At 33.5% G+C, this 46,492-nt stretch carries 43 protein-coding genes and 2 pseudogenes; 10 read left to right on the top strand and 35 right to left on the bottom strand.

Annotated elements, in window-relative coordinates:
* Nucleotides 1–85: 85 nt before the first annotated feature.
* Nucleotides 86–535 carry a transposase gene (locus DW196_RS09060; protein ID WP_255415119.1) on the top strand — a complete coding sequence of 150 codons (450 nt, stop codon included), beginning with the start codon at nucleotides 86–88 and terminating at the stop codon, nucleotides 533–535.
* Nucleotides 536–658: 123 nt separating this feature from the next.
* On the top strand, nucleotides 659–769 hold the full coding sequence (locus DW196_RS11770; protein WP_118251023.1) for a transposase: 111 nt from the start codon (nucleotides 659–661) through the stop codon (nucleotides 767–769).
* Between the two features lie 115 nt (nucleotides 770–884).
* Here DW196_RS11770 and gshAB read toward each other — a convergent pair whose 3' ends face one another.
* From gshAB to DW196_RS08995, 12 genes and pseudogenes are all read right to left on the bottom strand, one after another.
* A complete protein-coding gene (gene gshAB, locus DW196_RS09050) occupies nucleotides 885–3,167 on the bottom strand; it encodes a bifunctional glutamate--cysteine ligase GshA/glutathione synthetase GshB (RefSeq protein WP_118251022.1) in 2,283 nt (760 codons plus the stop codon).
* A gap of 125 nt (nucleotides 3,168–3,292) precedes the next feature.
* Complete coding sequence (locus tag DW196_RS09045) at nucleotides 3,293–5,239, bottom strand: fructose-specific PTS transporter subunit EIIC (protein WP_118251021.1); 1,947 nt, start codon at nucleotides 5,237–5,239, stop codon at nucleotides 3,293–3,295.
* Between the two features lie 11 nt (nucleotides 5,240–5,250).
* Nucleotides 5,251–6,171: a 1-phosphofructokinase gene (gene pfkB, locus DW196_RS09040; protein ID WP_118251020.1), complete on the bottom strand. Its 921-nt coding sequence runs from the start codon at nucleotides 6,169–6,171 to the stop codon at nucleotides 5,251–5,253.
* Nucleotides 6,168–6,920 carry a DeoR/GlpR family DNA-binding transcription regulator gene (locus DW196_RS09035; protein WP_071456096.1) on the bottom strand — a complete coding sequence of 251 codons (753 nt, stop codon included), beginning with the start codon at nucleotides 6,918–6,920 and terminating at the stop codon, nucleotides 6,168–6,170. The genes pfkB and DW196_RS09035 overlap by 4 nt, the downstream gene beginning before the upstream one ends.
* Before the next feature lie 103 nt (nucleotides 6,921–7,023).
* A complete protein-coding gene (gene argS / locus DW196_RS09030) occupies nucleotides 7,024–8,718 on the bottom strand; it encodes an arginine--tRNA ligase (protein WP_118251019.1) in 1,695 nt (564 codons plus the stop codon).
* A gap of 226 nt (nucleotides 8,719–8,944) precedes the next feature.
* A pseudogene (locus DW196_RS09025) lies at nucleotides 8,945–9,818 on the bottom strand (ornithine carbamoyltransferase).
* 105 nt (nucleotides 9,819–9,923) lie between these two features.
* Nucleotides 9,924–10,406, bottom strand: a complete 483-nt coding sequence (locus tag DW196_RS09020; RefSeq protein ID WP_118251018.1) for an arginine repressor — start codon at nucleotides 10,404–10,406, stop codon at nucleotides 9,924–9,926.
* 86 nt (nucleotides 10,407–10,492) lie between these two features.
* On the bottom strand, nucleotides 10,493–12,004 hold the full coding sequence (locus DW196_RS09015) for a phosphomannomutase/phosphoglucomutase (RefSeq protein WP_118251017.1): 1,512 nt from the start codon (nucleotides 12,002–12,004) through the stop codon (nucleotides 10,493–10,495).
* Nucleotides 12,005–12,251: 247 nt separating this feature from the next.
* On the bottom strand, nucleotides 12,252–13,187 hold the full coding sequence (locus DW196_RS09010) for a hexose kinase (protein WP_118251016.1): 936 nt from the start codon (nucleotides 13,185–13,187) through the stop codon (nucleotides 12,252–12,254).
* 11 nt (nucleotides 13,188–13,198) lie between these two features.
* Nucleotides 13,199–14,191, bottom strand: a complete 993-nt coding sequence (gene lacD, locus DW196_RS09005; RefSeq protein ID WP_118251015.1) for a tagatose-bisphosphate aldolase — start codon at nucleotides 14,189–14,191, stop codon at nucleotides 13,199–13,201.
* Between the two features lie 21 nt (nucleotides 14,192–14,212).
* Nucleotides 14,213–15,373: an SIS domain-containing protein gene (locus DW196_RS09000; protein WP_118251014.1), complete on the bottom strand. Its 1,161-nt coding sequence runs from the start codon at nucleotides 15,371–15,373 to the stop codon at nucleotides 14,213–14,215.
* A gap of 19 nt (nucleotides 15,374–15,392) precedes the next feature.
* Complete coding sequence (locus DW196_RS08995) at nucleotides 15,393–16,115, bottom strand: GntR family transcriptional regulator (RefSeq protein ID WP_118251013.1); 723 nt, start codon at nucleotides 16,113–16,115, stop codon at nucleotides 15,393–15,395.
* A gap of 172 nt (nucleotides 16,116–16,287) precedes the next feature.
* Here DW196_RS08995 and DW196_RS08990 point away from each other — a divergent pair, with 172 nt between their 5' ends.
* Together DW196_RS08990 and DW196_RS08985 are read left to right on the top strand one after the other, a co-directional pair.
* Nucleotides 16,288–17,442 (top strand): glycoside hydrolase family 88 protein, encoded by a 1,155-nt coding sequence (locus tag DW196_RS08990; RefSeq protein ID WP_118251012.1) that lies wholly within the window; start codon nucleotides 16,288–16,290, stop codon nucleotides 17,440–17,442.
* A 13-nt stretch (nucleotides 17,443–17,455) separates the two neighbouring features.
* A complete protein-coding gene (locus DW196_RS08985; RefSeq protein WP_118251011.1) occupies nucleotides 17,456–19,234 on the top strand; it encodes a beta-galactosidase family protein in 1,779 nt (592 codons plus the stop codon).
* A 19-nt stretch (nucleotides 19,235–19,253) separates the two neighbouring features.
* Here the strand turns inward: DW196_RS08985 and DW196_RS08980 are convergent, their stop codons facing one another.
* A complete protein-coding gene (locus DW196_RS08980) occupies nucleotides 19,254–19,961 on the bottom strand; it encodes a GntR family transcriptional regulator (RefSeq protein WP_118251010.1) in 708 nt (235 codons plus the stop codon).
* A 182-nt stretch (nucleotides 19,962–20,143) separates the two neighbouring features.
* Here DW196_RS08980 and DW196_RS08975 point away from each other — a divergent pair, with 182 nt between their 5' ends.
* From DW196_RS08975 to DW196_RS08960, 5 genes are all read left to right on the top strand, one after another.
* The gene (locus tag DW196_RS08975) at nucleotides 20,144–21,064 is read left to right on the top strand and encodes a PTS mannose/fructose/sorbose transporter subunit IIAB (protein ID WP_118251009.1); all 921 of its coding nucleotides are present in this window, start codon (nucleotides 20,144–20,146) and stop codon (nucleotides 21,062–21,064) included.
* Nucleotides 21,065–21,093: 29 nt separating this feature from the next.
* A complete protein-coding gene (locus tag DW196_RS08970; protein WP_079346272.1) occupies nucleotides 21,094–21,897 on the top strand; it encodes a PTS sugar transporter subunit IIC in 804 nt (267 codons plus the stop codon).
* On the top strand, nucleotides 21,884–22,693 hold the full coding sequence (locus DW196_RS08965) for a PTS system mannose/fructose/sorbose family transporter subunit IID (protein WP_118251008.1): 810 nt from the start codon (nucleotides 21,884–21,886) through the stop codon (nucleotides 22,691–22,693). Before DW196_RS08970 ends, DW196_RS08965 begins: the two co-directional genes overlap by 14 nt.
* A gap of 129 nt (nucleotides 22,694–22,822) precedes the next feature.
* A complete protein-coding gene (locus DW196_RS11270; protein ID WP_147408682.1) occupies nucleotides 22,823–23,209 on the top strand; it encodes a hypothetical protein in 387 nt (128 codons plus the stop codon).
* On the top strand, nucleotides 23,154–23,891 hold the full coding sequence (locus DW196_RS08960) for an FUSC family protein (RefSeq protein WP_118251007.1): 738 nt from the start codon (nucleotides 23,154–23,156) through the stop codon (nucleotides 23,889–23,891). Before DW196_RS11270 ends, DW196_RS08960 begins: the two co-directional genes overlap by 56 nt.
* A gap of 19 nt (nucleotides 23,892–23,910) precedes the next feature.
* On the opposite strand, the gene DW196_RS08955 is transcribed toward DW196_RS08960, so the two are convergent.
* The 18 genes from DW196_RS08955 to amaP all read right to left on the bottom strand — a co-directional run bounded on the left by DW196_RS08955 (nucleotide 23,911) and on the right by amaP (nucleotide 40,643).
* Complete coding sequence (locus DW196_RS08955; protein ID WP_118251006.1) at nucleotides 23,911–25,836, bottom strand: heparinase II/III family protein; 1,926 nt, start codon at nucleotides 25,834–25,836, stop codon at nucleotides 23,911–23,913.
* Nucleotides 25,837–25,908: 72 nt separating this feature from the next.
* Complete coding sequence (yajC, locus tag DW196_RS08950; protein WP_118251005.1) at nucleotides 25,909–26,184, bottom strand: preprotein translocase subunit YajC; 276 nt, start codon at nucleotides 26,182–26,184, stop codon at nucleotides 25,909–25,911.
* Nucleotides 26,185–26,187: 3 nt separating this feature from the next.
* Nucleotides 26,188–26,640, bottom strand: coding sequence for a PTS sugar transporter subunit IIA (locus DW196_RS08945; RefSeq protein ID WP_158563560.1), 453 nt, complete (start codon nucleotides 26,638–26,640; stop codon nucleotides 26,188–26,190).
* Between the two features lie 15 nt (nucleotides 26,641–26,655).
* A complete protein-coding gene (locus DW196_RS08940) occupies nucleotides 26,656–27,471 on the bottom strand; it encodes a PTS system mannose/fructose/sorbose family transporter subunit IID (protein ID WP_079346280.1) in 816 nt (271 codons plus the stop codon).
* The gene (locus DW196_RS08935; protein WP_079346282.1) at nucleotides 27,461–28,240 is read right to left on the bottom strand and encodes a PTS sugar transporter subunit IIC; all 780 of its coding nucleotides are present in this window, start codon (nucleotides 28,238–28,240) and stop codon (nucleotides 27,461–27,463) included. Before DW196_RS08935 ends, DW196_RS08940 begins: the two co-directional genes overlap by 11 nt.
* Before the next feature lie 18 nt (nucleotides 28,241–28,258).
* Nucleotides 28,259–28,759: a PTS sugar transporter subunit IIB gene (locus tag DW196_RS08930; RefSeq protein ID WP_071456083.1), complete on the bottom strand. Its 501-nt coding sequence runs from the start codon at nucleotides 28,757–28,759 to the stop codon at nucleotides 28,259–28,261.
* Between the two features lie 12 nt (nucleotides 28,760–28,771).
* Nucleotides 28,772–29,950, bottom strand: a complete 1,179-nt coding sequence (locus DW196_RS08925; RefSeq protein WP_118251003.1) for a glycoside hydrolase family 88 protein — start codon at nucleotides 29,948–29,950, stop codon at nucleotides 28,772–28,774.
* Nucleotides 29,951–30,081: 131 nt separating this feature from the next.
* Nucleotides 30,082–32,838, bottom strand: coding sequence for a sigma 54-interacting transcriptional regulator (locus tag DW196_RS08920; RefSeq protein ID WP_158563559.1), 2,757 nt, complete (start codon nucleotides 32,836–32,838; stop codon nucleotides 30,082–30,084).
* Nucleotides 32,839–32,947: 109 nt separating this feature from the next.
* Nucleotides 32,948–33,754: a hypothetical protein gene (locus DW196_RS08915; RefSeq protein WP_118251001.1), complete on the bottom strand. Its 807-nt coding sequence runs from the start codon at nucleotides 33,752–33,754 to the stop codon at nucleotides 32,948–32,950.
* A gap of 16 nt (nucleotides 33,755–33,770) precedes the next feature.
* Nucleotides 33,771–34,784 carry a sugar kinase gene (locus tag DW196_RS08910; protein ID WP_118251000.1) on the bottom strand — a complete coding sequence of 338 codons (1,014 nt, stop codon included), beginning with the start codon at nucleotides 34,782–34,784 and terminating at the stop codon, nucleotides 33,771–33,773.
* 1 nt (nucleotide 34,785) lies between these two features.
* Nucleotides 34,786–35,433: a bifunctional 4-hydroxy-2-oxoglutarate aldolase/2-dehydro-3-deoxy-phosphogluconate aldolase gene (locus DW196_RS08905; protein WP_118250999.1), complete on the bottom strand. Its 648-nt coding sequence runs from the start codon at nucleotides 35,431–35,433 to the stop codon at nucleotides 34,786–34,788.
* Entirely contained in the window at nucleotides 35,433–36,620 is a 1,188-nt protein-coding gene (locus DW196_RS08900; RefSeq protein WP_118250998.1) for a sugar MFS transporter, read from the bottom strand. Before DW196_RS08900 ends, DW196_RS08905 begins: the two co-directional genes overlap by 1 nt.
* Before the next feature lie 69 nt (nucleotides 36,621–36,689).
* Complete coding sequence (locus tag DW196_RS08895) at nucleotides 36,690–37,481, bottom strand: gluconate 5-dehydrogenase (protein ID WP_071456076.1); 792 nt, start codon at nucleotides 37,479–37,481, stop codon at nucleotides 36,690–36,692.
* 14 nt (nucleotides 37,482–37,495) lie between these two features.
* Nucleotides 37,496–38,326, bottom strand: coding sequence for a 5-dehydro-4-deoxy-D-glucuronate isomerase (gene kduI / locus DW196_RS08890; RefSeq protein ID WP_118251024.1), 831 nt, complete (start codon nucleotides 38,324–38,326; stop codon nucleotides 37,496–37,498).
* Nucleotides 38,327–39,000: 674 nt separating this feature from the next.
* Nucleotides 39,001–39,198, bottom strand: a complete 198-nt coding sequence (locus DW196_RS08885) for a CsbD family protein (RefSeq protein ID WP_118250997.1) — start codon at nucleotides 39,196–39,198, stop codon at nucleotides 39,001–39,003.
* A gap of 76 nt (nucleotides 39,199–39,274) precedes the next feature.
* Complete coding sequence (locus DW196_RS08880) at nucleotides 39,275–39,856, bottom strand: Asp23/Gls24 family envelope stress response protein (RefSeq protein ID WP_118250996.1); 582 nt, start codon at nucleotides 39,854–39,856, stop codon at nucleotides 39,275–39,277.
* A gap of 40 nt (nucleotides 39,857–39,896) precedes the next feature.
* Nucleotides 39,897–40,052, bottom strand: a complete 156-nt coding sequence (locus tag DW196_RS08875) for a DUF2273 domain-containing protein (RefSeq protein ID WP_233541947.1) — start codon at nucleotides 40,050–40,052, stop codon at nucleotides 39,897–39,899.
* A 30-nt stretch (nucleotides 40,053–40,082) separates the two neighbouring features.
* The gene (gene amaP / locus DW196_RS08870; protein ID WP_158563558.1) at nucleotides 40,083–40,643 is read right to left on the bottom strand and encodes an alkaline shock response membrane anchor protein AmaP; all 561 of its coding nucleotides are present in this window, start codon (nucleotides 40,641–40,643) and stop codon (nucleotides 40,083–40,085) included.
* Between the two features lie 212 nt (nucleotides 40,644–40,855).
* Here amaP and DW196_RS11605 point away from each other — a divergent pair.
* Nucleotides 40,856–41,340, top strand: a pseudogene (locus DW196_RS11605) (DDE-type integrase/transposase/recombinase); the annotation flags it as partial.
* 261 nt (nucleotides 41,341–41,601) lie between these two features.
* Here the strand turns inward: DW196_RS11605 and DW196_RS08860 are convergent.
* From DW196_RS08860 to DW196_RS08840, 4 genes are all read right to left on the bottom strand, one after another.
* On the bottom strand, nucleotides 41,602–42,327 hold the full coding sequence (locus DW196_RS08860) for a TraX family protein (protein ID WP_233541946.1): 726 nt from the start codon (nucleotides 42,325–42,327) through the stop codon (nucleotides 41,602–41,604).
* 198 nt (nucleotides 42,328–42,525) lie between these two features.
* The gene (locus DW196_RS08855) at nucleotides 42,526–42,915 is read right to left on the bottom strand and encodes a DUF1093 domain-containing protein (protein ID WP_071456068.1); all 390 of its coding nucleotides are present in this window, start codon (nucleotides 42,913–42,915) and stop codon (nucleotides 42,526–42,528) included.
* Nucleotides 42,916–43,251: 336 nt separating this feature from the next.
* Nucleotides 43,252–45,060 carry an FtsX-like permease family protein gene (locus DW196_RS08845; protein WP_118250992.1) on the bottom strand — a complete coding sequence of 603 codons (1,809 nt, stop codon included), beginning with the start codon at nucleotides 45,058–45,060 and terminating at the stop codon, nucleotides 43,252–43,254.
* 17 nt (nucleotides 45,061–45,077) lie between these two features.
* Entirely contained in the window at nucleotides 45,078–45,830 is a 753-nt protein-coding gene (locus tag DW196_RS08840; protein WP_118250991.1) for an ABC transporter ATP-binding protein, read from the bottom strand.
* Nucleotides 45,831–46,492: the final 662 nt, after the last annotated feature.

The following is a 46,492-nucleotide window of genomic DNA, read 5'->3' as shown; positions in this document are numbered from 1 at the left end:
TTGTCATGCTGGAATGAGCTTTATTTGTGCTGATGCGGCATCTAAAAAAATAATCGATATCTTACCTGATAAAAGATGACATAAGTTGGTTTCTTACTTTATGAAGTATTCCAGAAAATCACGTCTAAAAGTAAGATTTTTGGTCATGGACATGAATGCAAGTTACGGTCAACTATTAAAAACAGTCTTTCCAAACGCCGAAATCGTTACAGATCGATTTCATACCATTCAACATATTAACCGCTCTTTCAATACCTTAAGAATAAAAGAAATGAATCAGCTAAAACGCCACAATCAAGAGGAAGGAAAGCAATATCGAAGATTAAAGCGTTATTGGAAACTCCTTTTAAAGGACAGTTCTGAATTAAACTATAAACACTTTTATTATCGTCCTTTATTCAAGAGAAATATGTCGTCTACCGAATTGGTAGATGAGTTACTTTCTTATAGTTCTCTATTAAAAAAAGTGTATCATTTTATCCAAGAATTGAAGTATGCTTATAGAACCAACGATTATGTCTTATTTTTAGGGTGATGTTCAAAGATACCTGTTGAATTACGAAAGTATGTTAAAGACAAATTCAAGATATTTGGTAAGTTCTCCCAAGGAGTCATGAATGCCTTTAAATCCTCCTATTCAAATGGTTTCTTATAAGGCATTAACAATAAAATTAAAGTGATTAAACTTGTGGCCTATGGCTATCGAAACTTTCTACTATTCAAACGACGTATCTTTTTGTTTCAAAATCAAGTTTTTCAGGTTAAATAAAAAAGCGAGAGAATTTATTCCCTCACTTCAATTAATTCTATTTCATTTTTGAGACTTTTTCATCAATATTATTGTCCATCAACACGATTTGACATAGAGCCTTAATAGATAGTAGTTATTTTTTTAATTCTGGATATAATAACAACAACACATCCATCGTGAGTCGTTGTCCTGCACCGGCATAAGGATAAATATGCATATGCATTGCTGGATTGAAGTTGGCTTCAATAATCCCATATGTTTGAGTATCTTCTTTATTACCATTGATTGAACTATCAGGAATAATTAAATCAATACCACATATTTTAGCTCCTAACGCTTCTACAGCGGACTCAGCTATCTGTTTATAATGTTCATTCATCTCTTCTGTCACATCTAGTGAATCGCCACCTGTACTAACGTTGGAGTTTTCACGAAGATAAACACGTTGATCTTTTTCAGGAATGCTTGCTTTAGTTAATTTTTGCTCTTTCAACATCAACTGTTCAATATCACCTAACTGAATTTCTTCTAAAGGCGCTCTATGGTGTGTCCCACGTAAACTGTCTTTATTTTTTTCAGCTACTAATTCTTCAACAGTATGTTCCCCGTCACCAAGGACATTCGCTGGTGTTCGCAACATAACCGCACGCGTTTTTCCATCTAATACAAAGAATCGATATTCAGTACCAGGTAAAAATTCTTCAACTAAAATGCTATTGTCTTCACTAAATGCAATTCGAACCGCTTCATCATAATCTTCCTTTGTCGCACCATCTTTGAAAATAGAAATACCTAAACCATAATTCGTTGTTTTAGGTTTTACAACAATCGCACTATCTTTAAAAATCGGATAAGAAATAAGCGCCTCATCTACTGTTGAGAATTCTTTTCCTAAAGGAACATGGAATCCTGCTTTATCCAATACTTTTTTAGTGACTGTTTTATTCTCCATCATAAGAGGGACAACATAAGAATCACGACTCGTCATATTCGCATTTTTAACATACTCGACTTGCCCGTTTAATGATAATTTTAAAAACTGATCTGTTCTATCTAACACATCAACTTTGACACCTTTTTGTATCGCATCAAACATAAAAATTTGTGTTGATAATTCCATGTCTCGGTAACCAGCTAACTGATATGGTTTAGCATATGCTTCATCATAATATAAATCAGCAAAATAACGACCTAAGTCTTCGTTTGTCCAACTTTTTTCTGCCATTAATTCTAACATTTGTCCTGCTAATGTTTTAGTTGGATGATCCATAACATGTTTCATTTCATTAAGTAACTCCGTACAGTCAAATGGTGTCGTTAATTGCTTGTTTAATTCGGTTATTTTTTCTAGTAACCAAGACCCTTCTTCATGTAAAAAGGTCTTATCTAAAGGATGCTCTAATGACACTTTATTGTTATACTCCGTTCCTAAATCTAACATATGAGTCGCATCTGTTGATTCTTCATCTAAGAACAACAGTGTTAGTAAGAACAAGTGCAAGAACCTCAATGTTTCTTTTGAAATACCAATACGTTCAAATGGATCTAAGTCAATATTTCGAATTTCAATATAACTTACACCACGAGTTAAAAGTTCCTCTACTTTATCACTGCCGCGTAAACGAACAGACGAATAAAATTCTTTCGTTTCGATTAACTCACCCTTATCTACTAATTCTTCTAAATCAGATACATATTGATCAATTGTTTGATAGGACACAGCAATCTCTGGCCGATTTGTATAACCATACTCGCTATTTCTAATACTACGAACAGGTTGTTCTGGTTCTTTATCTGTAAAATATCTTTTATCAGCAAACGGACTTGCACCAAATAAATAAGTAATTAGCCAACGATAGCGTAAATATTGACGAGATACTTTTAAGTAAACATCCGTTCTAAACGCCACAAAGTCAGTGTAATCTGTTTGCAATTGGAACAAACTCATTAATAAATCATGTGAGAACTCAAAATTATAATGAATACCACTCACCATTTGTTTTCTCTTACCATAGACTTTCGCTAAGTAACGACGGTAGTTAATATCTCCTTGATGTTCTAATTTTGCAATTTTAATATCACGATCATCTTCTGGTAAATCAGGTGGCATACTAATTGGCCACAATCTCTCGCCATCTTCCATCGAACGCATCACAACGTCATGTAAGGCTTCTAATTGCTCGATGGCACCTTGATCTGTATCAAACACTTGAGTGATTAATTCAGTTTGTGTTTCACTAAAATCAGTTTGGATGTATGGATGAAAACTACGACTTCCTAAAGAAGACGGATGATCAGTTGTTGCCAATTCACCATTAGCATCGACACGCTGACTTTCTTTTTCTAATCCTATTTTAAAACCAGAAAGAACGGATTGGATTCTTTCATCTGTTAAATATGTTTGTAAACTTTTCATTGTTATTGACCTTTTCCCTTTGTCATTTCTATGAAATATTATATCATTCTATGTTTTGAAACCATAATTTTTTGTTTATCCCACATAAAAAAGCCAGCCATCAAATGTGATGACTGACTATAACATTAAGCATTTGCTTTTGCATGTTTTCTCTTAAGTAATGTTCCTAAAACAAGGGCACTAATGAACGCTCCTAAAATAATGAATAATAGATACATTAATGGATTACTTACTAATGCAATAACGAAGATACCACCATGTGGCGCCATTAATTTAATTCCTAATGACCCAACTAAACCACCTGTAACAGCAGCTCCAATCACAAAACTTGGAATCATACGTAATGGGTCAGATGCAGCAAATGGAATAGCTCCTTCAGTTATAAATGAGAATCCCATGATTAAGTTTGGTAATGCTGATTCTTGTTCTTTTTTAGTAAATTGATTTTTAAATAACATAATCGCAATAAAGATTGCTAACGGTGGAACCATACCACCAGCCATCACTGATGCCATTACCACGCTACCACCACTTTCAACAGTCGCAGCAAGTGTGCCTGTACCAAATAGGTAAGCTGCTTTATTGATTGGACCACCCATATCAATAACCATCATACTTGCAAGTAACGCACCTAATAAGGCAGCATTACCACCTGAAAGGTTTGCTAAAAAATTGTTCAGCGCATTATTAATAGCTGACATTGGAATATTTACAAACAACATCAAGAATCCTGTAATTAGTAAACCAAACACTGGATAGAACAGGATAGATTTAATACCATCTAATGCTTTAGGTAATCCTTTGAAGATAAATTTCAAGAATACAATCACATAACCAGCCAAGAAACCGCCAACCAACGCTCCTAAGAACCCTGATGGAATAGTATCTGTCAATTGTCCAAAAGCAACCCCACTTGCTGACATTGCTCCAGCAGCAAACCCAACAATCAAACCAGGTCTATCAGCAATACTTGATGCAATAAAACCAGCTAACACGGGTAACATAAAACCAAAAGCAGTGTCCCCAATTGTTTTAAAGTAAGCAGCAATCGGGTGATATGATCCTAATTGACTTAATTGGTCTTGTGGCACACCTAGCATTTGGTCAATTAAGAATGCTAAGGCAATCGCAATACCTCCACCGATAACAAACGGTAACATGTGACTAACACCATTCATTAAATCTTTGTAAATTTTTGCACCAATTGAACCAGCATTTGCATCTTCACCTTCTGATTCACTTGCATTAGATGAACTATGGTAAACAGATGCACTGCCGTCAGTTGCTAAACGAAGTAATTCCTCTGTTTTCTTAATGCCATCACTTACTGGACGGTTAACTAATTTTTTACCATCAAAACGTGCCATTTCAACATTTTTATCAGCTGCAACAATAACCCCAACTGCACGAGCGATGTCATCATCAGTTAATTTATGTTTAACCCCTTCAGAACCGTTTGTTTCAACTTTAATATTAATGCCCATTTCTTTGGCTTTATTTTTTAATGCATCCTCAGCCATGTAAGTATGAGCAATACCTGTTGGACAAGCTGTAACTGCCACAACAAATGGTGCGTCTTCTACTTCTTCTACCACTTCTTTTTCTTCTTCATCTAATTTTTTCTCTGCTTTATCAATGATTGATAAGACTTCATCTGCTGTATTAGCTGCCTTTAAGTCAGCAATCATCCCTGGATTTAATAACAAACGAGATAAACTAGCTAAGGCTTGTAAATGTGTGTCATTAGCGCCTTCTGGAGCTGCAATCATAAAGAATAGATAAGTTGGTTGACCATCTAATGCTTCATAATCTAATCCTTCTTTGCTTCTTGCAAATAAAACAGTTGGTTTAACTACTGCTTTGTTTTTCGCATGAGGCATGGCAATCCCATCACCTAAACCTGTTGTTGTTTGTGCTTCTCTGGCTAGGATGCCTTCTTCAAATACTTCTTTGTCGTCAATGCGACCTGTGTCGTATAATTTGTTGACCATTTCTGTAATAGCACCTTTTTTATCAGTGGCTTTTAGGTCTAAAATCATACACTCTTTAACTAATAAGTCATTAATTTTCATTTTACTTCCCCCTAGTATTCTTTTATGACATCAATTTCAACACGTGCTAATTGGTGTTTAATTTCGTCTTCTGTTGCTAAATCTGCACTAAATGCTGTTGCACTACCACAGGCAATTCCTGTTTTAAAAGCTGTCACAGCATCACTACCTTGACTTAATTGACTAACAAACCCTGCTACCACAGAATCTCCTGAACCAACTGAATTAACTAATGTACCTGTTAATCCTTTTGCTCGGTAAATACCTGTTTCATTAAATAAAATTGCTCCATTGGCACCCATTGAAATAATGACATTTCTAGCACCTTGTTGAACAAGTTTTTCCCCATAAGGTAGCATGTCTTCAATTGTTTTAAACTCAACATTATAAAGATCTGCTAACTCATGTTCGTTTGGTTTAATTAATGATGGTTTGTATTTTAAAACATCAAATAAACTTGCATCACTAATATCCACTACAAATGGAACATGTTGTTCGTGAGCCATTTTGGATAATGTCACATAGATGTCTTTTGGCACACCCATTGGTAAACTACCTGATAAAATCAACCAATCCTCTGGTGTTAAACTACTAATTTGAACAGTTAAATCGTCTAAATCATTTTGCGTAATAGATGGACCTAAACCATTGATTTCTGTTTCTTCTTCACCTTTTAACTTAATGTTAATACGTGTGTCCCCTGACACATGGATAAAATCATTTTGAAGACCATGATTAATCAGTTGTTCTTCAATAAAAGTGCCTGTAAATCCACCAATAAAGCCAAGATTTCTTGATTGAACACCTAATTGAGCTAACACTCTAGATACGTTGATTCCTTTCCCCCCAGGAAACTTGTATTCTTTCGTTGTTTTGTTCAATTTACCTTCTTCAAATCCAGGTACATTGATGACATAATCAATTGCTGGATTGAGTGTTAATGCGTAAATCATTTTGTTACCTCCTTTATAGTTGCAACCCCTTGATACTGTGAGCGTTGTTTCTTTGTTAACTGATTCGTTATGATAATCCCTGTATCAATTGACTCGATTTGAGAAAAATTTAGTTTATCAAACTTTGTATCATCAACTAAAAAATAAACTTGTTGTGCTTGATGAACCGCCGTACGCTTCATCATGGCTTCTTCTGGATCAGCTGTCGTTAAGCCATAAACTGGGTGAACGCCATTCGCACCTATGAAAGCCTTATCAAAAAAATACCGCTTCAACTGCTCGCCACCAAACTGACTCACTGATGCTGTTGTGTTCTTTCTAATATTTCCACCGATTATAATCGTATCAAAACCTAAATCAGTCGAAACACACGCATGATGAACGGAGTTTGTCACGATTGACACATTTTTTTCTTTTATAAGTGATAATAATTCCAAAGTTGTTGTTCCAGCATCAATATAAACAACATCACCTTCTTTTATTAATGATGCAGCATATTGCGCAATTTCTTGTTTCTTTTGAACGTTTCTGGAAGATTTTTCTTTCATCGTTAATTCCGGTTCTAAACGAAACGTTAACTTAGCTCCGCCATGAATTCGTACTAGCCAACCTTCTGCTTCTAATTCTTGCAAATCTCTACGAATAGTCGATTCAGAAACACCCAGTTCTTCAATCAACTCACGAACTTTAATTACTTTTTTTGCTTTTAACTCATCTAAAATTTTTGCTTGTCTTTCCTCAGTCAACATAACTCTCACTCCATACCTGTATTATACAATCACAAACAGTCAAAATCAATCAAAAACAGTCAAAAATTATATAAAAAAAGAAGAGGTTTCCCTCTTCTTTCTGTTACATGTTATCTGGTGATTGAATACCAAGTAAGCGCAACCCTTCCTTAAGTACCACGGATACTGAATAGACTAAAGCAAGGCGTGCATCTTTTTGACTGTTATCTTCTAATATTTTTGTTTTTGAATAATACTTATTAAATTTTTGAGCTAAATCAATCACGTATTTAGCCACTACTGAAGGCTCATATTTACGATAAGCTTCTTGTACTTTAGCTGGGAAATTATATAAAGCTTTCACAACTTCCCATGATTCATCATCTGATAGTGAGTAATTTACCTCACTAGTTGGAGCGCTCCAATCAGCTTTTCTTAAAATACTTTCACATCTTGAACGAGTATATTGGACGTATGGGCCTGTTTCTCCTTCAAACTGGATAATATGGTCTAAGTTGAAGTCAAAATTATTTAGACGATCATTTTTAAGGTCATGGAACACAACTGCCCCAACACCCACTTGATGTGCTACTTCTTCTTTGTTTTCTAATGTTGGATTCTTTTCATTGATAATGTTTTGTGTTGCATTAATGGCTTCATTCAACACTTCTTCCAACAGAATAACATTTCCTTTACGTGTCGATAACTTTTTACCATTTGATGTAATCAAGCCAAATGGAATATGTTTGATGTCATCTGACCACTTGTAACCCATCTCTTTTAAAACAGCTTTTAATTGTTTAAAATGAATAGATTGCTCGTTTCCTACAACATAAATTGATTCGTCGAAATCATAATTTTCTTTACGATACATAGCTGCCGCTAAATCACGTGTAATATAAAGTGTTGCGCCATCTGATTTTCTAATCAACGCTGGATTTAAATCATATTTTTCAAGATTTACAATATCTGCACCATCATCAGAAACTAATAATTCTTTCTCAAGTAAACTATCAATAACTGGTTGCATTTTATCATTGTAGAAGGCTTCACCATTATATGAATCAAACTCAATCCCTAACATATCATATACTTTTTGGAATTCTTTTAGTGATTCTTCACGGAACCATGTCCATAATTCGATAGCTTCAGTATCACCATCTTCTAGCTTTTTAAACCATTCACGTGCTTGATCATCAAGTTCAGGGTATTTTTCAGCTTCTTCATGGAAATGAACATATAAAGCAAGTAACTCACTAATTGGGTTTTCTTTGACTTTTGCTTCGTCTCCCCATTTTTTATAAGCCACAATTAATTTACCAAATTGTGTTCCCCAGTCACCAACGTGATTGATTTTAACCGGTGTATAACCCACTTTGTCAGCTAATTCAGCTAATGAATTTCCAATAACTGTTGAGCGTAAATGTCCCATTGACATTGGTTTGGCAATATTTGGTGAAGACATATCAATCACAACATTTTTTCCTTGACCAAGTGTTGAGTCACCATAATGATTTTTCTTAGATACCACATCGTTTAATACCGCATTACTAACTTCAGATTTTTTAAGGAAGAAGTTAATGTAACCACCCATTGGGATGATTTGTTCATAATTTGTTGTATCAATATCTTTTGATAATTCTTCTGCGATCATATTCGGTGCTTTTCTTTGGATTTTAGACAAAGAAAACACTGGGAAAGAATAGTCTCCATGATCACTTGCTTTTGGTTTTTCAATCAGATTTAAAATATCCTCATAGCTTAATTGTTCACCCAATACTGCTGCTAAGTCTTTAGCAATCATCTCTTTAAAATTCATAAAGTGAATCCTCCTCGTATTAATAAAAAAACGTCATCCTATTAAGTTTGTGTCTTAACAGGAGACGACATAAATAGTCATAAATGAAGCCTTATTTTTGAAACTTATCATTTCTTTATAGTAATCACTATTACTCCATGAACATTATCCATATCGGGTTTATTATAGCAAGAATTACCTTAAAAATCTAACTAAAAAATCAATTCTATTCTTTATTCTGTCGTTATCAAACTTTTGGTATAAATAAATTACCTAAAGTAGCAGCCATAATAGCTTTAATCGAGTGCATGCGGTTTTCTGCTTCTTCAAATTGACGGCCATATTCGCTTCTAAAAATATCATCTGTTATCTCCATCTCTGTGATACCAAATGTATCAGAAATCATCTGACCATACTCAGTTTTTATATCATGAAAAGCTGGTAAACAATGCAGCACAATTAAATCACCATTAGCATTACCTGTTTTTTCAATCATGTCCCTGTTGATTTGATATGGCATCAATAGCTCTACGCGTTCTTTGAACTTATCTTCCTCACCCATAGAAACCCAGACATCTGTATATAAAACATTTGCACCACGCACAGCTTTGGCTACATCATCGGTAATCAGTAATGCACGTCACGTACTTCATATCCAGCACGGTCACGTGTTAAACCCAAAATTTTCTTTTATTGTCATAAAATCGGCAATCATCTGTGTTGGATGCCACTCATCAGTCAAGCCATTCCAAACCGGGACACCAGAATATTTCGCTAAATCTTCCACAATTTCTTGGCTAAAACCACGAAATTCAATCCCGTCAAACATACTCCCCAATACAATTGCTGTGTCTTCCACTGATTCTTTTTTACCAAGTTGAATATCATTACTCTGGGTGTGCTCCTAAATCAATCGCAGCTGTTGTAAATGCTGCTCTGGTTCTAGTAGATGTTTTTTCAAATAACAAGGCAATATTTTTTCCTTCCAAATAACGGTGTGGAATATTTTGTTTCTTTAATTGTTTTAAATGAATACTAAAATCAATCAGATATTCTAATTCTTCTTTGGTAAAATCCTTTTCTGCTAAGAAACTACGACCTTGAAATAAAGATAAACTCATTGCTATCTCCCCTTTTCATTAATCTGAGTTTTAACATACGTCAATTATATAAGAATCCACTTTGAAACAACTTAAACTCTGTTACAAAGTGGATTATGTTTACTATTATTTTTTCTCTGATACAAACTGTTTGAAGTAATCATTCACGATTTCAGCATCTTCTTTTGATTTTGATAATATTAAAATCGTGTCATCTCCCGCAACACATGCAACTATCTCAGAAAACGACTGTCTAAAACTATCAATCAATACACCTAACAGTTGACCATTACCAGGTAACACTGTCAACACATTGATAAATTCAATTTGAACCAATGATACACCTGTTTCTTTGATGACATTTTTCAAACGTTCTTCATCTGTCAATTTCTTTTCTGTAGACGTATAATCATCCAAAATACGATAATACGACCGACCACTAGAATTATGACTTTTTATAATATTTAACTCACGCATATCTCTTGATATAGTTGACTGAGTTGTACGGACATTTTCTTTTTCTAGACATTTAATCAATTCAGATTGATTTTCAATGTTATTCTCTGATATTACTTTTTTTAAAATAGATTGTCGTGTCTCTTTATTCACGTTAACTCTCCTTACTATCAGGCTTTGACGTATAAATTATAGTAAGAACTTACCTTTATACGTCATCTATCCTACTAGATAGTGACTTACCCCTCAAGTTCTTTGTTTAATTGGTCTGTATTTAAAAAATCGTAACGAGAGAAAAATGATAGTAATGTTTCTAATACTACTTTATTTTTACCATCGACATCATTTTCTACTTGAAGAACGAGTAATGGCTCATGCAAACTCATTCTTAGTAAAAACCATCCTTGACCAAAGTGATCAAAAACTGTCGTACGAATGCCTTCTTCATTGTCCATATCAATGATAAATCCTGGTGTTTCTGCCACTAAATCATGCATCGCATCAATGATTGATTCACCTAATAATTTATAATCTGCTCCACTTATTTTGAAACGTACTTCAGTTGTTTCAGCTGGTTGTTTTAAGTCAGCGATTAAATCACTTAATTCTAAATTTTGTTGTTTTAATTTTGGTAGTAACATTAATATTTTAGCTACCACATATGCCCCGTCATCTAAAAAGTAGTTCTCTTTAAACGCAGCATGTCCACTTGTTTCGATTGATAATGGCACATCAATCCCTTGTGAGTTTAGCTCAATCCCTTTATTTATCACATTACGATACCCACAAAGGTAGCGCACTTGTTTTCCATTTAAACCTTCAATAAATGTTTTTAAGTGACTTGATGTAGGAGAATTCGTCACAATCGTTGCTCCCGGATAGTCATTTAACATAATCGTTGCTAATACCGCTATCAGATTATTTCGGTTAATGACTTCACCTGATTTGTCCACTACAGCAGCACGGTCCACATCAGTATCAAAAATCATCCCTAAATCAGCATGGTTTGCTAATACGGCTTCTTTAATACTTGCCATTGCTTCTTTATTGTCAGGATTAGGAATATGATTTGGAAAATGACCATCAGGATCTAAAAATTGGCTTCCAGTTGTATCTGCCCCTAGTGTTTCTAATACCTTCTCGGCAAAAAATCCACCTGCTCCATTTCCAGCATCTAGCACGATTTTAAACCCTTCAAGCGGTTTATCACTTTGCGTTTGGGCAATAATTTTATCAACTAAATCTTTAGAGTAAGCTGATAACACTTCTTTTTCTTCTACATGGCCTACAACGTTTGTTTTTTCAAACGTTTCTGGGGCATGTTCTAAAATAAACTCAATACCTTCATGCTCTGCTCCACCATCTTTAGTAAATAACTTAATACCATTATAGTAAAATGGTAAATGGCTAGCTGTAATCATGATGCCACAATCGGCATTAAATTCTGGAAATTGTGTTGCCATAAACATTGCTGGTGTTGTAGATAGACCAACATCAATCACGTGAATATCTTCAGTCATAAACGCATCAATTAACCATTGTTTGATTGACTCACCTGATAAACGACTATCTTGACCAATCGCGATGGTAATCGGTGTATGTGTGACACCTTTTTCCTGTTTCAACCAAGTGATAATCCCTTTAGCGATTCTCTCCACCTGTTGTTGTTCAAGATTTGCTGTATATCCTTCTGCTGTAATGGCAATCCCACGTATGTCAGATCCATTTTGTAATTGATTCAAGTCTGTCATAAACACCCTCCTATTTACGATAAAGTAAGTTTTACATATCTACTCTACCTATTTACAACATTATATCATCAAAATGACGTAATAAACGACATCTCTTAAAAATTTTAAAGGGCTTTAATTTCTTTCACAATCAAGTCCAACCCCTTAGTCAAATCTTTTAAAGACAAACAAATAAGCAACAAAAGCGGACGGTTTTTTGTTGCTTATTTGTAATTATTTTTATACATTCACATCTTTTGATATAACATTATAATTTATAGACATTGACTTGATTAAATAAATCATCAAATTTAGTTTTATCAACACATCCCGTTGTGTCTTCCATTGCATTCAACATACCTAATGTCATCGCATATTTCAGAACGTCCTCAATTGATTTCCGCTTTGATAAACCAATTGCTAACCCTGCCACAGTTGAATCCCCACTTCCCACAGGGTTTTTTACTGGGATACTAGGAATCTCTACTCGGTAAAACGACTCATCAAACTTTGCAAATGCACCATCTTTACCTAATGACACCATGATTAATGGCACACCATCAAATAATGAATGGCTTAGAATGTCTGACAAATTAGTATAATCAGCTGATACTTCTTCCCCTAATAAGGCTTGCAACTCATCACTATTAGGTTTAATCGCATAAGGTTTAACAGGCGATTCTAAAGCACTTTTTAAACTTTCTCCTGATGTATCGAGGATAACCTTTATATCTGTATTAGATAACAATGACAATAAGCGACTGTAATAATCCTTTGATACCCCTTTTGGTAAACTGCCGGATAATGTGGCAACATCACTAGAAGTTGCCAATGTCAAAAATGTTTCTTCAAATAATGTCAGTTCCTCAGTTGAAATAGTTGGGCCTGCTTCTAGAATCTCTGTTTGTTGATAGTTATCATGCAATATCGCAATACAATTTCGTGTGTCACCTTGTATATTGGAAAAGTCATGCTTAATCCCTTCACTCGATAGGTTCTCTCGAATAAACTCACCCAACACGCCACCTAACAGTCCAGTACTAATAACTTCTGCTTCCATTTGATGAATCACTCGTGTCACATTTAATCCTTTACCACCCGCTGTTTTTCTTACCTTATCGCAACGATTGATATCGTCAAGTACCAATGTACTTAATGGATAAGAAATATCAACGGACGGATTCATTGTTACTGATACAATCATTTTTTCACCTACTACGCTAATTTATTATGCCAAGATGAAGCTGTCGCATTTAGAGCCTCATTTAGCTCATCCATATTTTGTTTACCTTGTGTGTTTAACCACTCAATAGCGGCTTTTTTTCCTTCTTTGACAAATACTTCGACACTGTCTTTCCATGTTGCACGGCCACACAGAACCCCATTAAATGTTGACTCTACCTCTTTTGCAAAATACAACGTGTCTTGGAATAATTTCGCACTCACGCCTGCACTTAAAAAGATAAACGGCAAGTGTGTGCTGTCACTTTGTTCTTTGAAATAGTTTAACGCTTCTTCTTTTGTATATACTACATCAGTTGCCTCTTTAGCGAATTCTTCCACATAGTTCATGTTCACTGGCACTTCTACTTTTAATACATCCACTTGATAACGGTCTTTTGAGAATTCTTTCATCATCTCATTGACTTTATGTGGTTTAACTTTGGCGTAATCTTTTCCTTTTGCATCATCTATCAGAGCGTCATAAGTTAATACTTCAAGATAAAATGGCATATCTTCAGCCACGCATTCTGACCCGATACGTTCAACGAATGCTTGTTTACGCTCATTAATCTCATCAGACTCATCCACATCATAATAAAGCAAGAATTTCACCGCATCTGCACCTGCTTCTTTCAATCTAAGTGCTGACCATTCAGGCAATAAATCAGGGAAACGCCCTGGTTCAGTCGCATCATATCCTGTTTTTTCATAAGCTAATAACAATCCTGCATCATCTACTTTTACTTTTGAAGCAGGCAAACCGTATTCTGGATCTAATAAAATCGAAGAAGAATAAGGGGTTAAATATTCAGAAATAAGTTCTTTAAATTCGACAATCGCCTTTTCAACATCTCCATTAAATCCTTGTTCTGACAACATACGTTTCAATGCCCCACGTTGGTCAATAGCAAGAGCCGCGATGATGCCGTCTTTTGTCGATAAATGAGTCATACGCGCTAATTTGTTTTCACTGATTTTTTTCATGATGATAATCCCTCTTTCGTATTAGTTAAATGGATGAATCGTAACACCTTGAACAACGCGATTAACTGTTCCTGTGGGTGATGGTGTGTCTGGTTTATTCTTAACTTTCACTGATGTTAATAAGGCAATGATTTGTGCAATCATCACTAAAGGCAACGCTAAAAATCCGTCTGCCAATTGATAATCATTTGTGAGCGATATATTTTTTCCGCTATATTGTGTTTTATTTTGTGATAAAGCAATTGTTTCGACTGATATAGCGTTTCCATTAATTTCTTCCAAAATATCCACATCATACTGACTAGTGTATGTGTCATTGCTAATGAACCCAAATACTAATGTTTTATCATCCACAAATGATTTAGGTCCGTGTCTAAACCCTAATGAAGAATCAAAGACTGTCGCGATTTTTCCTGCTGTTAATTCTAGTAATTTCAACTGAGCTTCTCTTGTTAAGCCTGATAGACTCTCAGATCCTAAATAAACCACTCGATTGAAATCTTGCGCTACAACATTAGACAGCGTATCTTCCATTGTGACCACTTGTTTCCCCATATTTACCATCGTTGATACAATCAGTTCGTGATCAATGTGAACCAAATCAAAGATTAATAAAGCAGCCAAGGTCATACAAGAAAAACTTCCTGTCATAGCAAACCCTTGATCATTCGAACGAGTTGGCATTAACATAACAAAAGAATTTTTATCATCTTTAGCATTAACTGCAAGTTTTCCCTCAGGAGCACAACTAATAATCAAATGCTTCACATTTTTTACAACTTGATTGGCTAAATCTATCGTCGCGGCACTTTCAGGACTATTCCCACTTCTTGCAAAAGACACAAGTAACGTTGGAGAATCTTCTTTAAAATAATTTAAAGGCGCTGACACGATATCAGTTGTTGGGATAGCTTCGAAAATAAAATCAGATGTATTCCCATAACGTGTTAAATGTGGTTTAACAACATCTCCCACGTATGCAGACGTTCCTGCTCCTGTAAAAATCACACGAATTTTTTCAGTTGTTTCTTTTTTAAACCCTTCTAAAAAAGCCATTAAACTTTCTTTATGAGAATTAAAAATTTTAAGTGTTTCATTCCATAATTCTGGTTGTTGCTTAATTTCATTTGTAGTAATCACTGCACCTATCTCTTCTAACTGTTGGTTGGTCCCATCTAACATGTAAAGCACTCCTTATTATTTAATTTTTATGGTGTAATACTTTGTATCTAAATTGATCGGCTCTTGCCACACTTAATGTGTATTCAATGATTTCATTTTCTTGATTCACTGTTTTTCTGACTAAGTTTAAGGCAGCTGAACCTATTGGGACTTCAATGTATTCGGCATCTTTATCACTCACAATGCTGGCATAAAATTCTTCTTCTGCGTATTTTATTCGTTGATTATATGTGTCATAAAACACATCATACATTGGCTTTTCTTCCAACATCTCACTTGTTAACCCTTCAAAACGTTTGTATGGTAAATACGTTCTTTCTAACATCATTGGCTCCCCATCGGCTAATCTTAATCGTTTAATTTTAATTAACTGACTTCCCTTATGTACTCCCAGTTGTTCACTTAAATAGTTATTACTTTCAACAACTAAAAATTCTAAAATTTTGGTTGAGGGTTCTTTTCCTAAAGACTTCATTTGTTCTGTAAAACTGTAGGCTCCTGTTAGGTTTAAAATGCTATCTGATACACCAGAAACAAACGTTCCTTTACCATGTTTTTTATAGATAAACCCTAAATTTTCCAATTCTTGTAAAGCTAATCTAACGGTTGTTCGACTAACACCGTGAATCTCTGCTAACTCTCTTTCTGATGGTAATAAATCATGCGCTTGATGTTCTTTTTCAATAGATTCTTTTAATTCATCAACTAGTTGACCATATAATGGTTGCTTCTTATTTTCCATGTTCCCCTCCTAATACCACTTTTAATACCAACTGGTAGTAACCACTTATATTATCAATTATTTGTTATTAAATGTCAAGGCTGGATACCTTAGTTCAGATAACGCTTTATTTTCATTATTATTTATTGTACAATGGCAGTGACTTAACATGTTAACATATAGGGGTGATGTAATGGATAACAAACAAGCATTGATGTCACTAGGTAAAAATGTGACAAACGAATGGCTTACAGAACAAATTAACTGGTGTGTAAAAAAAATTGAACAAAATATAGTACGATATGGCGAGAAATTCCCATCAGCCTGTGCAACAAATGGCGTTTATCGAATTAAAGAAAATGACGATTGGACGAATGGTTTTTGGACAGGCATGTTGTGGATGACTTACGAATGGACACATGATGACAAATACAAAAACTTGGCACAAAAAAATATCGATAATTTTCAAAAAAGACTAGATGACCATTTTATTTTGGATCACCATGATATTGGATTTTTATACAGTTTATCGACTGGCGCTGGATACAAAATAACTCAGAATGAACATTACAAAAAACAGTTACTTCAAGCTGCTGATGTGTTATCTGCTCGCTATCACAAAAAAGGTGGCTTTATACAAGCTTGGGGTAAATATGGAGACCCTGATGAATATCGACTCATTATCGACTCACTACTAAACCTACCTCTCCTCATTGAAGCTTATCGTTTATCAGGGAACACCACGTATAAACAAATTGCTGAAGCTCATTATAAAACACTGTTGAACACTGTGGTACGACCAAGTTATTCTACTTATCATACATTTTATTTTGATATAGAAACAGGCTTGCCAACATACGGTGCCACTAGACAAGGAAATGCAGATGACTCTATCTGGGCTCGTGGACAAAGTTGGGCTATTTTAGGGATTCCTTTATTCGAAAGACTAGACCCTTCTCAAGAATTCCCTTCGATTTATCAACCTATTGTGGATGTATTTATTGATGGGTTACCAGAAGATTTGGTACCTTATTGGGACTATGATTTTACAGACGACAAACCTTCTGACAAAGATAGCTCCTCTCTTGCGATTGCTGCAACCGGACTACTTGAATCCGACAAACAAAACGCCTACCCTCATGCTAAAGAATTAGCTAAAGGAATGGTTTACAAATTAGGAGAAGACTATACATCAAAAAACGAGCCGGATAATGAAGGACTGTTACTCCATGGTGTTTATTCTCATAAAGAAGGAAAAGGTGTCGATGAACCAAACTTGTGGGGAGATTATTTTTACTTAGAAGCACTCATGAGCTTAGCAAACCCTAACTGGGAGAAATACTGGTAAAGGAGGAAATATAATGCAAACTTTTGAAATCAAAGAAGATTTTTTATTAGATGGAAAGCCTATAAAGATTATTAGTGGGGCTATTCATTATTTTCGTATGACACAAAATCAATGGGAAGATAGCTTATACAACCTAAAAGCCCTTGGTGCAAATACTGTTGAAACTTATATCCCTTGGAACATTCACGAACCGATCGAAGGAACATTTGACTTTAACGGTATGAAAGATGTCGTCGCATTTGTTAAATTGGCTCAAGAAATGGGGCTATATGTGATATTGCGTCCATCTGTCTATATTTGTGCTGAATGGGAATTTGGTGGCTTACCAGCTTGGCTATTAAAAGATGGATTAATTCGATTACGTTCGACTGACAAAATTTTCATGGAAAAAGTAGAAAATTATTATCATGAATTATTACCAAAACTTCGACCACTACAAGTTACTCAAGGTGGCCCCGTCATTATGATGCAGATTGAAAACGAATATGGATCTTACGGCATGGAAAAAGAATACTTATTAGCTACAAAAAAAATAGTGGAAAGTTATGGAATTGATATACCTTTATTTACTTCTGACGGATCATGGACAGAAGTTTTAGATGCTGGTTCATTAATTGATGAAGATGTCTTTGTCGCAGGAAATTTTGGTAGCCAATCGCTGAAGAATGCTGCTGTTTTAAAAGATTTTATGACTGGACACAATAAAAAATGGCCCATTATTTCTATGGAGTATTGGGACGGTTGGTTCAATCGTTGGGGAAATGACATTATTAAACGCGACCCACAAGACTTAGCTGATGAGGTTGAAGACATGCTGAGCGTGGGGTCTATTAATCTTTATATGTTCCATGGTGGCACTAACTTTGGCTTTTACAACGGTTGTTCTGCTCGCGGAAATACTGATTTACCACAAGTGACTAGCTATGATTATGATGCACTACTTAACGAAAGTGGTCAACCAACTGAAAAATATTACCTTGTACAAAAAGCAATCAAAAAGGTTTGTCCTGATGTTTGGCAAGCTGAGCCTCGTGTGAAAGAGCTAGGTAATTTAGGCTCATTTCCTATTGACAAGAGTGTGTCTCTTTTCCATACAAAAGACGACGTAGTAGAGTTGACTTACTCTTCATATCCTTTAACGATGGAACAAGCTAGCTCAGGATACGGGTACTTGCTTTATGATTTCGAGTTAAAGAATTATCATCATGAAAATAAATTTAAGATTATCGAAGCTAGTGATCGTCTTAAAATATATGCTGATGAATCACTAGTAGCCACTCAATATCAGGAAACAAACGGAGAAGAACTCATGCTACAAGGAAATCCTGATTCAGATACCATTCATATGGATATATTAGTTGAAAATCTAGGTCGTGTTAATTATGGTTACAAACTAAATAATCCAACACAAATGAAAGGAATTCGTGGTGGTGTGATGTATGATATCCACTTCCATCAAGGATTTAAGCACTACCCGTTAACATTATCCAAAGAACAACTAGATGCGATTGATTTTGACAAAGAAGCAAACCCTTCTCATCCTTCATTTTATCAATCAACCTTTAATTTAGAAAATGTAAAGGATACTTATATCGATTGTTCCGCGTATGGAAAAGGAGTTGTCATTGTTAATGGCATCAATTTAGGTCGTTACTGGGATAAAGGACCTCATCTTTCACTGTATTGTCCGAAAGAATTTCTTAATGTTGGAGAAAATGATATTATTATTTTCGAAACAGAAGGTAAACACATCACTAATGTGACATTTTCAGATACACCAGTGTATGTATAAAAAATAGAAGTCAAAGCAGTTATTCTGCCTCGACTTCTATTTTTGTTTTAAATGACTTCCAATGTTTGTAACTAATGATATACTCTGCCACACTATTATCTGGTAAAAATGTTTGTTTTTCTTGAAGAACAGCCGGTTCTCTAAAGCTTAGTTCTAATGCATTAGTAATAAACGCATCTTCAGGAAATACAATCTCATTTGTTTCAACCGATGACTGTGTAAATAAGTCTATCCCAAAATCTTTTCGCACTCGATCATAAATACTTTGATACTCGGATAAATTTGTACTGATAGGCTCTTTCATTAATTTTTTTGGTAAATGTGTGATATTTAAAATAAATGGAATTCCTTCAGATGAACGCACTCGTACAATTTTATAATAACTATCATTTTTAGATAGCTTTAGTTTTTTCAATACATCTGGTTGATTCTCTTTTGTTACAGATAAAACATCTATTTTTTCAGTATCTAATGAATGGTTTTCAATATCAGAAAAACGAACTGTTTTAGATATCTTAGCTTTCGACACAAATGTCCCCTTACCTTGTATCCGGTATAAATACCCCATAGATGTTAGCTCATTCAATGCTTTGACTGCTGTAATCGAACTAACAGAATAACGTTTTTTAATATCCGCCTCGGAATAAAACTTATCCCCTGGCACAAACACATGATTTCTTATTTCTTCTAATAAATCATTTTTAATTTGTTGATACTTTGGAATCATCATTTCAACCCCTTTCTATAAACATTTCCATAACATATTAAGTTATTAATAATAATATACATCATTTTTTCTATAAAATAAATAAAGAAAGTGTTTACACATTGTTTAACTAATGATATATTTATGTTGTAAAAACCTAACATGTTAAGTTGTTAACTTGAAGTTAAACAGGAGGGATTCAATTGAAAGATATCATTTTAGTCAGTCATGGTGATATGGCCAAAGGAGTCAAACATAGTTTAGAAATGATTACGGGAAAACAAAAATCGGTTCATGTTGTCTCATTAAAAGAGGATGGTGATGACAAACAATTTGAAAGCGATTTATTAAAAATCATATCCAAACTAAATGGTAAAAAACTAATTATCGCAGATTTACTTGGTGGAACACCTTGTAATGTTGCTCTGACTCAATATTCAGAAGATGATGATGTTGATATCATCGCAGGTATGTCACTTCCTTTAGTTGTAGAAGCCACACTCAATACGCAAGCGACAACGAAGGATCTAATTAGAAGCGCTAAACAAAGTGTTGTAAATGTTAAAAACCAACTTGAACAAAGCACTCATATCGGTGAGGGAAATGACATTGATTTAGACAAATATGCTGAGTTCAAAGGAAAGGAAAATATTGTCAACATTCGTATTGATGAGCGATTGATTCACGGACAAGTTGCAGGAATTTGGTCAACTAGCTTAAATACACAACGAATCATTGTTATTAACAATGAGGCGGCAACAGACCCGTTACAAAAATCATCTCTTCGTATGGCAGCTCCAACATCTATGCGTTTATCAGTTTTAACCATCAAGAATGCTGTAAAAAATATCAATTCTGGAAAATATGGTAAACAACGTTTGTTCATATTATTCAAAAACCCTACTGACGTCTTAAAATTTATTGAAGAAGGCGGCAACATTAATCGCATTAACGTTGGTAATATGAGTCATAAAAACGGGGCACGTGAAGTCACTAAAAGTATTAAAGTCACTAAAGATGAAGAAGTAGTATTTCACAAAATTGCTGAACACGGAGTTGACATCACTGCTCAATTAGTACCAAATGATCCAATCATTAATTTTATGGAAAAATTAGATCGTTAAAAAAATAATGCTTTACAAGGAGGATAATTATGCACAGTTTAGGAACATTTCAAATTATATTAATTACGATTTATGCATTTATTGCTATTAATGACTCTCTTATTTCAAACACATTAACTCAACCTGCAATTGCTGGTATGATTTCTGGTCTTATTATGGGAGATTTAACAACTGGTTTAATGGTTGGCGGGACACTTCAATTGATGCGTTTAGGGATTGCCGCTTTTGGTGGAGCATCTGTTCCCGATTATTTCACCGGAGCTGTACTAGGTACGGCATTTGCGATTATTTCAGGTAAAGGTGCCGAATATGGCATCGGGCTTGCAGTTCCCGTGTCACTGTTGATGTTACAACTAGATGTTATCGCTCGTTTTTGTAACGTGTTTTTACTACATAAAATTGATAACGCGATTGATAACTTACAAGTGAAAAAAATCTCTCGTTTAGTTCTTTCCGGATCATTCTTATGGGGATTCTCACGTGCGATCCCAATTTTACTAATGCTTTTAATTGGTGATAATGCCGTTATTGCTATCACAAATGCGATTCCTGAATGGTTAATGAATGGACTTAAAACTGCCGGTGGCGTACTACCTGTAGTCGGGGTTGCGATTCTTTTACGATACTTACCAACAAAACAATACATTCCTTTCTTATTATTAGGTTTCTTCTTTGTAGCATACTTGCAAGTACCTATGTTAGGAGTAACTATCATCGGACTTGTTGCAGCTATTTTAGTTTTCAAACGCGATTCAACTAAAGGGTCTGTTGGAGAAGCCGCTGTGGCAAACAACTCTACTAGTTTAGAAGGAGGATTTGATGGAGATGAGTAATAGCAAACAATTAACTAAAAAAGATTTAACAACAATGAGCTGGCGCTATATTTTAGGAAGTCAGTTAAACTGGAACTACGAACGTATGATGAGTTCTGGATATTTATACGGAATCATGCCAGCACTTCAAAAATTCTATGGTGATGATGAAGAACAATTTAAAGATATGATGAAAACTCACAACCAATTCTTCAATACTAATGCAATTTTCGGTAACTTAATCATGGGGATTGATGTTGCGATTGAAGAACAAGATGGCTATGCTGCTAAAGATACTATCGTTGGTCTTAAAACGGCCTTAATGGGCTCATTAGCCGGCGTTGGGGATTCACTCTTCCACGTAATCTGGGGAACAGTATTTGGTTCTATCGCTGGAACGCTTGCACAAAATGGATCAGTCGTTGGCTGTCTTATCTGGATAGTTGCAAATATTGCTTTATTATTTGGTCGTGCTGCACTACTTCCAATGGGATACAAACAAGGGGTTAAATTAGTTACAACATTAAAAGACAAATTAGCTGCTTTTACAAATGCTGCGACTATCTTAGGGGTAACAGTTATTGGCGCCTTGATTCCTTCAGTTATCAAAGCTAGTGTGCCTATGGTTTATAAGAAAAATGGTGTTGAATTAGTTATCCAAGATACACTTGATTCTATCTTACCTGCCTTAGTTCCAGTTTTACTAGTTATATTAACTTACTGGATGCTTGGTCAAAAGAAACTAAATTCTACACGCGTTATCTGGATTATCTTAATCCTTTCAATTGCGCTTAGTGCATTTGGTATTTTAGCTTAATTATTAAAATCTAACCATCAAGCTATTTTTAAAATAGTCTGATGGTTTTTTTGTCTTCTCTAATAATATCTTCTACACATAAACTGAAAATTATTCTGCTATAATATAACCTTGAAAAGGAGTGTTTTAATGACGTACTTTAAACATCTATTTAACACAAGAAAAACAAACGATTCCTTTCTCCGTCCTTTAGGAGCTGAATTAGCCATGTTTATCACACTTTTATTTGCTATCGCATTAGATAATACTTTGATTGCGACAATTGGCATTATGGGGACCTTCTCTTATTTGTATTTTCAATATACATCGGTTCAACAAAATTTTATTTATATATTAGGACACGGTGTTAGCTTGTACTTAGCATTTACACTAGGCATACTATCTAGTTATAAAACGGAAATGATTCCCTTCTTAATAAGCAACATCTCTTTTATCTGTTTTATTACAACGAAATTATTTAATGTTCCAAAACCTGATTACTTTTTTTATTTTAATGTTATTTGCTACAGGAACTAACTTAAAGAATACTCATAATGCATTACAAACAAGTCATTATTTATTATACGGTATTTTAGGAGCTATTATTTCTGGTATCATTATTTCGTTATTATTAAAATTACCATTAAACCAACAAGTAAAAACTAATAATAAACTGAGTGTACAAGACAAGTATTATATTATGATCTATAAAGACCCTGATATTATATTAAAAGCATTGCATTTTTCTTCTATCATTTTCTGTTCAGCTTACCTTTCAACTCTGTTTAATGAGCAAAACGGCTATTGGATTTTAATTACTTCTGTCGCTATTTTAGGTGGAGAAAACATGGACGATATCAAAATCCGTTCCCACCAAAGATTGATTGGTAGTGTTGTCGGTTTAGTACTAGGTGTTATTTTAATTAACTTACATTTACCAAAAATCATTATCTATTTATCGGTTGTGTTACTAAATATTGGTGTTGTATTTTTCATACCAAGAAATTATGCCATCGCCAATTTTTTTACTAATCCACAAATCTTATTATTAAGTACCTTGAACTCTACCTCTGTCAACCTATTAATCGTACCTTACCGTTTACTTACTACTCTTATCGGTGTCTTCATTGTGTTAATACTCATGTATTTATTTGATTACGGGCTATCTATTTCAAAAAAAACAATACTAAAAACCACCACTTTACGGATTAAAGCATAGTAAAGTGGTGACTTGATTTTTAAAACAATCTCATATAATTCTCTTCATTGTTTCTATCTATTTTCACAACACCGAATTGTCCATAGACTGGATGTCCATCTATTTTATATAATTTGTGGCCTGAATAAGTATCTTCAATCATCGAATAAATCAACCACTCTTGTCCATCTATTGTGATTGCCATTCCGTAACATTTTTCCTCTGAGCATAACTTATTATCAGTTTTTTGTACTGTGGTTTCTTTGACTACAGCATTACTGTATTTAGTCAGAACAGTATATTGAGTTGGTTGACTACTTGTTGCCACAATTTTTTCATTAACAACTAAATCATTGTATGTTGGGGCAAAAAAACTTTCTTCTACATGCATTGATTCTTCACTGAAATAGGCATAATATCGCTTTTTTTTTATATCCAAGCTAACATAATCCTGTTCTTGTCGTGCTTTTATCTTTGGATTTAAATTAAAATAGCGCGTCATATTAGAAAATGCATTCTCTCCTATATCAACAACCTGATCTAAAATGATAAAACTATCTAATTCTTTTATGTATAATACTGTCCGCACGACTTTAAAATCTCCATTAACTTGAGTATCGATGTACGCACTTCTTACGGCCCAAAAACGATCATCTTCATAGACACGGTTAGATAAACTTGTTGGAACAGCTTCAAATCCCCATGAATCCACGACCTCACCAAATGGATGACTATTTATCACAACGGTATTGTGTTGCGGTGCTTCTTTTAATAAATATCTAAGCGGTGACTCGACGTAAGTTAAACGTCCGTTATCTACCAAGATATTATCACCACCAAGTGTGACATCAATGTGGCATAAACTAAGATGCCCATGCCCGCTCCCTAATGGGCCATTGTATAAATGGGCGTAAGATGACGTAGAATGCCAATCATCATGGTAATAATAATTTCCTGTGAAATGATCCGTCATTATCTTAGGAAATTCCTCATCTACACACTGAGTTATATTTTTTTCCCATGTTGAATAATCTATCTCGCGGTGACTAAAGTAAAGAAGTAAATAATCAACCGTTACATGATTGGCAAAAAGCGGCGGCAAAGATTGTTGGTAGAGTAGCGATAAAGTTTGCATCACATCATCTATTCTCATCTCATCTGTGTCCCCTTGTAGAATAGTCGTCCCTTCTGGTGTCACAAAATGTGGCATAAAATGATACATAGACAAAATCTTTTCTTCTAATAATGTTTGTACGGGATAATCTTTTAGTACGTCACTTTGGTGGGTACACACAATACTTCGTAGCACTTCCATAAAATATAATGGCGACTGTTCCCAGTGATTACCAGATGGTTGGATTTGTAGGTGTAATTGATGTGTTAAACGACGTATCATGCGTTGGTACACACTTGACTCACACATGTCACCCACACGATGAGAAATGATAAAAAATCCAGCAACAATCAATATTCCCCAATTACTCAAATCATACTTCTCGATATAGGCATCATCCAAATAGTTTAATTGTTGATAGATACTCTGTTTTATTTTTTCATTATCAGACACCCTGAGTAACAATTCTTGGTCCAAATAGCGAATCATAATCTCCCAATACATCAAACGAATTCCTGTATCAATGGTTCGCCAATTTTCGGTCGTTTGATTTTTAGTAATCCAGTCTAATACTAAGTCTTTTCCTTTTTGTAGATAACAAATATCACCAGAAATATCAAAACTCAGACACAAATCTAGTAAATATTCTTGACGATTAAGCATATAATTCCACTCTTCATCTTCAAATGGGACATGTGTCCAGTCAATGCCATCAACAAACGCAATAATGTCACGACAAGGTTCCATATCATATGGGTGAATAAATTGAAATTTGTTTTCTAGTAATAACTGACTATTCTCATGCATCAACATGATATTTGCCTCTTGTTTATTAAAAAATGTCCTCTTCATTATCTCGTCTCCTCTAACAAAAAGAAGCCACGTTCATCTATATAATAGAGTTATCGTGACTTCTTTGCTTGATTATTTTTCTTCGTTGTATCGACCAATGAGAGAGTGTTTATCCACTCGTATAATGGTATCTTCAGCTATTTTTAGATGAACAATATGTTCGTCAATTCGACTAATTTTTCCAATAATCCCACTATTCATCATGACTTGGTCACCAACTGATAATTCATTTAAAAAAGATTGCATATCGACTAATTGCTTTTGTTGATATTTTTTCTTTGCAAGGGGTAAAACAACGACATAAAGTATGACAAGCAGTATGAGTAAGATAATCCCGACTGTTTTCATGTTTTAGATACCTTCTTCTGCAGTAACCGATACATCATCCACTTTTTCTTCAGAAATATCAGGCATTACCATCAACATTTCTTTGCTTTCAGCCATACTATTTGATAACTCAACAGAAACATTATCTGTCGTTAAAATACCCATGCTGTTTTTCATGTATAAATCTAAAATTAGATTTAAGGACACACTAGATAAGATGAATTGATTTTTTTTACCTAGTTCTAATAACAAACGTGTTGCGATTTGATGAGGTGCGCCCCCTGTCATATCAGCAAAAATCAAGACATTGTCATTTTCTATTAAAAAGGCTGTTAATTGTTGTTCGTACTCTCCATGAGTTAAATTGTGATCTAAATCAAAATAGTGTAACTGTTCATTACTTCCTGATAATAATTTTAAGGCTGAACAAACACCTGACGAGAAATTCCCATGACCTACTATGCATACTTTAAACATTTTCATTCCACCCTACTATTTTAAGATTCCTAGCATTGATAAAGCGATACCTAACACAATAAGCAATGCAATCAAACGGTATGTTGACCATTTGTATTTTCTGATTAATACATATACCCCTGCTGTAACTAAAACTGGTAAAAGATTTGGTGCGATTTTATCAAACACTGTTTGAAGTGCCACAACTTGATCTTTTCCTTCAACTTTTGTCACATATTCAAGTGCCAAATTAGCTTTAACAAATGATACGGATAATCCTGAGATAACCGTTACACCAATTGTTGTCGCAATTTTTGCGATACTTGCCATTTTTTCACTCAATGTATCAATGACATTTGTTCCTAGTTTATAACCTAAGTAACCCATCAACATACGTAAACCAAATGTGATACCAAACATACACACGATGAAGAAGATAGGACCAGCTATTAAGCCATCTAATGCCATACCTGCTGCAATTGTTGAGAACAATGGTGCTAATCCAAATTGAGATAATGAATCCCCAATCCCTGATAAAGGTCCCATCAACGCAAATTTAATGGCACGTGTGTCTTCTTCATTTTGACCACTATCATACATGGCTAATTGCATGCTTGTAATAAATGGAACTAACTGAGGGTTTGTGTTATAAAACTCTAAGTTAGAAATGGTAACGTCTTTTAATTTTTCTTCGTCATCTTTGTAAATTTTTCTAAGAGAAGGAAAAAGAATATTCGCATATCCTGTTCCTTGATAATTTCCATAGTTAAATCCATTTTGTAACACGTATGAACGTAAACTTGCTTTAAAATAATCTTTTTTTGTTAATACTGGTTGTTGGTTAGATGCCATCTTCGATTACCTCCTCTTGTTCGTCTGCTTGCCCATTACCTTTGTTATAGAAGTTGTTTAATGCTAAGATTGCGCCGGCAAAGGCTAACCCAATAACTGGCATTGCTAAATAAGAAATACACACATAACCTAATAAAATAGCTGGAATGAATTCTTTTTTCACCATAACGTTTAAAATCATCGCAAAACCAATAGCTGGTAACAAGCCACCTGCAACAGATAATCCTGAAATAAGTGCTTGAGGAATAATATTAACAAAAGCACGTAATACTTCAATACTCATTGTCGCAACTAAACCAATGATAAAACCAAATACCCCAAAACCGATAAATGTTAAGTTTGATGTTAATTTAAATGATTTGTAGTTTCCTTCTTGGATAGATTTTGTTGCCCAAGAAAGTGATCCGGCATTTAATGAATAGATAAATGTAATCACAAATTGAATCATCACAGCAAATGGGAATGATAAAGACAATGCTGTTGGCACGTCCATTCCTGTATCTTTTAAAGCAATTGCCATAATAGTCCCAACAACACCTGGTCCGATTGGGTTAGGTGGAACAGTTCCTCCAGCCCCAACACCAAATCCCATAAAGGCTAATTCAGCTGTCGCTCCCATTAATAACCCCGTTTGAACATCACCTAAAATAAGTCCGACACCAAATGATAAAAAGATTGCACGGTTAGTATAAATACCAATTAACTGACCGATTAAACAAAATGAAACAAATAACCCTACTAATAATGCCTGTACGAATGTTGCATCCATTTATTTTACCTCCAACGATTAATTTTCTTCGACGTATTTGTTTAAATCTAACCCACCACCAGCGTCGCCGCCCATTGGTGTTGTTTGTGTGTTGAAATGTACCCCGTGTTCATTGTGTAATGTTTTCAAGGCAGCTAAATCCTCTTCACCAAGTGAAATGTAATTAGTTAATTGTTTTTTACCTTCTGCAAAGTGAATGTTCCCAACATTTAATTCTTTGATTGGTATGCCTCCTTCAACTAAACGTAAAACATCTTTAGGATTTTTAGCTACTAGGAAAATCGATTGTTTAGGTGATGCTTTATGAATCTTGTCGCATGTTTCTTCAATACTGAAAAAACGCATTCCGATTGATTTAGAAATCAATGATTTCATCAATGTTTGTTGGATGCTACTTGTAGATACCTCGTCATTAGCCACGATGACTAAATTTGCCCCTAATGAATTAATCCATAATTGTCCTTGTCCGTGAATCAAGCGTTCGTCGATTCGCACCATTTTAATGTTTGGTTCTGTCATTGTTTTTTCCTCCTACCAGTATAATGTCCAATCTTTATAAAAACGAAGTAAGGCTTCCATGTAGAAATAGTCTCCCCAAATGTTCGCTTCATCCACACCTTTTCCTGAATGCCATGAGTAAACACCATGAGTTAATAAGCCATTTTCTTTTTCTAAGTCTGTGTAAGTATAATTTTTAATCAAACTACCCAACATCGCATGAGAAGCGTAACGATACGTCATTGCCAATTCATCTGATTCTGGCAAGTATTTCAACATTTCATTCATGCCACATACCGCAATCGCTCCAGATGAAGAATCTCTTGATTGACCACTGCCATCAGTAAAGATTAAATCCCAATATGGAACTAAATCCTCTGGTAAACGATTTAATAAATAGTTTGTAACAGCTTTGAAGTCCTCTACAATGTAATCATTGTGTGTTTGATAATATTGAAGTGCCATACCATACACAATCCATGCTTGTCCTCGTGCCCAACTTGAATCGTCTGAATACCCTTGACGAGTCACGCCTTTTAATGGTTCACCTGTTTTAGGGTCGAAGTAGAATGTATGGAAACTTGAAGCATTTTCTCGAATCGCTGTTTTTAATGTTGTTTGATAGTGCTTGTCCGCAATATCTGAATACGTCATATCTCCCGTTTCTTCTGATGCCCAGTAAAGAAGTGGGATGTTTAACATGCAATCAACGATTAAACGGTAATTATCTTCTGCACCTAACTCGCCCCAAGCTTGAATGAATTCACCTTTTTCTTGGTATCTAGAAATCAGTTGGTCTGCTGCTAAAATGCTAGCTTTTTTAGCTTCTTCATTTCCTGTTAATTTGTATGCGCTCACACAAGACGGGATGTAAAGAAACCCTAAATCATGATGATCAACTTCTATTTTTTCTTCAATACGATGTAAAAAATCGGTGACATGTTTGTCAGCTAATTGACGATATTTTTCGTCACTAGTGTATTCATAAGCTAGCCATAACATCCCCGTCCAAAAACCATTTGTCCACTCGATATTTTTCATTTTCTCATAAAAACCATTTTTAGTAGCAGGACTTGGATAGGTTTCACCAAATTTTTTAATGTTCTCATCTACTAAAGCCACTGCATGATCTAATGCACCTGTGATGTCTTTTTTAGATAATAATCCTGATCCATAATAACGTTGTGCATTTAATAAATCTTCTTTTATCATCGCCACTTCTCTCCTTTATTAGTCTCACTTTATATATAGCAAGTATCGTGCCAATTTTTTAAAACGCTTTATTGATAACGTTTTAAAAACGAAACATTGGATGTGTAACCAAAAAAATCGGATTTACTTTATTAAAAAGTAAATCCAATTAGATTTGCTTGAAACAATTGATGCAAGTAGGATATTTCCCCTAAATCAACTGAGACATGATAGACTGACTCAAACTTTTCCAACCCTTGTTTAATAACATTTATAAAATAGGAGTGATTTTTACTAAACTCTTCTTCATCCATTAAAGTGTTTTGAACATACTCTCTAGTAATCACACGCTCAATCATACAACTGATATGAATATATAATGCTGTCTTTAGATTATTCGGAATTTTTATATCAAAAGCTTGTTCCCAATAATCAATCATCGCTGAAATTAACTCAATGGTTTTTTCTGGATTTAAAATACTTAACATCGTAACCAAATTCTCTAATGACAAAGTTTTCATAACACCATTATTCAAATGTTGAATGTCTAATGGGGCCAAATACAGCTCAAATATGTTTGCCAAATGCTTGTACCCATCTTCAGATACCACATCATCAATCCCAATATATTTCACACCGTCAACTTGCGGATCAGCAGTGCCTAAAATACCGATAATATCATAACGATTAAACATCGTAGTATTGGTTTTCATTTTTTTCAGATGTGCATAATCGGATAAAACAAGTTGAATTGGCGTATTTTTAGGTAAATTTTCAGAAATGACTTCTTGTAATTTCTTAGCTGTCCCCATACCTGATTGGCACGAAATAATTAATGCTGGGACTTTTTTCTTATCTGGTTGGAACATAGAGTAGGTTGAAAAATGCTGACGAGAAGATTCTTTTCCAATCATTTCAATATGTTCATTATTCACAATTCTAAAACCAACATCTAGTGCTAGTTGAGTTGAGACATTGTTGATAATCACAATTGATCCGTCCACACGATGCTCGAGCGCTTCTTTTAAGTCGTGCGTATGACCAATATCAATCAATATAATCGTGCCATTGGCTGTTTCATGTAAGGAAAGGTAACGTTGCAGCTTCACGATAATCTCATTAAAACTCACATCTAATGACATATCAATTCCTTGATACACCTTTTGACCAATCATAGCGTTCGTTGTTTCCGCTAGACTAGATGCCGTGCTTTTTCCATGGCAAATTATCACACCATTGATTTGTTCTTTATGTTTCAAACGACGATAATAAGTAAAAATCATATTTAAAATCAAATAGTCCCACTCATTTAATTCAATATGGCCGATATTTGACATCTCTTTAAACAAATAAACAAATAAATCAACGGTATTCGTAACATACTCTAGCTTTTCTTTAAACAATTGATTGTACTGTTTTACTCTATCGACTGCATACTCACTGTCTGATTCTCTAGCTAACAACAGCTCGATAAATAATAATAAAATGTCACGTGTTTCTGGCAATACTTCAATTTGGTGCGTTTCATACATCACACGACAAACCTCATCAATCATGGATACTAACTTGATTTTTAATGGCTTGTCTATCAACGCCCGGTTATTAATTGATTTAAACTGTTCCTCTATTTTTTCAAACGACACATTAATCCAGTAATGCGAATTGAGTTCTTCTCTCAAATATTGTTTGCCAATGCTATCAAGCTCTCCGTATAATACATCAAAAAACGTCGCAATAGACCGATAACTTGGGTCAATGACCGTCCCAGTTGGGGTGATTTTTATTTTATCTTTTGGCGTTAAATCAATTGCTCGAAATGCTTCTTTTTTCATATTATCAGGTAAATCACTAATCGAAACCGTTAATTCTTCCCCTAACCCTTGACGAACAAAGGCATTACCACAAATGTAACGGATTAAATTTTGTAATTCTCCTACGTTTCCAACAAATTTATAAGCTAATAAAAAATGAAACAACGCATCTTCAATTAAAATATCTTTTTTCAGTAACAAAGCTTCTTGTCTAAAAAAATGATACAAGAATTCACGTTTTTCTCTAATACCACGACTTTCTAGTGACGGCACTTTTGCTACTATCGGAATACGTCTTGTGAATGTATCCAGCAAGTAATCATCCAATGTTTCGGTTGTCGCAAACATTAATCTCACATCTGCATGTGACCATATTTCATTTTCTCCTACTGGCTTGTATTTTCCCTCATCAATAAAATAAAACAATTTTTCTTGATTTTCTGGTGTTAAACGATGGACTTCATCTATGAATAACACACCTTTATCAGCTAATGCTAATAGCCCCTTACTATCCTCATCAGCCCCTGTGAAACTTCCCTTTTTGTGCCCAAATAATTTAGAAGATAATAATTCTGGATTATCTGCATATTCTGCACAGTTAAATGTAATTAAAGGTGCTGTTTCATCTAATAAATCCATTTGTTTCGCATAATCATAAAAGCGCTTAACTAAATATGTTTTCCCAGAACCTGTTGGCCCAGTTAAAAGAAACGGCATTCCTTTTGGTGGATAACTTAAAGCAATTTTTCCTTGCTTAATCACATGATTCAAACTACTTTGACTGCCAATCAACTGATCAAAGACATCGGTTTTATCTGCCAATAATTCCTCAAAAGAGTCATAAACAGATTTAGATAATTCTTGATTTAAAAAATCTGAGACCAATTGTTTTGGCAAATAATAGACTGGTTTAGAATTAATTTTGATTAATTCACCTTCTTTAAACAAGTTGTTTAGATGGTGATTAACAATATTTGTTTTCTTCCCTGTCACCTCAGATATATGATGAGTTGTTGCAAAGTCACATGATTCTTCATTTAATGTATCGACTAATTCAAATCCTTGTTCTAAAAGCAGTAAATAATTCACTTTATTCATCCGTATCATCCTATACTCTGACTTTCTAGTTAAAAAATCCACAAGATAAATATCTTGCGGATATAAGCTTTGGTAAAAAAATTATAGTTCATCTCAATCTATTTGTAAATTATAAATCAAACTCTTGGCTATATTCTTTTCCAAATACTTCAATTTGTGTTAACGCTGGAAACGGTGAGTCATCCTCATGTTTGATGAGATTTTTTAATGTCACACTCGTCACAACAGTTGATGGAATATCAAAGAACTGACGATCAAGAGCATTCGTTGTGTCAAGCACATACTCATCTCCTGTCGATAACTCTAAAGTCACACGTGTCCAGTAACTATCATGTGGATAATCTCCACGTAAGACAAGTGCTACTTTATCAATTAATACTTCGCGTGCGAAATCAATCGTAATTTGCGCATCCGCTCGTTGATTAATTCCCCATGATTGATATGGGTATGACCCATGATTTTCATTTGCGACAATTCCATCAATAGCATTTCTAGCAAAGAATGTTGAGTCATTACGTGTTTCCACATTTGCATAGGCATGAGGATAACCTTTCGAATCATCTTTTTGATCGTGCGGATTTTTAGCTAAATTTCTGTAGGCGTTGATTTCATCTATTGTCGGTAACCACGCTTTAACAAAATGTCTAGTTCCTTTAAACACGTTTGGCGAATAAGCTAAACCTAACTTTTCATCTAAAATCACTTGATAGTGCCACTTGGTACCCTCTACATAAATCAAACTAGGCTCAATCGCTGCATCCATCTGTACCCAAACTAGTTGATTTGGTTCACTTAAAGTCAACTCAAAATAATCTCCTAATTGATAGGGATAATTCTTAAAAACTAAGTACGTCTCACCTTCTCTAGAATGTTCTTGTTTTATGGTTTCTTTATTTTTTAACGATAAAGTTAACATGTTCTCATCCTTTCGATTAACGATTTATTTTACTTGAATCACTATTGATAAACTGCTCGACTTCGTCTTTTGAAATATATAGCGAATCTCCTGAATAGGTATGCTTTAATACAGACATACCCGTAGCAAATTCTATGCTGTGTTGTGGGTCATCTTGTGTGAGTAACCCATGTAGCATGCCAGAAGAAAATGCATCTCCCCCGCCAATTCGGTCAACAATATATGGTATATGGAAATTTCTTGATTGATACAGCTGACCATCGTGCCACAAATTACCTTGAATATAGTTTTCATCAGTTGATACCACGTCACGTGTTGTCGAATAAATCACTGAAATATTTGGATACATCTCTTGCATTTTTTGACTATAATAAGTCAATTCATCGACAGTTGAAGCTGCGTCCTCAAGCGGTGTGACACCAAGTAAATTAATGGCATCTAATTTACCTGCAGAAAAAATATCAACAAATGGTAAGATTTTTTTATAAACATCTGTGGCTTTTTCTAACGACCATAATTTTGCACGATAATTACTGTCAAAAGAAACTGTTACCCCTCGTTCTTTTGCTCGTTTCATCAAATCACATGTTATAGTCACTAGATCCTCACTTAAAGCAGGTGTGATACCAGACACATGGAACAAGTCTACTCCGTCAAATATCGTATCATCTGCCCACATCGTTTCTGTTAGTTCTGCTAAACTTGAGTGCTTTCTGTCATATACCACACTAGTTGCTCTAGGACCTGCTCCTACTTCAACAAAATAAGCACCTAGTCTGTCTCCAGAATAATAAACATCTGAGGTAGCCACACCATATTTACGAAAATGCTGTAATGCTCCTTGACCTAATGGGTTTTTGGGAACCACCGACAAAAGTGACACATCATGAGATAACCCACTTAGACCAATACTCACATTGGCTTCACTTCCACCATAATGGAAAAAAAGTCGTGAACTATCTTCTAAGTGTTGACCTTTTTCAGTTGAATAACGAATTAATATTTCACCTAATGTGACAACTTTTCCCATGCTAGTTCCCTCTTATTTCATTTAGTTTTTTCACGTAAGTCTGAGCATTCTCAGTCACCACGTCATAATTATCTCCAGTTAATCCTTTAGTTAAATTGCTGCCAATTCCAACTGCAAGCACACCATTATCAAACCATTCTTGCATGTTATCTAAACTCACACCACCAGTTGGCATTAAATTCACATGAGGAAGTGGCCCTTTCACGTCTTTAATAAAGCGTGGTCCCACAATATCTCCAGGAAACACTTTAATAATATCAACTCCATAAGTTAATGCTGTATTAATTTCAGTAATAGACATACATCCCGGTAAATAAGGTATCTGATACAAATTACATATTTGAGCTACATCGGCATCAAATGATGGACTCACGATAAAATCGGCACCTGATAAAATAGCTAATCTAGCTGTCGTCACATCCAAAACGGTACCAGCACCAATTACAACCGAATCATCTTCTTTGTATTCTTGTACTAATTCTTCAATCACACCACTCGCATTTGGTGTCGTATACGCCACTTCAATAGCTTTAATATTACCTGCAACTGTTGCTTTTGAAATATTAACACCATCTTCTTTTGAGTTTCCACGAATCACGGCTACTAACCCACATTGTTGTAATTTTGATAATACTTGTACTTTTTTCATCAAATTTCCTCTTTTCTTTGATTAACAAATTGGTACCAAAAGACACCTAATAACATCATAAAGATGGCCAATATAATGGCTACCATGCCCCAGAATATGGTAAATGTTTGAGCAAGATACCCTGTAACGATTGGCATGGTGATACCACCTAATCCACCAATCACTAATATCCAACCTAGTGACATTGGATGTTTTTTAATGGATGAGCCTGCTATTGTCATAGCTGTTGGATAAATCCCACCCATTGAAATACCTAAACCTAATACTGATACTAAAATCATGGTGACACTGTTACTTGCAAGTAATAGCCCATAAAAAATGCCACTACCAATACTAATAAGAGTAATCAATGTTCCCCGTGACAGGCGACTACCTAAGAAAACACAACCTAATCGACCAATTAAAATTCCTACCCATAATAACGACGAAATCATTTGAGATTGTTGGATAGTTAATAAATCAGACTGAATAAAATATGTCACCAACCAGCCTGTGATAGCAGATTCTGCACACAGATAGAAAAAGATAATGATAATCGTATTCCAAAACAGTGAATCTTTAAAAAACGAATAATCTTTTTCTTTAGTTGTTTGATCTTTCGCTAAGATATCTCCTTCAATTGGCATATTAAAAAACATCATTTGAGAGACTACAATCAATCCTATAATTCCTACTAATAACCAACGCCATCCATTTAAACCAAATAACTGACCGAATAGAATCACTAAAAATGGCGACAATAACGCCCCGATTGCAAATAAACTATGTAAAAAATTTAATGCTGAAGGGTTACTATCTGTAATATCATTGACCGTCTTATTGTTAAAATTTGAAATACTTCCTCGACTAATTCCGGTAAAGAAAAAAGCACATAAAAGTATCCACGGTGTTCCTACACCAATTATTAATAAAAAACCAATAATTACAAAACTACTTAAAAACAAAATCGATTTTTTTCGGCCATAATACAGCGGTAATATTCCGGCCACAAAACTTGCAATCAAATTCCCAGCCTGATGACTTGATAACAACATCCCACTGACTGTTTCGTTTAATGAATAAGCGTCACTCAATAACGGTAAAATCGAACCAAATACCATTGAGTACAATCCATTAACAAAAAATATAAAGAAACAACACCATAAAATATATTTATCTACTGCATTTAATTGTTTATAAAACGACATTTTTTCTACTCTCTACCATCTTTCTATTTAAAATAAAAAAGTAGCACGAGAATCGTGCTACTCGCGTGATTAAGGTTGTTTTCCTATATACGCTAAAATTCCACCGTCTACATATAAAATGTGTCCATTAACAAAATCAGATGCTTTAGATGCTAAGAAAACTGCTGATCCTTGTAAATCTTCAACCGTTCCCCAACGTGCAGCTGGTGTTTTGGCAATAATAAAGTCATTAAATGGATGACCTTCTTCACGTAATGGGGCTGTTTGAGGTGTTGCAATATAACCAGGGCCAATTCCATTACATTGAATATTATGTTCACCAAACTCGGCACAAATATTTTTCGTTAACATTTTTAGTCCGCCTTTAGCAGCTGCATAAGCACTAACTGTTTCACGTCCTAATTCACTCATCATTGAGCAAATGTTAATAATTTTTCCATGACCTTTTTCAATCATGCCCGGTAACACAGCTTTCGACATAATAAATGGACCATTTAAGTCAATATCAATAACTTGTCTAAAGTCCTCTACTGACATATCTAACATTGGCATACGTTTAATGATTCCAGCATTATTTACTAGGATATCAATTGTTCCAACCTCTTCTTCTATTTGTTTAACTGCTGCATTCACTGCTGATTCATCTGTTACATCAAACACATAACCTTTTGCATCAATTCCTGCTGCTTTATAGTTTTCAGCACCTTGAGCCACTGATTCTTCACTAATACTGTTATAAACAATCGTTGCGCCTGCTTCATGTAAGGCTTGAGCGATACCAAAACCAATACCATAAATCCCGCCAGTTACTAAAGCCACTTTGCCATCTAATCTAAATGAATCCATTGAAAATTTTGTCATAGTTTACACCCCTATTATTTTAAGTCATCCATAGCGACCATATCCATGTCACCATATGTGATGTTTTCGCCACACATTGCCCAGATAAATGTATAATCTGCCGTTCCCACACCTGTATGGATTGACCAACTTGGTGAAATAGTTGCTTGTTCGTTACCCATTACTAAATGTTTTGTTTCATCTGGTTTACCCATAAAATGGAAAACTTTTGTATCTGGATCCATATCAAAGTATAGATAAGTTTCCATACGACGCTCATGTGTGTGACATGGCATAGTGTTCCATGATGAACCTTCTGCTAAGATAGTGTATCCCATTTGCAATTGACAGCTTTCACAAACGTTTGGATGAATATATTGATAGATTTTACGTTTGTTTAATGTTGTTGATTCACCAGTTTCCATCGGTGTGATATTATCAATGCTGATTTTCACATTTGGGTAAATTTTATGTGCTGGTACTGATACACAATAGAATTTCGCTGGATTACTTGCATCATCTGATTTGAACTGTACTTGTTTTGTTTCTTTACCTATATAGTAACCATCTTGTTTCTTCATAGGTTCTTCTGTACCATTGATAATGATTGAACCAGGGCCACCAATATTAATCACGCCTAATTCACGACGCTCTAGAAAATAATCAACACCTAATTCAGTTGATAGTCTAATTTCTAATGTTTCATTAGTTGGTGTTACACCCCCAAAAATCATACGATCATTATGTGTGTAAGTTAGTAATACTTCTCCTGGGACAAATAACTTTTCAACTAAAAACTCATCTCTTAGTTGTTCTGTTGAAAAATGACGAATCATCTCTGGACTGCTTCCGTACCTTGTTTCCATCTTCATGCTAAATTACCCCTTTTCTTATTCGGAAATAACATTTCTTATTAAGAAATCTATAAACTGATTATAGCGACTTCCTCAAAAAAATGCAACCCTTTTCATCAAGAATATATATTCATGAACTCTTTGTACTAATATAAATAGAAAAAAGATATACAAAATGGCTAATTCTTCTGCTTTAACAGATAAACAATGGTACATAAAAGAAAACAGGCAAAATTTATAAACAAAGAAAATTGATGTAGAACTAGCCATTAGAAATCTGAACACTAATTTGTTGTTCACTCATTTCTCTGTTAGATGAAAAGACAAGGTAGTTAATGAGTTAGGTTTTGCATTAATTGCAATAAACATAAGAAAATTAACTGGCTATAGGTAGTTGAAAAGTATGAATGAACTCAGAAGGAGCTGCACCAAAAGTATTAGAATAGAAAAAGTCCCATGAAATCCGTTAATTACAACGTTGATTTCATGGGACTTTTTATTTTGATAGTTAAGTGATTTTTATTTAAAAAGTTACTTTTGAGTCAGCCTATTTCTCCATGGGATGAAATTGAACATATGCTTTAAACAGCATAGACCATTACATAGAATCGGAATGTATCTATCTATTGTTTTAACTTTGCAACACAAACAATGTCAATTTGTTGATACTTCTGCTTAGCTTTAATTTATTTGTTATCAAACTTTTCTTTAACGTCACCAACAACTTCTTCTGTTTTGTCTTTTATATCAGAACTAACTTCTTTAATTTTACCTTCAACTTGTTTTAAAACGCCTTCACCTTTTAATTCTTCATTGTTTGTAACATCACCAGTAGTTTCTTTTACTTTGCCAACTACTTTATCTATTTTTCCATTATTCGTCATTATAATAACCTCCTATTCTTAATTACAACACTGTTATACTATTTTCTAATTCTTACTACCTACTGAGGTTAACCATCTACTTTACTCTTGAACCCATAACATTATCCTGAACATTTGATACTTGATCGCTTAATTTATCTCCAACATCTGAAGCAGTTTCTTTTACGTTATCTGTCTTTTTAGAAATAAAATTACTCGTATTTTCTGCAGCTTCTGATAACTTATCTTGTACTGTTGTATTATCTTCTTCATATTGTTCTTTGGATTTTACATCCACAACATTTACATTTACCTCTACAACACTTAGACCTGTCATCTTTTTGATTTCTCTAGAAGTAATTTCTTTTATGCTATCATAAACGTTATTCATATTTCGACCGTATTCACAAACAATATCTAAATCGACAGCGACTTGTTCTTTACCAACTTCTACATCAATACCCGATGTAACATCATCTGTATTGACAATTTTTCCTGCTAAATTAGATAAAAAACCGCCATCAACAGTTAATAATCCATCAATTTCTTCCAAAGCAATACCTATTATTTTTTGTATCACTTTATCATCAAACGTCAAATTTCCTTTTATTGTTTTATTTTGAGTCTGTCCTTTAGTATCTGTTGTTTTCCCTTTTTTGTCTTCATTTTTATTACTCATTGTAATTCCTCCCTATATTTTATTAATTATATTAATCAACCTAAAAAATTTTAGATTGTAAATAAAACCCGATATAACATCCAAGTAATGTAAATATTAGGACAAATAATGTTTTAAAAAAACCGACTATTATAATTGATAAACTAATTAATAGCCCTATAATACCAAATAAAACAGTAAGTTTATAATGGTTCAAAAGTTCTTTTAACAAAGTTATCCCCCCTTTTTAAATAACTCGACTTTTATTAGAATCGCTAGATTTATAGTTCTGAAAATTTACTCGGACTGTCATATTTTCCTCTATGCCAAACAGGGTAAGCAACCTATGTTCAATAGTCTTTGAAATACTTTCTTTTCTCTTAACTAAGTCATTAGTGGATTCGTTAATATTGGCTTCTATATTAACGATAATTTTATTTTTTTTAAGAATAGATGTTACTTTCGGATCTTCTAAAAAAGGCTCATTTTTTAAAATATTTAAGATAAAATTATCAATTGCTTTGTTTTGAACTGATAGATATCCAGAACTTTCTTTAATTTTTATTTGGTTCTTTTTAACAGGGATAAAAAGAAGAATGACTATGGAGACCAAAGATACACAAATCCAAAAAATACTTAACCAAAAAATAACACTTGATAGATAGGTATTAAAATATGGATAGTTTTGAATTTTAATCAAAGAGAAAGGTAAACTAACAGCATATTGTGAGATAGTAATAGCAGAAAATAAAGGAATAATTAAAGTCAAAATGAGAATAGTCAAGAATATTTTTATACTAGTTTTCAAACTACTCACCTTCTTTCGAAATGTAATCGTTTAATTAATTGTACTATATTTAAAAAAAAAAAAAAAGTAATTTAAATGATAATTACGATGAAGATGATCAATGTGTTATACAGTTTAATTCAGGATTATTTTTCGGTATAATAACTTTAACTAGCATTACTGGAGGAACGATGATGAAGAAACATTTCGAGGGAAAATAAAACGACTATCGAATTATTATTGAAGTCGTTGGCTGATACTACTATTTTTCTTTAAGTTATCGTGATTGCTCCATTATAATAGATAAAATACAGCATTAAAATTAGACAAACAACGATTTATTACATGGTAAATTATTGTATTATATTTGGAAAAAAAGAAATAGAAGTAAAAAGTTTAGTGATCCCTGGAAAATTGATGAGACGGATGTCAAGATGAAAGGGAAGCATTATTACCATTATCGTGCAATTGATTCAAATAGAAACACTCTAGATATGTGGTTGCGAAATCATCGCGATACAGTCTCTACTAAAGCTTTTATGAAGCGAATCATTCGAGATTATGGTCAGCCAAGTTCCATTGTGACGGATAACTATGCTTCTTCACTCAAGGTAATTAAAGAACTAAAGGCAAAGAGGATTCTTGATTAAATAGTGAGTCATTTTATACTGTTGCAGTAACGATTAAAGGATTTGAGGTTGTTTCGGCACTACATAAATAGGCTGTACACTAAATTGTGTTAATAGACTAAAATTAGAAAGTAGTCTAATTATGTTACAAAATGTTATTAGTTAGATTTTCTACAGATAATGAATCTCCTTGAACCTCTCGTGACTTCTATCATGAGAGGTTCAAATACTATTTATTTTTTGAACGATGATAAAAAGGTTAAATTTAATCAAAAAAGACTGCTAGTATATTAATACATCTAACAGTCTTTTAATTTCCTTATTTTGTTTAAGTTTCGTGAACTGAAATGTTAATGATTATATAAAAAAGCAGATATTAGATAAAGTAAAACAATGTGTGCAGGATAGAAGATATAGAAGAAGTACTTCATCCCTTTACCTTTTTGTCCGTTGTACATCATAATAGGTATAATAGCAAATATCATAATCCATTGTATAGACCCCATAAATAAATAGAATAACGCTGCTATTATAATTATCAAAATTTGTATGTTTCGATTATTTCTAAAAATATATAACAACGGTATCAATAACACCATAATACCATTCTCAGCTAAAAATATTGCAGGCATAAATGCCATAATGAATGTCATGATACTAGGATTTTGTAAAATGGTTGGATTAGATAAAGCAATACTTACTAGAATAGAAGAAATAAATGGTAATAAAATCAATAAAAAGCCACACAATATGTTTAATACATTCTTATGTTTCTTTCCAGAAGTGATTAAATCTATCCCCGCCATCATTAAAGTTCCGATAAATAAATCTCTAAAGATATTATTTATTAAAACCACTTGATCATAGTGTACAATTTTTTCCAAAAAGAATGTAAGGAAAGACATTAAAATCATTGAAATATAAAGTCTTAGCATGTATCTTTTTTTACTTTTGGTATGAGAAAAACCAACAACACTAACAAAAAAGAACAGAGTTGCTACTGGTCTTCCAAACCAATCTACCCAGTTTGGAATACCAAATGGTACAAACATTTGATGTATATGATCAATAAACATCAGTATAATACCTATAATTTTAATATCAAAAATGGATAACCTCTTAGTCTTTAAAATATTATTCAAATTAATTCCTCCTAAAAAATCATAAGTGTAATATATAACAAATTTAGTAGTAAATACAAATTTAAACCTATTATTTAGATTAAATAATAGGTTTTTCATCTACCAAATAAACAAAATTAACTCACACTCTTGTTATTTGTGTAATTTATTTAATACATTTTTGGGAATTTTAGTTTCTGATATCTCGTTAGGTCCTTTAGTAACACGTTTTTTACTTATTTCAGCTTTTACATATGAACCAGGTGTTAGTGGTTTTAATTGATCACTCTCTCCAGTTAAATCGTATTCCATTTTTTGTACACTTCCATCTTCTTTAACAAAATCAAAATCATAGCTGTAAGTTTTGCTTCCAGCAACTACACTTCCATCTTGATATGTTGCATCTTTTATTTCTGGAATTTTATCTGAAACTTTGGCGTAAGCAACTTCACTTTTATATGTTTCAGCATAATATTTATAACCTTTATATCCTACAAATACCATTACTACTAGTAATACACTTAAAATAACTTTTTTTATCATAAAATATCGCTCCTTTATAATTCATATAAAATATTTTTTTAAATTAATTAAACCTTCCAGACATATATAAGAGTATTAATCCTATGATAGATAGGATAGTTCCATAAAACATCTGAGAGATCATGGAAATGTCACCCAATAACAAACGAAAAAGGAACCACTTCCTACCAAAAACAAACAGAAAAACACCTATTAAAAATATAAAGACTCCTAAAATAACTAAAGGATTATCTACATAGTTAGCATTCATTGAATTCTCCCCATTTCTTACCGATATTACATAATACCGTGTAGTATTTTCTAATAAAAAAATATATTTGATTGATCTATATTTTTTTAATAATCATCTAATTCTTTAGGTATAACGATACTGCTATATAAAACTACGGTTAATACATAATAAATAGTATATAAAAATATAAATATAGAAAAAGGTATCCAAATTCCTTCGTATGGATTACTTATAAACTCTTTGAACATTTGTAAACCAAACAGTACATGGATAATACCTAAAATTCCAGGTAAAAAGAATAAAACACCTATTTCTTGTATAACTGCTTTTTTTAGAAGTGATTGTCTAGTTCCTATTTTACGTAACATTTGGAAACGTGCTTTATCAGTATTAGCAGATGATAAAATTTTAAACATTAAACAACTTGCTAACATCGTTAAAAATGCTAATCCTAAAAAGAATCCCATAAATTGAAATCCAGCAGAGATAGAATTTATTGTTTGATATGTTTCATATTTTTGTGATACGTTATCCATTTCATTATTCGAATTCATACTTGGGTTATTACGATTATTTTCTAAAACTAATTTTTTGATTTGTGGCAAACTGTCTTTAAAGTTAACTACTTTGATTAGTTCTAGGTTTGTCTTAGGTAGATTTAGTATGTTAAACTCCTCATTAGAGACAAATTTTATCTCTTTATTTCTTTGGTCAGGTGTCATATATTTTTTTAAAATGGTAATCCCATCTTGATTTTCCTTTAATTGATTTCCAGTATATTCATTAATTTTTTGACTATCTATATTTTTATCTTGTAATGGCTGCTTATTAAATTCATCTGAATTATAATATAAAGTATTCGAATCTTCTTTTTGACTATATTTTGCATCAAAATTTATATCTAAATCATTTATTTGTTTTTGATTTATTTTATCTGAATTATTTAATACCAAGTCATATGTTTCACTATTATTAGCTATTTTAATTGGCTGAGATCTAAATGCCAGACCAACGGTAATAGCCCCCATCGCTAGTGCAAATAAGATAGACACCATTGTTAAAATTTGAGTGTATTCCCTAATTCTAAAAGTTAATTGTGATAGTGTAAAGTTTGTTAGTTTTTTCATTGATATGGAATCAATATTTTTCATTAAACTCAAAACAACAATAGCAATCGCATGAAACAAGCAATAACTTCCTATTACTATAGTGACAAGTGCTACCTCGATTGAAAATAATTTATATGTTTGAATATTATCCAACATATAATATCCAAGAGCTAAACTTAAAGATCCAAATATTGCTTCAAGTATAGAGAGAATTGGACGTCTCACTAATTTTTTCGTAGTTGATTGTTCGTTTAATAATTGTAAAATTTGTTTACTCATAACAGAACTCGAATTAATAAGTGATGTTATGATAAATAAAATACTAAAGATTGAAAGTGTCCAAACAATAGCTAGTAAGTTAAATGGTGAAAATCCTGTAACCACTATATCTAATTGACTCATTAAAAAATAATTAACAACATAAGTAAGACACACGCCTACTAAAATACCGATTAATGTAGCAGATAATCCTATAATAAATGTCTCTAAAAAGATTATTTGAGCAATTTTTTTAGTTTTTGCACCTAACATCATGAGCATGGCATACGTTCTTTGTCGTAATGTCATCAAAAAAGAATTGGCGTAGAGTATGTATACAATTGTAATAATAGTTAATAAAATAGTTCCTAGTTGAAAAATCATCGTTGCCATACTGATACTGGTATTTCCTTCTAAAAAAGCTTTATTTGTTGCAAGACTTTGAAACATGTAAAAAATAGCTGAGGCAATAATTAAACCCGAGAAGAGAATCATATAATCTCGTAATCGACTCTTTATACCTGTCATAGATAATTTCCAAATCATCGTTTTTTCTTTCCTTTCTATTGCTCTAAATTACCTAAAGAGACTAAAATTTCTCGGTAAAATTCATCGCGTGATTTTTCTTCACGATTTAATTCTTGGTGTATTACACCATCTTTTATAAATAAAATACGTTTACAGTAGCTAGCCGAGAATGGATCATGCGTTACCATCAAAACTGATACATTATCCTCATAATTTAGCTCATTCATCATATCGAGCAAATCTTTTGCACTTTTAGAATCCAAAGCACCTGTTGGCTCATCTGCTAATAAAATGTTAGGATCAGTGACTAGTGCTCTCGCTGCAGCGACACGCTGTTTTTGCCCGCCAGACAAAGCAGTAGGGTATTTGTCTAAAATGTCACTAATTCCCAAATGATGTGCTACAGTATTTATTTTATTTTTAATGATTTTAGGCTTTAAATTTTGTAATGATAGAGGAATCGCAATATTTTCTGAAGCAGTCATGGTTTCTAATAAATTGAAATCTTGAAAAATAAACCCAATCTTTTGTCCTCTAAAATCAGCTAATTTATCTCCTCTTAGTTTCATAACGTCTTCACCAGCTATTTTTACGTCACCGTTAGTTGGTTTATCAAGAGTGGACAAAATGTTTAATAAGGTTGATTTTCCTGAACCAGATGCTCCCATAATCCCAATGAATTCCCCTTCTTCTACATCAAACGTTACATCGTTTAAAGCAGTTGTTTGTTTTTCATTGTTTTTTCCATATACTTTTTTTAAATTTTTTACACTTACTACTAATGCCATATACATTCCCCTTAAAGTTAGATTTAAATAATAAAACCAAAGATATATATAGACCTTACACTAAATAAAAAAAATAATATATAGTACTTTAGTATGATTTATTTAAAACAACGTAGTTTAAGGTGAATACAAGAGATTTTTTCATATAAAAAGCTTTATAATTTAAAATAAATAGAAATACAAGCAGTTTTTTAGTCAGAATCATTAATTATTTTTTTAAAACGCCGATTGTAAAATTAAGCTAGATAACTAAAAAAACATTTATGATACACTCAAATTGTCTTTCTAATCAAAGAAAACAAGGAGAGTGATCACAAATGACCTATGTACATCTTACTACAAACGAACTAGTTTTGATAGAATCTTATTACCATCAAAATAAAAAAGGAATATACGTTGCGAAACAATTGAAACGAGCAAAACATACTATCAATATGTTTACAAATCTTTTGATGAGGGACTATCTTCACTAAAGGCTCTATAATTTCTACTGTTGGTAACAAAAGTTACCGGCAGTTTTTTTGCACACAAAAACATGTGATATCCGTTAGAATGAAATTGCGAAAAACAAATCGAAGATTACCAAAAATTGAGAATTATGTTAATGGATTCTCTTTAGCTAATAGGAAACAAGTAAAATATGTTGTTTCAGATATCTATCA

This window comes from Vagococcus sp. AM17-17, assembly GCF_003471765.1.
GTDB lineage: Bacteria > Bacillota > Bacilli > Lactobacillales > Vagococcaceae > Vagococcus > Vagococcus teuberi.
This window is presented reverse-complemented; position numbering and strand designations above follow the sequence as displayed.

Coding starts and splice junctions, on each gene's coding strand:
- DW196_RS08925 (WP_118251003.1), bottom strand. CDS start 29,950: ATGATAAAAGAAGATTTATTAAATGCACAACGTTATTATGGATCAGGA.
- gshAB (WP_118251022.1), bottom strand. CDS start 3,167: ATGAAAAGTTTACAAACATATTTAACAGATGAAAGAATCCAATCCGTT.
- DW196_RS08945 (WP_158563560.1), bottom strand. CDS start 26,640: ATGTTTAAAGTATGCATAGTAGGTCATGGGAATTTCTCGTCAGGTGTT.
- DW196_RS09035 (WP_071456096.1), bottom strand. CDS start 6,920: ATGTTGACTGAGGAAAGACAAGCAAAAATTTTAGATGAGTTAAAAGCA.
- DW196_RS08990 (WP_118251012.1), top strand. CDS start 16,288: ATGGATAACAAACAAGCATTGATGTCACTAGGTAAAAATGTGACAAAC.
- argS (WP_118251019.1), bottom strand. CDS start 8,718: ATGAATTTTAAAGAGATGATTGCTAAAGACTTAGCAGCAGTATTGGGT.
- DW196_RS11270 (WP_147408682.1), top strand. CDS start 22,823: ATGACGTACTTTAAACATCTATTTAACACAAGAAAAACAAACGATTCC.
- DW196_RS08920 (WP_158563559.1), bottom strand. CDS start 32,838: ATGAATAAAGTGAATTATTTACTGCTTTTAGAACAAGGATTTGAATTA.
- DW196_RS08960 (WP_118251007.1), top strand. CDS start 23,154: ATGTTCCAAAACCTGATTACTTTTTTTATTTTAATGTTATTTGCTACA.
- kduI (WP_118251024.1), bottom strand. CDS start 38,326: ATGGAAACAAGGTACGGAAGCAGTCCAGAGATGATTCGTCATTTTTCA.
- DW196_RS09015 (WP_118251017.1), bottom strand. CDS start 12,004: ATGACAGACTTGAATCAATTACAAAATGGATCTGACATACGTGGGATT.
- DW196_RS08955 (WP_118251006.1), bottom strand. CDS start 25,836: ATGAAGAGGACATTTTTTAATAAACAAGAGGCAAATATCATGTTGATG.
- DW196_RS08905 (WP_118250999.1), bottom strand. CDS start 35,433: ATGAAAAAAGTACAAGTATTATCAAAATTACAACAATGTGGGTTAGTA.
- DW196_RS08885 (WP_118250997.1), bottom strand. CDS start 39,198: ATGACGAATAATGGAAAAATAGATAAAGTAGTTGGCAAAGTAAAAGAA.
- DW196_RS08880 (WP_118250996.1), bottom strand. CDS start 39,856: ATGAGTAATAAAAATGAAGACAAAAAAGGGAAAACAACAGATACTAAA.
- DW196_RS08965 (WP_118251008.1), top strand. CDS start 21,884: ATGGAGATGAGTAATAGCAAACAATTAACTAAAAAAGATTTAACAACA.
- DW196_RS09000 (WP_118251014.1), bottom strand. CDS start 15,373: ATGTTAGATGGGACCAACCAACAGTTAGAAGAGATAGGTGCAGTGATT.
- DW196_RS08895 (WP_071456076.1), bottom strand. CDS start 37,481: ATGACAAAATTTTCAATGGATTCATTTAGATTAGATGGCAAAGTGGCT.
- DW196_RS09045 (WP_118251021.1), bottom strand. CDS start 5,239: ATGAAAATTAATGACTTATTAGTTAAAGAGTGTATGATTTTAGACCTA.
- DW196_RS08840 (WP_118250991.1), bottom strand. CDS start 45,830: ATGGCATTAGTAGTAAGTGTAAAAAATTTAAAAAAAGTATATGGAAAA.
- DW196_RS08915 (WP_118251001.1), bottom strand. CDS start 33,754: ATGTTAACTTTATCGTTAAAAAATAAAGAAACCATAAAACAAGAACAT.
- DW196_RS08930 (WP_071456083.1), bottom strand. CDS start 28,759: ATGACAGAACCAAACATTAAAATGGTGCGAATCGACGAACGCTTGATT.
- DW196_RS08855 (WP_071456068.1), bottom strand. CDS start 42,915: ATGATAAAAAAAGTTATTTTAAGTGTATTACTAGTAGTAATGGTATTT.
- DW196_RS08940 (WP_079346280.1), bottom strand. CDS start 27,471: ATGGCATCTAACCAACAACCAGTATTAACAAAAAAAGATTATTTTAAA.
- DW196_RS08935 (WP_079346282.1), bottom strand. CDS start 28,240: ATGGATGCAACATTCGTACAGGCATTATTAGTAGGGTTATTTGTTTCA.
- DW196_RS08970 (WP_079346272.1), top strand. CDS start 21,094: ATGCACAGTTTAGGAACATTTCAAATTATATTAATTACGATTTATGCA.
- yajC (WP_118251005.1), bottom strand. CDS start 26,184: ATGAAAACAGTCGGGATTATCTTACTCATACTGCTTGTCATACTTTAT.
- DW196_RS08845 (WP_118250992.1), bottom strand. CDS start 45,060: ATGATTTGGAAATTATCTATGACAGGTATAAAGAGTCGATTACGAGAT.
- lacD (WP_118251015.1), bottom strand. CDS start 14,191: ATGAAAAAAATCAGTGAAAACAAATTAGCGCGTATGACTCATTTATCG.
- DW196_RS08900 (WP_118250998.1), bottom strand. CDS start 36,620: ATGTCGTTTTATAAACAATTAAATGCAGTAGATAAATATATTTTATGG.
- DW196_RS08995 (WP_118251013.1), bottom strand. CDS start 16,115: ATGGAAAATAAGAAGCAACCATTATATGGTCAACTAGTTGATGAATTA.
- DW196_RS08860 (WP_233541946.1), bottom strand. CDS start 42,327: ATGTTTATTGATCATATACATCAAATGTTTGTACCATTTGGTATTCCA.
- pfkB (WP_118251020.1), bottom strand. CDS start 6,171: ATGATTTACGCATTAACACTCAATCCAGCAATTGATTATGTCATCAAT.
- DW196_RS09010 (WP_118251016.1), bottom strand. CDS start 13,187: ATGATTGTATCAGTAACAATGAATCCGTCCGTTGATATTTCTTATCCA.
- DW196_RS08985 (WP_118251011.1), top strand. CDS start 17,456: ATGCAAACTTTTGAAATCAAAGAAGATTTTTTATTAGATGGAAAGCCT.
- DW196_RS08980 (WP_118251010.1), bottom strand. CDS start 19,961: ATGATTCCAAAGTATCAACAAATTAAAAATGATTTATTAGAAGAAATA.
- DW196_RS08910 (WP_118251000.1), bottom strand. CDS start 34,784: ATGGGAAAAGTTGTCACATTAGGTGAAATATTAATTCGTTATTCAACT.